Genomic DNA, 56923 nt, shown 5'->3' with positions numbered 1-56923 from the left:
ACGTCCTTCCTTCCGGCGGAGGGGCGCGCCACGCGGCCGGAGAGGGAATCTTCGCCGACCGGGGGCGTACGGGAGGCGTCCCGGGGCGGGTGCGGGCGGCCGGAGACGGGCGGACGGGCCGGGCCTCCGGGACCGCGTCCGCCCGCCCCGCGCCGGGGGGCCCGCCCCCAGCCCGTCAGGACACCTCGACCGCCGGGGCGTCGTCACCGGTCCGCCGTACGGTGCGCAGAGGCCCGCCCGGCCGCCAGGACCGGATGACCAGCGCCTCCCCGTCGAGCCCGGTGCGGACCACCTCGGTCAGCTCCGCGCGGAAGAGGTGGAAGGGCTCCGGTGGAGCCGCCTCCTCGATGAAGCGGGCGATGACCGCCGGGTCGGTGATCTCCACGGCCCGGCCGCTGACGCGCACGTCGCCGTCGTTCATCTCGGCGTCGGGGCCCGGGTTGGCCTGGAGCGCGAAGCGCGGGTCGCGCCGCAGGTCCAGGGCCTTGCGGGAGTTCGGCATCATCCCGAGCAGCAGCTCACCGAAGCGGAAGTCGGCCTCCAGGCCGGTGACCCGGGGCGAGCCGTCCTTCCGCAGCGTGGCGAGGACGTGGTGCTTGTAGAGGCGGAAGCGCCGCTGCACGGTGTCGGCGAAATCGGGTTCGGCGGCGGCGAAACCGTCCCAGGAGACCGGTGCGGGCGTGGTCGGTGAAGACGTCATGAAGCCAGGAAACACCGGATACCCGACATCTCCTGTCGGGTATGGGACCGCGAGGGGCGGACGGATGCGCCGGGCCGCACGCCCTCACCGGCGCGTCGCCTTCAGCCCCGGCCCTCCGGAGCCGGCCGGGTGAGCCTCAGCATGACCTCGTCGTACTCCTCGTCGACGCGGCGGCTCTCCTCCACGAACCCCATCCGGGCGTAGAAGCTCCGGGCCCCGGTGTTCTTCTCGTACACGTCCAGGGCCAAGGAGCCGTGCAGCGCCGCCGCGTGGTCGACCAGGCGGCGGCCCACCCCGGTGCCCTGGGCCTCCGGGGCCACGAAGAGGCCGCCGATCTCGGCGTCCAGGAGGCCCAGGAGGGCCACCACCCGGCCGTCCGCCTCGGCGACCCAGTTCTCGGCGTGGACGAGGTAGATCTCGCGCATCTTGCGGGCCCGCTCGCCCTCGCCCTCGCCGGGGATGAAGGGGTGGGCCGCACGGCCGGCACGGGACCAGACGTCCACCGCCGCGTCCTCGTCGGCGGCGGTGTAACGGCGGATCGCTGCGGGTTCGGAGACGTGTTCGGGCATGCGGGTGACCGTATCCCGCGGCGGGCGGCCCGTCAGCCGGATATCTTTCCCGCGCCGGCCGGGCGGTCACACGGGCGAGAGCGTGATCAGCGCCGCCCGGCCCATGGTCCGCAGCACCCCGGGCGACGCCCCGGTCGCCAGCACCGCGTCGTAGCGGTCCAGCCGGACGCCCGCCCCCTCCAGCTCCGCGCCGTCGTCCAGGGAGACGGCCAGCACCGCGCCGCCCTCCGGGAGGAGCAGGCGGACCGTGCCGCAGACGACGGCGGTCTCCGCCCGCGTACGGGCCCTGCGGTACATGACGTTGAGGTTGAGGACCGGGCCGCCCAGCAGGAAGCCCTCGGTGGGCAGGTCGCCGGGGAAGCCGTGGGGCCACAGGGGCTCGTCCACGATGTGGTGCTCGCCGCCCACGACGAGGTCCATGCCCGCGCCCTCGACCACGGTCAGGACGCGGTCCACGCCGGGGAAGACGGAGAACGGGCCGTCGGCGGTGACGTCCGCGAGGCTGACGCGCCAGTCGAAGGCGCCGGTCCCCGCGGACGCGGGGCCGGTAGCGATCTCCCGGACGGTCCCGCCGCCGTTCTTCCAGGGGACGGGGGCGCGGTCGGCGGCGCGCAGGGTGCGTACGGTCATGCGGTGGTCCCCGTTCCGGCCCCGGGGCCGGGTCCGCGTGGTGGTCGTCGTGCGCGGCGACCCCGTTCCGCGCCGCGCGGACCACGAGCGTAGGCCACCCGCCGGGCCACCCCGGCCCCCCGGGCCGTCGCACCGGTTCGCTATCTTGATCGCCGCCGCCCCCACCGGCCCCGTTGCCCACCCCCAGTGAAGGAGCCGGCCATGGAGGCCGCCGCCCCCGCGTGTTACCGCCATCCGTCCGCCGAGACGTATGTCCGCTGCACCCGTTGCGACCGCTACATCTGCCCGGACTGCATGCGGGAGGCGTCGGTCGGCCACCAGTGCGTGGAGTGCGTGAAGGAGGGGCAGCGCTCGGTGCGGCAGGCCCGTACGGTCTTCGGCGGGGCGGTGTCCCGGGCGACGGCGCCGACGGTGACGTACGTGCTGATGGCGCTCAACGTGCTGGCCTACGTCGGCGAGGTGGTCCGGCCGGAGATCGTGGACCGGTTCGCGGTGCTCGGGGCGGCGCTGACCGGCCCGGACGGCGAGGTCTACTACTACCGGGGCGACACCTTCCCCGGGTACGAGCTGACGGGCATCGCGGACGGCGAGTGGTACCGGCTGGTGACCGGGGCCTTCCTGCACATGCCGCCGGACGCCTCGTTCGGGGTGATGCACCTGGTGTTCAACATGTTCACGCTCTGGAACATCGGGCGGGCGGTGGAGGGGCAGCTGGGCCGGGCCCGCTATCTGGCGCTGTACCTGCTGTCGGCGGTGGGCGGTTCGGTCCTGGTGTACCTGCTGGCGCCGGACACCTCGACGGTCGGCGCGTCGGGTGCGGTCTTCGGGCTGGCCGCCGCGTACTGGGTCGTCCACCGGCGGCTCGGCCACGACATGGCGGCGGTCAACCGCTTCATGGCCGGATTCCTGATCTGGATGCTGATCTCGGCCGCGTTCACCTCGTGGCAGGGGCACCTGGGCGGGCTGCTGACCGGGGCGCTGGTGACGTCCGGGCTCGCCTTCGCCCCGGCGAAGCTGCGGGCGTGGCCGGTCCAGCTCGCGGGCGGACTGGTGCTGCTGGGGCTGTTCGCGGTGGCGGTGGCGCTGAAGACCTCGGCGCTGACGGGCGGCTGAGGACGGAGCCGGTACGGGCCCGGGGGAAAGTGTTCCGCCGGGCCCGTACCGGCTCCGGACGCGCCACGGCGCCCGCTGGTGTCCGGTCGGGGACGGGCAGGCGCCGCGTTCAGTTCCGTACGCCGTTGTACGGGACGTGTGGTGGGGGCTCCCTCCGGGCCGCGTGGGCCCGGGGGAACCCGGAGGTGGTGCTCAGACCAGCAGGGACCGGTCCGTCGGGCGGATCGGGGCCGGCAGGGCGCTGGTCCCGGTCAGGAAGCGGTCCACTCCGCGGGCGGCGGAGCGGCCCTCCGCGATCGCCCAGACGATCAGCGACTGGCCGCGTCCGGCGTCACCGGCGACGAAGACGCCGTCGACGTTGGTCGCGTAGTGCTCGTCGCGGGCGACGTTGCCGCGCTGGTCGAGCTCCAGGCCGAACTGCTGGACCAGACCGTTGGACTGGTCGGTTCCGGTGAAGCCCATGGCGAGGGTGACGAGCTGCGCGGGGATGCGCCGCTCCGTACCGGGCTTCTGCTCCAGCTTACCGTCCTTGAACTCGACCTCCACCAGGTGGAGGGCCTGGACGTTGCCGTCCTCGTCGCCCTCGAAGCGGGTGGTGGAGACGGAGTAGACCCGCTCGCCGCCCTCCTCGTGCGCGGAGGTGACCTTGTAGAGCATGGGGAAGGTCGGCCAGGGCTGGCCGGCGCTCCGCTCCTCGCCCGGCTTCGGCATGATCTCCAGCTGGGTGACGGAGGCGGCGCCCTGGCGGTGCGCGGTGCCCACGCAGTCGGCGCCGGTGTCGCCGCCGCCGATGACGACGACGTGCTTGCCGCCGGCGTGGATCGGGGCGACGGTCAGGTCGCCCTCCTGCACCTTGTTGGCGAGGGGCAGGTACTCCATCGCGAAGTGGACGCCGTTCAGCTCGCGGCCGGGGACCGGCAGGTCGCGGGAGACGGTGGCGCCGGCCGCGATGACGACCGCGTCGTAGCGGCGGCGGAGCTTGGCGGCGTCGATGTCCCGGCCGATCTCCACCCCCGTACGGAACTTGGTGCCCTCCAGCCGCATCTGCTCGATGCGCCGGTTGATGTGGGACTTCTCCATCTTGAACTCGGGGATGCCGTACCGGAGGAGGCCCCCGATGCGGTCCGCTCGCTCGTAGACGACGACGGTGTGGCCGGCCCGGGTCAGCTGCTGGGCGGCGGCGAGTCCCGCCGGACCGGAGCCGACGACGGCGACGGTCTTGCCGGAGAGGCGCTCGGGCGGCTGCGGGGTGACGTCGCCGCTCTCCCACGCCTTGTCGATGATGGAGACCTCGACGTTCTTGATGGTGACGGCGGGCTGGTTGATGCCGAGCACGCACGCCGACTCGCAGGGGGCCGGACACAGCCGCCCGGTGAACTCCGGGAAGTTGTTCGTGGCGTGCAGCCGCTCGGAGGCGGCGGTCCAGTCCTCGCGGTAGGCGTAGTCGTTCCACTCGGGGATGAGGTTTCCGAGCGGGCAGCCGTTGTGGCAGAACGGGATGCCGCAGTCCATGCAGCGGCCGGCCTGCTTGCTGATGATCGGGAGCAGCGAGCCCGGAACGTAGACCTCGTTCCAGTCCTTGACGCGCTCGGCCACGGGGCGGGTCTTCGCGACCTCGCGTCCGGTGGTCAGGAAGCCCTTGGGGTCAGCCATGGGTCGCCGCCTCCATCATCTTCTCGGTGGTCTCCTGTTCGGAGAGACCGGCGAGCTCAGCGGCGTCCTTGGCGGCGAGCACTGCCTTGTACGTGGACGGGATGATCTTGCTGAAGCGGGACGCGGCGGTCTCCCACTCGGCGAGGAGCTTCTCCGCGACGGTGGAGCCGGTCTCCTCGTGGTGGCGGCGCACGACGTCGTGCAGCCACTCCCTGTCGGTGTCGTCCAGCTCCTCGACGGCGCCGAGGTTGCCGACGTTGACGTTGTCGCGGTCCAGGTCGATGACGTAGGCGATCCCGCCCGACATGCCGGCGGCGAAGTTGCGGCCGGTCGCGCCGAGGACGACGGCGTGGCCGCCGGTCATGTACTCGCAGCCGTGGTCGCCGACGCCCTCGGAGACGACGAGCGCCCCGGAGTTGCGGACGCAGAAGCGTTCGCCGGTGCTGCCGCGGAGGAAGATCTCGCCGCCGGTCGCACCGTAGCCGATGGTGTTGCCGGCGATGGTGGAGTACTCGGCGAGGTGGTCGGCGCCCCGGTCCGGGCGGACGACGACCCGGCCGCCGGAGAGGCCCTTGCCGACGTAGTCGTTGGCGTCGCCCTCCAGGCGCAGGGTGATCCCGCGCGGCAGGAACGCGCCGAAGGACTGGCCGGCCGAGCCGGTGAAGGTGATGTCGATGGTGTTCTCGGGCAGGCCCGCACCGCCGAACTTCTTGGTCACCTCGTGGCCGAGCATGGTGCCGACGGTCCGGTTGATGTTGCGGATCGCGACCTGGGCGCGGACCGGCTGGGCCGCCTCGGGGCCGGCCGCTCCGAGGGCGTCGGCGGCCAGCTTGACCAGCTGGTTGTCGAGCGCCTTGGCCAGGCCGTGGTCCTGCTCGGCGATGCGGTGGCGGACCGCGCCCTCGGGCAGGTCGGGCACGTGGAAGAGCGGGGCGAGGTCGAGGCCCTGCGCCTTCCAGTGGGTGATCGCCCGGTCGGTGTCGAGGAGTTCGGCGTGGCCGACGGCCTCCTCGATGGAGCGGAAGCCCAGTTCGGCGAGGAGTTCGCGGACCTCTTCGGCGATGAACTCGAAGAAGTTGACGACGTACTCGGCCTTGCCGGAGAAGCGGTCGCGCAGGACCGGGTTCTGGGTGGCGATGCCGACCGGGCAGGTGTCCAGGTGGCAGACGCGCATCATGACGCAGCCGGAGACGACGAGCGGCGCGGTCGCGAAACCGAACTCCTCGGCGCCCAGGAGGGCGGCGATGACGACGTCGCGGCCGGTCTTGAGCTGGCCGTCGGTCTGCACGACGATGCGGTCGCGCAGGCCGTTGAGCAGCAGGGTCTGCTGGGTCTCGGCGAGGCCCAGCTCCCAGGGGCCGCCCGCGTGCTTGAGGGAGGTGAGCGGGGAGGCGCCCGTTCCGCCGTCGTGGCCGGAGATGAGGACGACGTCGGCGTGGGCCTTGGAGACACCGGCGGCGACCGTGCCGACGCCGACCTCGGAGACCAGCTTCACGTGGATGCGGGCCTGCGGGTTGGCGTTCTTCAGGTCGTGGATGAGCTGCGCGAGGTCTTCGATGGAGTAGATGTCGTGGTGCGGCGGCGGTGAGATGAGGCCGACGCCGGGCGTCGAGTGACGCGTCTTGGCGACCCAGGGGTAGACCTTGTGGCCGGGCAGCTGGCCGCCTTCGCCGGGCTTGGCGCCCTGGGCCATCTTGATCTGGATGTCGTCGGCGTTGACCAGGTACTCGCTGGTGACGCCGAAGCGGCCGGAGGCGACCTGCTTGATGGAGGAGCGGCGCTCCGGGTCGTACAGGCGCTCCGGGTCCTCGCCGCCCTCGCCGGTGTTGGACTTGCCGCCGAGCCGGTTCATCGCGATGGCGAGCGTCTCGTGGGCCTCGCGGGAGATGGAGCCGTACGACATGGCGCCGGTGGAGAACCGCTTGACGATCTCGGAGGCGGGCTCGACCTCGTCGACGGGGACCGGCTCGCGGCCGGAGTCGAAGCCGAAGAGGCCGCGGAGCGTCATGAGGCGCTCGGACTGCTCGTTCACCCGTGCCGTGTACTGCTTGAAGATGTCGTAGCGCCGGTTGCGGGTGGCGTGCTGGAGGCGGAAGACCGTCTCCGGGTCGAACAGGTGCGGTTCACCCTCGCGCCGCCACTGGTACTCGCCGCCGATCTCCAGGGCGCGGTGGGATGCCGCGATGCCGGAGGCGGGGTACGCCTTGGTGTGCCGGGCGGCGACCTCCTTGGCGATGACGTCCAGGCCGGCGCCGCCGATCTTGGTGGCGGTGCCGTTGAAGTAGGTGGCGACGAACTCCTCGTCGAGGCCGACCGCCTCGAAGACCTGGGCGCCACGGTAGGAGGCGACGGTGGAGATGCCCATCTTGGACATGACCTTCAGGACGCCCTTGCCGAGCGCGTGGATCAGGTTCCGGATGGCCTGCTCGGCGTCGGTGTTCTCGATGAAGGTGCCGGCGCGGACCAGGTCCTCGACCGACTCCATGGCGAGGTAGGGGTTGACGGCGGCGGCGCCGTAGCCGATGAGCAGGGCGACGTGGTGGACCTCGCGGACGTCCCCGGCCTCGACCAGCAGGCCCACCTGGGTGCGCTGCTTGGTGCGGATGAGGTGGTGGTGGACGGCGGAGGTGAGCAGCAGCGAGGGGATCGGCGCGTGCTCGGCGTCGGAGTGCCGGTCGGAGAGGACGATCAGGCGGGCGCCGTCCTCGATGGCGGCGTCGACCTCGGCGCGGATCTCCTCGATCCGGGCGGCCAGGGCGTCGCCGCCGCCGCCGACCCGGTAGAGGCCGGCGAGGGTGGCGGCCTTCATGCCCGGCATGTCGCCGTCGGCGTTGATGTGTATCAGCTTGGCGAGCTCGTCGTTGTCGATCACCGGGAACGGCAGCGTGACACTGCGGCAGGTGGCGGCGTTCGGCTCCAGGATGTTGCCCTGGGGGCCGAGCGAGGAGCGCAGCGAGGTGACCAGTTCCTCGCGGATGGCGTCCAGCGGCGGGTTGGTGACCTGGGCGAAGAGCTGGGTGAAGTAGTCGAAGAGGAGCCGGGGCCGTTCGGAGAGCGCGGCGATCGGCGAGTCGGTGCCCATGGAGCCGAGCGGTTCGCCGGCGGTGCGGGCCATCGGCGCGAGGATGACGCGCAGCTCCTCCTCGGTGTAGCCGAAGGTCTGCTGGCGGCGGGTGACCGAGGCGTGGGTGTGCACGATGTGCTCGCGGTCGGGCAGATCGCTCAGCTCGATCTCGCCGGCCTCCAGCCACTCCTGGTACGGCTGCTCGGCGGCGAGGGACGCCTTGATCTCGTCGTCCTCGATGATGCGCCGCTCGGCGGTGTCCACGAGGAACATCCGGCCGGGCTGGAGGCGGCCCTTGCGGACGACCTTCGCCGGGTCGATGTCCAGGACGCCGACCTCGGAGGAGAGCACGACGAGGCCGTCGTCGGTGACCCAGTAGCGGCCGGGGCGCAGACCGTTGCGGTCGAGGACCGCGCCGACCTGGACGCCGTCGGTGAAGGTGACGCAGGCCGGGCCGTCCCAGGGCTCCATCATCGTGGCGTGGTACTGGTAGAACGCGCGCCGGGCCGGATCCATGGCGTTCTTGGATTCGGGGCTCTCCCACGCCTCGGGGACCATCATCAGCACCGCGTGCGGCAGCGAGCGCCCGCCGAGGTGGAGCAGCTCCAGGACCTCGTCGAAGGAGGCCGAGTCGGAGGCGTCCGGGGTGCAGACGGGGAAGATCCGGTCGAGCCGGTCCGGGCCGAAGAGGTCGGAGGCGAGCTGGGACTCGCGGGCCTTCATCCAGTTGCGGTTGCCCTTGACCGTGTTGATCTCGCCGTTGTGCGCGACGAAGCGGTACGGGTGGGCCAGCGGCCAGCTGGGGAAGGTGTTGGTGGAGAAGCGGGAGTGGACCAGCGCGACCGTGGAGGCGAAGCGGCGGTCGGAGAGGTCCGGGAAGAACGGCTCCAGCTGCCCGGTGGTGAGCATGCCCTTGTAGACGATGGTGCGGGCGGAGAGCGAGGGGAAGTACACCCCGGCCTCCCGCTCGGCGCGCTTGCGCAGAACGAACGCCTTGCGGTCCAGGACGATGCCGCTGGACTCGCCGTCGGCGACGAAGACCTGGCGGAACTCGGGCATGGTGGCGCGGGCGCCGTTGCCGAGCAGGGCGGGGGCGACCGGGACCTCGCGCCAGCCGAGGACCGTCAGGCCCTCCTCGGCGGCGATGGCCTCGATCGTGCGGACGGCCTCGGTGGAGCCGTCGGCGGGCAGGAAGGCGATACCGACGGCGTACGAACCCGCCTCGGGAAGCTCGAAAGGGGTCTCGGCGCGCAGGAAGGCGTCGGGGACCTGGCAGAGGATTCCGGCGCCGTCGCCGGAGTCGGGCTCGGATCCGGTGGCGCCGCGGTGTTCGAGGTTGCGCAGCACGGTCAGCGCCTGCTCGACCAGCTCATGGCTGGCCACACCGGTCAGAGTGGCCACGAACCCGACGCCGCAGGCGTCGTGCTCGTTACGGGGGTCGTACATCCCCTGCTGGGCGGGGCGACCGTCCATGGGCGACCAGGCGTCGATACGCATCGGCTCTCCCGTCGTCGTCGTGGCATGTGCGGTGCCGAGGGACGACGTTGGCCCTCTGCGAAATTTGGTGCAGGCTACATGATGGGGCGCTTCTCAGGAAGCGGAAGGCTCGTTCCAACATGCGGACATCATGGGGTTCGGGGACGACTGGGTGACCAGAGGTGACCGGACGTACCAGGAGGGGGTCGCTGTCGGAACGATCGGCGCCCGGGGAGTCGCAGAGAGCAGGCGTCGTTGCCTGCGGTGCTTACGGCTCTTGCCCGGCGGCCGAGGAAACGAAACCACCGGGTAACGGCTACTTATGTGTAGCGCTGTATAGCGTCTCATTTTACGGTCGCCGGGCCCGTCCCGCCCAGGGGCGGGCGCCACGACGTACGTCACACGGGGTGCGGGGCGGTTGCGCCGTTCGGGCGGCCCGGCCCCGCCGCTCACGGGGCCGGGCCGGCCCGCGGCGGCCGTGCCGCGATCAGCCGGCCGCCACACCGAACAGGGTGCCCAGGCCGTACGTGATCGCCGCCGCCGCCCCGCCGAGGGCGAGCTGCCGCAGTCCGCTGAACCACCAGCTGCGGGCCGTCACCCGGGCCACGACCGCGCCGCAGGCGAAGAGTCCGACCAGGGCCAGGAGGACGGCGGGCCACAGAGCGCTCGCACCGAGGAGGTAGGGCAGGACGGGAAGCAGGGCGCCCAGGGCGAAAGCACCGAAGGAGGAGACGGCGGCCACCAGCGGGGAGGGCAGGTCGCCCGGGTCGATGCCCAGCTCCTCGCGGGCGTGGATCTCCAGCGCCTGCTCGGGGTCGCGCGACAGCTGGCGGGCGACCTCGCGGGCCAGCGGGGCGTCGACGCCCCGGGACTCGTAGAGGGCGGCCAGCTCCGCCATCTCGTCCTTGGGGTGCTTGCGGAGTTCGCACCGCTCGACGTCCAGCTCCGCCTCGACCAGTTCGCGCTGGGAGGCGACGGAGGTGTATTCGCCCGCCGCCATGGAGAAGGCCCCGGCGGCGAGCCCGGCGAGGCCGGTGATCACGATGGTCTGCTGGGAGACCGCGCCGCCCGCCACGCCGGTCATCAGGGCGAGGTTGGAGACCAGGCCGTCCATGGCGCCGAAGACGGCGGGGCGCAGCCAGCCGCCGTTCACATCCCGGTGCGTGTGGTTGTCCCGGTGCGCTTCGTGCAGGACGGCGTCGGTCTCGATGATGGCCACGGCGTGCCTCTCCCCTCGCGAACGGGGGGTTGCCGCCCCACCGTTTCCCCTTGCGTACAACTTTCGACAAAGTCCAAACTACGCCGTCCGGGTGCCCGCCGCCAGCAAGGCAAGGCTGCCCTATACCCCTTCTGACCTGCGAAGAAAGGTGAGCCTCAGCTACCCCGGCCGTCATCCACCCGGCCCCTTTCCGCGTGTTCTCCGCCTCGCTCCGCCCGCCGCGTGGCACAGATGCGGACAGGACCCGGAGACGGACCCGGCCCCGGACGCGGAGGCCGCTCCGGGCTCGGACCCGGTCCCGCCGGACGAGCGGAAGGGCGGCGCGATGAACGGCGACGCGGTGAACGGCGGTACGAAGAGCACGGCGGCCGGCAGGGAGCGGGCCAGGGGCGCGCTGCTGGGGCTGGCGGTCGGGGACGCGCTCGGCGCCCCGGCGGAGAATCTGCGACCCTCCGAGATCCGCCGCCGCTGGGGCCGGATCGAGGGCTTCGTGGACGACGACCCGGCGGGCACCGACGACACGGAGTACGCGATCTTCTCCGGGCTGCTGCTGGCGCGGCACGGCTCGGCGCTCACCGTGTCCCACGTGGAGCGGGCCTGGCACCACTGGATCGCCGACCTGGACGAGGGGCCGTTCCGGGGTGCGGGGTTCAGCGAGCGCGGCACGCTGGAGAACCTGCGCCGGGGGCTGGCCGCCCCGATCTCGGCCCAGCACCGGCACGCCTGGAGCGACGGGCTGGCCATGCGGGCGGCCCCCTTCGGGGTCTTCGCGGCGGGTCGTCCCGCCGAGGCGGCCCGGCTGGTCGCGGTGGACGGCCGGGTCAGCCACGAGGGCGAGGGGATCTACGGGGGCCAGGCGGTGGCGGCCGGCGTGGCGGCGGCCATGGTCGGCTCGGGCCTCGCCTCGGTGATCGCGGCCGCGCTCTCGGTGGTCCCGATGGACTCCTGGACGGCCCGGTCGCTGCGCCGGGCGGTCGCGGCGGCCCAGCGGCCCTACCCCGACCGGCTCACGATGGAGCGGGCGGTGCGCTCGGCGGTGGTGATCGCCGGCTACCCGTGGACGGACCTGGCGCCGGAGGCGGTGGGTCTGGCGTTCGGGGCGTTCACGGCGGCGCGCGGGGACTTCCGGACGGCGGTGCTGACGGCCGTCAACATGGGCCGGGACGCGGACACGACTGCGGCGGTGGCCGGGGCGCTCGCCGGGGCGCTGCACGGGGAGGGCGCCGTCCCACCGGAGTGGGCGAGCGCGATCGGCCCGGTCCGGGGCAGCTGCCTGCCCTCGATGCGCGGCTACCACGTGCTGGACATCGCGGAACTGCTGACCCCGGAGGACCCGGAGGACCCAGAGACCCTGGAGGACCCGGAGACCCTGGAGGGCCCCGGTACCGCGGAGCGCCCCGAGCCCCCCGAGCCCCCCGAGGGCCCGGAGGCCCCGGAGGCCCCGGAGGCGCCCGTCCCGGCGGGGGCCGCCCGGGAGCGGGGAGGCGGCTTCCCGGAGCCTTCGGCCGTACGGCCCCGAGCGTCCGCGGCGTCCTCTCTCACCTCCGTACGGGAGGAGCGGCGATGACGAGGACCGAGGGAAGGGGCGGAAGCGGCCGGGCCGCGGCGACCGCCACGAGCGCGCCCCCGGCCCCGGCCGTGCGCGGAGCGACCGGAGGGCGCCCGGCGACGCCCTCGGGAGAGACGGCGGCCACGGCCGCGCGGGAGACGGCGGGGCGCGCCGGGGGCCCGAGCGGCACGGGCGGGGCCGCCGCCGTCGGCGCCGCGACCGCATCCGACGCGGCCCGTCCCGCCGCGCCCGTCCCCTCCCGCCGGGCCCGGATCGAGGGGCTGCTGCTCGGGCTCGCGGCGGGGGACGCCGCCGGGTGGCCCGCCGCCCGGCACCGGGCCGCCCGGATGCCCGAGTGGACGCGGCGGCTCACCCGGGAGCTGGACACCTTCGCCGAGCAGAACGCCACCACCACGCTCCCGGTGCCCATCGCCCTCAACCAGCCGCCCGAGCCGCTGCGGCTCGGCCCGTCCGACGACGCCGAGTGGGCCGCGTTCGCCGCCCGCACGGTGCTGGCGGCGGCCGACGACGGGGCGGGCCTCCCCTGCGGCCGGCGGATGCGGGACGCGGTGGACCGGGCCTGGAACGCGCTCGCCGCCACCGTCGCCGCCGCCAGCGCCCGGGCCCCCGAGGTGGAGGCGGCGGTCCTCCCGCTGCGGGCCCGGATCTCGGTGCGGGCCGGGCTCGGCAACCTGGCCGCCGGGCTGCGGCCGCCCGCCACCGGCCACGACAACCCGCACTACTTCGACGACGCCGCCTGCGTCCGGGCCGCCGTGCTCGCCGTGGTCCATCCGGGCGATCCGGAGGAGGCCGCCGCGCTCGCCGAGTTCGACGCCCGCTACACCCAGGACGGCGACGGGGTGCACGGGGCGCGGGCGATGGCCGCCGCGATCGCCGTCGCGCTGGCCGGGGCGGACGTGGACGCCGTGGTGAACGCCGCCCTCGACCGGCTCCCCGAGGGCACCGAGATCGCCCGCAACGCCGTGCACGCCGTCCGGCTGGCCCGGGAGTTCGCGGACGAGCCGGCCGGGGCGTTCGCCCTGGTCCCGGTGGTGGAGCACCAGATCGTGGACCACGTCTACAGCTACGGGATCGCGGCGGCCGAGACCGTCCCCGTCGCCCTCGCCCTCACCACCGCCGCCCGGGGCGAGATCGCCCAGGCGCTCCCGGCCGCCGCCTGCCTCTCCCGGGTCGCGGACTCCGCGCCCGCCCTGGCCGGGGCCCTGACCGGGGCGATCGGCTCGGTCTCCGCCGTACCGGCGGGCTGGCGCGAGGCGTGCCGGACGCTCGCGGGGTGCGCCCTGCCCCGGTTCGCCGGCACGGATCTGATCGAACTCGCCGGGCTGCTGGCAGCCGTGGAACCGGCCACCCCGGGTGGACAATTCCGACATGACGCCCACCACGGCCGCGGCGGCCGCGCCCGCCCCCTCGCTCCCGACCCACTCCCCCACCACCCCCGGACTCGATGAACGCTTCACCCGGGCCCTCGTCGGCGCCGCCGTCGGCGACGCGCTCGGCGGCCCGGTCGAGGGCTGGACCCCCGAGCAGATCGCCGAACGCCACGGCGGCCGGGTGACCGGGATCGTCGGCCCCTGGCACGGCGAGGACTGGCGGACCGCGCGCCCCCTCGCCCCGTACCACAAGGGCGACGGGCACGTCACCGACGACACCCTGATGACCCATGCCCTGATCCGCGTGTACGACAAGGTCCGCGACCACCTCGACGCGTACGCCGTCGCGGACCACCTCGTCCCGGATCTGCTCGCGCCGCGCTGGATCCCGGAGCTGGAGACCGAGGCGCCGCCGCTCCAGCGGATCTTCCTGGCGGAGAAGTGGCTCGTGGCCCGCCTGCACTACGGACACGTGGACCCGCGGGAGGCCGGTGCGGGCAACATCGTCAACTGCGGGGCGGCGATGTACATGGCCCCGGTCGGCCTGGTCAACGCGGGCCGCCCGGAGGCCGCGTACGCCGAGGCGCTGGAGGTCGCCGCACCGCACCAGTCGTCGTACGGACGGGAGGCCGCCGGGGTCTTCGCCGCCGCCGTCGCCGCCGCCTGCCACCCGGGCGCGACCCCCGAGACGGTGATCGACGCCGCCCTGGCCCTGGCCAAGGACGGCACCCGGTCCGCGATCGAGGCGGTCTGCGACGTCGCCGCGCTCCACGACGGCTTCGAGTCCGCGCTCGTTCCGCTGCGGGCCGCCGTCGAGCCGTTCGACACGGTCGGACCCGACTACCGCAGCCCTCTGCTCGGGGCGCGCCGCCCCTCCCGGCTGCACGCCATCGAGGAGCTGCCCATCGCGCTGGGGATGTTGCTGGTGGGCGGCGGCGACTACCGGCGCACCGTGCTGGGTTCGGTGAACTACGGCCGCGACTGCGACTCCATCGCGACGATGAGCGGCGCGATCGCGGGGGCGCTGGGCGGCGAGGTCCCGGCCGACTGGGCGTCCGCGGTGGCCCGGGCGAGCCGGCTGGACCTGGAGGCCCCGGCACGGGCCCTGGCCGGGGTGGCGCGGGAGGTCTTCGCCCGGGACCTGGAACGCCGCCGGGCCCACGAGGAGGCGTTCACCGCGCTGGCCGGTGAGCGGTGAACGTCCGCCTCACCTGGGTGCAGCCCGAGGACCTGGTCGGGCACGAGCTGCGGCAGGCCGAGCAGGACGGCCGGGACGCCCGGCAGATCGCGGAGCGGTGGTACGCGGCCGGGGGCGCCCCCGCCCCCGAGCGGGCGGGCGCGTCCGAGCCGCCCGCACCGCCGCGCCTGCGCGCCCTGGCCGAACGGCTCCTCGACGAACTCGCCCTGCTGGATTCGCCGTCGGCGGCGGACGAGCCGACCGGGCTGGACGAGATCATGGCCGCCTGCCCGCACTGGCCGGGGCCGGTGGACAGCGCCCCCCTCGCCGACCGCGACCGGCTGCACGCGGCCTGGCTCGGCCGGGCGGCGGGCTGCCTGCTCGGCAAACCGGTCGAGAAGCTGCCCCTGGACGGCATCCGCGCCCTGGCCCGCGCCACCGGCAACTGGCCGCTGGCCACCTGGTTCACCGCGCGCGGCGTGCCCGCCGAACTGCTCGCCGCCCACCCCTGGAACCGCCGCTCGGCCCCCACCTCGCTCGCCGAGAACATCGACGGCATGCCGGAGGACGACGACCTCAACCACCCTTTGCTCACCCTGCTGCTGCTCCAGCGGCACGGGCGCACTTTCACCACCGCCGACCTGGCCCGGCTCTGGCTGGACGAGCTTCCGGCCGGACGCACCTTCACCGCCGAGCGCATCGCGTACGGCAACCTCCTGGCCGGCGTCGAACCGCCGGGGACCGCTCTCCGCCGCAACCCCTTCCGCGAGTGGATCGGCGCGCAGATCCGGGCCGACGTGCACGGCTGGACCCATCCCGGCGATCCGGCCGGGGCCGCCGCCCAGGCCCACCGCGACGCGGTCCTCACCCACACCGGCAACGGGGTGTACGGCGCGATGTTCACCGCCGCCGCGCTCGCCGTCGCGGCCGGGGGCGAGAGCGATGTGCACGGTTGCCTGGCCGCCGGGCTGCGGGTGGTGCCGCCGCACTCCCGGTACGCCCGCGCGGTCCGCCTCGGCATCGGGGCCGCCCGCGCGGAAGGGGAGTTCGACGCCGTCGTGGACCGGTTGCACGCCGCCTACGCCGGCACCCACCACTGGGTGCACGTGCTGCCCAACGCCGCGCTGCTGGCCGCCGCCCTCACCCACGCCGACGGCGACTTCACCCGGTCCATCGGGAACGCGGTCTCCGGCGGCTGGGACACCGACTCGAACGGGGCGAGCGCCGGCTCCCTCGCCGGACTGCTGGCGGGCGGGCCGGAGGTCCTGCCCGAGCGGTGGACGGCGCCGCTGAAGAACCGGCTCGCCACCTCCGTACCCGGTTTCGACCGGACCGGTTTCGACACCCTCGCCGCACTGACCCACCAGGAGGCTCTGCGCCCATGACCCGCATCGCCGTGCTCGGCAGCACCAACATGGACCTCGTCGCCTACACGGCCCGCGCCCCCGGGCGCGGCGAGACCGTCACCGGACGGGAGTTCCGGACGGTTCCCGGCGGCAAGGGCGCCAACCAGGCCGTCGCCGCCGCCCGCGCGGGCGGGGAGGTGATGATGATCGGCGCGGTCGGGAACGACGCGTACGGGGCGCGCCTGCGGGACGCCCTCGAACACGCGGGGGTGGACACCGACCTGCTGCACACCGCCGAGGGCCCCAGCGGCACCGCCCACATCGTGGTGGACGACACCGGTTCCAACGCGATCGTGGTGGTCCCCGGCGCGAACGGGTCCGTCGCCGCGCTCGGGCGCGGGGAGATCGCGGCGATCGCCGCCTCCGAACTGCTGCTGATGCAGCTCGAACTCCCCCTGTCCGCCGTCGTCGAGGGGGCCCGCGCCGCTCACGCACAGGGCGTACGGACCATCCTCACCCCCTCCCCCGTCCAGCCGCTGCCCGACGAACTCTTCGACCACATCGACCTGTTGGTGCCCAACGAGCACGAGGCCGCCGAGCTGTCCGGGCAGGACGAGCCGCACGCCGCCGCCCAGATCCTGCTGCGGAAGGTGCCCGAGGTGCTCATCACCCTGGGCGCGAAGGGGTGCCTGTACGCGGCCCGGGGCGGTGAGCCGGTGCTCTTCGAGGCCCCTCCGGTGACCGCCGTCGACACCACCGGGGCCGGGGACACCTTCGTCGGCGCGCTGGCCGTGGCCCTCGGCGAGGGGCGGCCGGTGGCCGGGGCCGTGGCGTTCGCCTCCTCGGCCGCCGCGCTCTGCGTGCAGAAACCCGGCGCGTCCACGTCCATGCCCTACCGCGGCGAGATCGAGGCGTCATGACCACCACCACCGCCGCTGGACCGCTGACCGGGCTGCGGGTCATCGACCTCGCCACCCTCTTCGCCGGCCCCCTCGCCGCCACCGTGCTGGGGGACTTCGGGGCCGACGTGATCAAGGTCGAGCACCCCCGCAAGCCGGACCCCTCGCGCGGGCACGGGCCCGCCAAGGACGGGATCGGCCTGTGGTGGAAGCTGCTCGGCCGCAACAAGCGCACCCTGACCCTCGACCTGTCCGCCCCCGGCGGCCGGGACGTGCTGCTCCGGCTGGCCGCCGAGACGGATGTGATCATCGAGAACTTCCGGCCCGGGACTCTGGAGCGCTGGGGCCTGGGCCCCGAGGAGCTGCACGCCGTCAACCCGCGTCTGGTGCTGGCCCGGGTCACCGGCTTCGGCCAGTTCGGGCCGTACGCCCACCGCCCCGGTTTCGGGACGCTGGCCGAGGCGATGAGCGGCTTCGCGGCGATCACCGGGGAGCCGGACGGGCCGCCGACGCTGCCGCCCTTCGGGCTCGCGGACTCCATCGCGGCGCTGGCGACGGCGTACGCGGTGATGGCGGCGCTGGCCGGACGGGAGAAGACGGGCGCGGGGCAGGTGGTGGACCTGGCGATCATCGAACCGATCCTCACCGTGCTGGGCCCGCACCCCCTCTGGTACGACCAGCTCGGCTACGTCCAGCCGCGCACCGGCAACCGCTCCCGCAACAACGCCCCGCGCAACACCTACCGCACCGCCGACGGCCACTGGGTCGCGGTCTCCACCTCCGCCCAGTCCGTCGCGGAGCGGGTGATGCGCCTGGTGGGCCGCCCGGAGCTGATCGAGGAGCCCTGGTTCGGCTCGGGCGCCGCCCGCGCCGAGCACACCGAGGAGCTGGACGCGGCGGTCGGCCACTGGATCTCCCGGCACGGCCGCGACGAGGTGCTGGACGCCTTCGAGAAGGCGGAGGCGGCCGTCGCGCCGATCCAGGACGTGCGGGAGGTGATGGAGGACCCGCAGTACCGGGCGCTGGGCACCCTCGCGGAGATCGACGACCCGGAGCTGGGGCCGCTGCGGATGCAGAACGTCCTCTTCCGGCTCTCGGAGACCCCCGGCGGAATCCGGTGGGCGGGCCGCCCCCACGGCGCGGACACCGAGGAGATCCTGGCCGGGCTCGGCCTCTCGGAGGACCGGATCGCCGCGCTGCGGGACCAGGGGGCGCTGTGACCGGCCGGGTGCCGCCCCTCCCGCCGCTGCCGGAGGACCCGCGGCCCGACGCGGTCCGGCCGCCGCTGACCTGGCTGTACGTGCCCGGGGACCGGCCGGAGGTGGTGGCCAAGGCGCTGGGGTCCGGAGCGGACGTGGTGATCGTCGATCTGGAGGACGCCGTCGCCCCGGACCGCAAGGAGTACGCGCGCGCCGCCACCGCCGAACTTCTGGGCGACCAGGTGACCGCGGCCCCCGACGCCGTACCGGTCCATGTCCGGGTGCACGGCGAGGACGACGTCCGGGCGCTCGCGGGGCTGCCGGGCCTGGCCGCGTTCCGGCTGCCGAAGATCACCCACGCGGTCTCGGTGCACCATGTGGCGGCGGTGGCGCCGGGGGTGCCGCTGTACCCGCTGCTGGAGTCGGCGCTCGCGATCGAGCACGCGTACTCGATCGCCTCGGCCCACCACCGCGTCCACGGCATCGCCCTGGGCGAGGCGGACCTGCGGGCGGATCTGGGCGTACGGGAGGACGCCGGGCTGGACTGGGCACGCGGCCGGGTCGTGGTGGCGGCCCGGGCGGCGGCCCTTCCGCCGCCGGTCCAGTCGGTGTTCCCGGACGTCCGGGACCTGGACGGGCTGCGGGCGTCGTGCGGGCGGGGGCGGGCGCTCGGGATGCTGGGCCGGGCGGCGATCCATCCGCGCCAACTGGAGGTGATCGAACGGGCGTTCCTGCCGACGGCGCAGGAGGTGGAGGCTGCCGAGGAGATCGTCGCGGCCTCGGCGGTGGAGGGAGGCGCGCTGGCCCTGCCGGACGGGAGGTTCGTGGACGCGGCGGTGGTGGCGTCCGCCCGCCGTACGATCGCGCTCGCCGGGCGGGCCTGAGTCTGCGGGCCCGCCCGGCGAACGGGAGGTGCGGCGGGGAGGGCGCGGGCGGCCGGTGCTTTCCGGCCGCCGCCCGGTCAGCTCTTCTCGGCCGCCGCTTCGGTGCTTCCGGCGGTGAGGCCCGTGCCCGTCTTCCCCGGCTCGTCCTTCGTGAGCGGGTCCTTCTCGGCTCCGGCGTCCGGGGCGGCGGGGCCGTCCTCGGCGGAGCCGTCCTCGGCGGGGCCGTCCTCGGCGGGGCCGTCCTCGGCGGAGACCTCCGCCGGGGCGCCCCGATCGGGCTCGACGACCTCTTCGCGACCCGGCCGGATCCTGGCGGAGACCACGATGTAGGCGACGGCGAGGACGAAGACGATGATCGCGGTCCACACGTTCAGGCGGAGGCCCAGGATGTGGTGGGCCTCGTCGACCCGCATGTACTCGATCCAGCCGCGCCCGGCGCAGTACGCCGCGACGTACAGCGCGAACGCCCGGCCGTGGCCCAGGGTGAAGCGGCGGTCGGCCCAGATGACCAGCAGCGCCACACCGACGCACCACAGCGATTCGTAGAGGAAGGTCGGGTGGTACGTCCCGGCGACCCGGTTGGCGCCCTCGCTGATCTCCAGCGCCCAGGGGAGGTCGGTGGGCTTGCCGTACAGCTCCTGGTTGAACCAGTTGCCCCAGCGACCGATGGCCTGGGCGATGGCGATGCCGGGGGCCAGCGCGTCGGCCCAGGCGGGCAGCGGAATGCCCCGGCGGCGGCAGGCGATCCACGCGCCCACCGCGCCGAAGGCGATGGCTCCCCAGATGCCGAGGCCGCCCTGCCAGATCTTGAAGGCGTCGACCCAGTTCTCACCCTCGCTGAAGTACAGCTGGTAGTCGGTGATCACGTGGTAGAGCCGACCTCCGACGAGGCCGAAGGGGACCGCCCAGACGGCCACGTCGGCCACGGTGCCGGCTTTGCCGCCCCGGGCGATCCAGCGCTTGTTGCCGAACCAGACGGCGACGAAGACACCGATGATGATGCAGAACGCGTAGCCGCGGAGCGGGATCGGGCCGAGCTCGATCACGCCGGTCGACGGACTGGGAATGGAGGCAAGGTTCATGGCGAGGTCGACGCTACCCTGCCGGGCGGTGGGTACGGCAAGCCACCCGGCAACGTCTGGGTAACGAGGACCGCCTCGTGGGCGGGCCCGGGGCCCGGGCGGACGGAGCCCCCGGCCCGGTCAGGAACCGGCGGCCGACGACGGGGCGGCGGGGGCGGACGCCCCGCCGCCCGACGGGGACGGGGCCGCGGACCCGTCGGCCGTGGCCGTCCCCTCCGAGGGGGCGGCCGGGGCGGCCGTTCCCGGCTTCTTGCCCTTGTTGGCCGCGAGGACCCACTTCTTCAGGGCCGCCGGGGAGATCTGCTCCCCGTCCTTGGCCGGGAAGACCGACTCCCCGTTGAGCAGCACGGTCGGCGTGCCCTGGAAGCCGCCCTCGCGGAAGGCCGTGTCGGACTTCTTCACCCAGCTGTCGTGGTCGCCGTCCTCCACACAGCTGCGGAACTCCGGCGTGTCGAGCCCCTGGACCTTCCCCGCCAGCTCGATCAGCCGGCTGTTCTTCCCGTAGGCATCGTCCGGCTCGGGCGGCTGGTTGCTGAAGAGGACGTCGTGGTAGGGCGCGAACTTTCCGGCGTCCTGGGCGCAGGCGGCGGCGTTGGCGGCGCGCAGCGAACCGGAGCCGCCGAGGTTGCCGTCGATGATCGTGGCCAGGTGGTACTCCACCTTGACCTGTCCGTCGTTCACCAGCTCCGTGACGGTGTCCCGCAGCGCGTTCTCGAACTGGGCGCAGACCGGGCAGCGGAAGTCCTCCCAGATCGTGAGGGTGGACGGGGCGTCGGCCGCGCCGACCGGCAGGGTCAGGGCGTCCTCGCCGGACGCCCCCGAGGGGGCGATGGCGGGCCCGGAGGCGGTGTCGCCGCCGCCGTCCTTGCCGACGTTGGCCGCGATCAGGCCGACCACGGCGGCCAGGCCGAGCACCCCGACCACCGCCGAGACGACGATCAGCGTCCGGCGGCGCTTCTCGCGCCCCTTCTCCTGCTCGCGCTGCTGGGCCAGGCGCTCACGCGCGCTTCTGTTTCCCTCAGGGATCTTGTCGCTCACACCGGGGGAACGAACCGGGGAGGCGCGTACGCGCCTCCCCGGCCCACAATCCATCCGTTCGGGTGATGCGAGGGGTCAGCGCTTTCGAACGCCTTCGGCCAGTTCGCCCGCGAGGGAGCGGACGGCGGCGAGGCCGGCGGCCTCGTCCGGGGCGTCCAGCATGGCCTTGACGAACGCCGATCCGACGATCACGCCGTCCGCGAACCCGGCGACCTCGGCGGCCTGCGCCGCGTTGGAGACGCCGAGGCCGACGCAGACCGGGAGGGCGGTGGTGGCGCGGGTGCGCTCCACCAGGTTCCGGGCCTGGGCTCCCACGGAGGCGCGGGTGCCGGTGACGCCCATCAGGGACGCGGCGTAGACGAAGCCGCTGCCGGCCGCCGTGATGGTGGCGAGGCGGGCGTCCCGGCTGCTGGGGGCGACGACGAAGACGGTGGCCAGCCCGTGCTTCTCGGCGTGCTCGCGCCACAGCGCGGACTCCTGGACCGGCAGGTCGGGCAGGATGCACCCGGCGCCGCCCGCCTCCGCCAGCTCGGCGGTGAACCGCTCCACGCCGTAGCGGTCGATGGGGTTCCAGTACGTCATGACGAGGATCGGGACGCCGGTGGCCTCGTGCGCCTCGCGGACCGTGCGCATCACGTCGGCGATCCGGACGCCGCCGCGCAGGGCGATGTCGTCGGCGGTCTGGATGACCGGTCCGTCGAGGACGGGGTCGCTGTGCGGGAGCCCGACCTCGACGATGTCGGCGCCGCCCGCGACGACGGCCTTGACCGCCTCGATGCCGCCGTCCACGGTCGGGAAGCCGGCCGGGAGGTAGGCGATGAGCGCCGCCCGGTCCGCCGCCTTCGCACCGGCGAGGGTGGTGTTCAACAGCTCGATGTTGCCGCTCACGTGGCGTCCCCCTCGATCTCGGCGCGGTCGCTGTCGGCGTCCGCCTCGACGGCGGCGTCGGTGTCGTAGAGCCCGAAGTAGCGGGCGGCGGTGTCCATGTCCTTGTCGCCGCGGCCGGACAGGTTGACCAGGATCAGCCCGTCCGGGCCCAGCTCCTCGCCGAGCTCCAGGGCCCCGGCGAGCGCGTGGGCGCTCTCGATGGCCGGGATGATGCCCTCGGTGCGGGAGAGCAGGCGCAGGGCCCGCATGGCCGCGTCGTCGGTGACCGCGCGGTACTCGCCGCGTCCGACGTCCTTGAGGTAGGAGTGCTCGGGGCCGATGCCCGGGTAGTCCAGACCGGCCGAGATGGAGTACGGCTCGGTGATCTGGCCCTCGTCGTCCTGGAGGACGTAGGAGCGCGAGCCGTGCAGGATGCCGGGCTCCCCGGCCGTGAGGGTGGCCGCGTGCTCGCCGGTCTCCACCCCGTGCCCGGCGGGTTCGCAGCCGATCAGCCGGACGCCGGCGTCGGGGATGAAGGCGTGGAAGAGGCCGATGGCGTTGGAGCCGCCGCCGACGCAGGCGACCGCCGCGTCCGGGAGGCGGCCGGTGCGCTCCAGGAGCTGGCGGCGGGCCTCGACGCCGATGACGCGGTGGAAGTCGCGGACCATCGCCGGGAAGGGGTGCGGGCCCGCGACCGTGCCGAAGAGGTAGTGCGTGCGGTCCACGTTGGCGACCCAGTCGCGGAACGCCTCGTTGATGGCGTCCTTCAGGGTCCGCGAGCCGGACTTCACGGCGACGACCTCGGCGCCGAGCATCCGCATCCGGGCGACGTTGAGCGCCTGGCGCTGCGTGTCGACCTCGCCCATGTAGATGGTGCAGTCGAGGCCGAAGAGGGCGCAGGCGGTCGCGGTGGCCACGCCGTGCTGTCCGGCTCCGGTCTCGGCGATGACCCGGGTCTTGCCCATGCGCTTGGTGAGGAGCGCCTGGCCCAGCACGTTGTTGATCTTGTGCGAGCCGGTGTGGTTGAGGTCCTCGCGCTTGAGGAAGACCCGGGCGCCGCCCGCGTGTCCGGCGAAGCGCGGGACCTCGGTCAGCGCGCTGGGGCGGCCGGTGTAGTTCACCATCAGCTCGTCGAGTTCGGCGGCGAAGGCGGGGTCGGCCTTGGCCTTGTCGTACTCGACGGCGACCTCGTCCACGGCGGCGACGAGCGCCTCCGGGATGAACTTGCCGCCGTACGCACCGAAGTAGCCCTCGGCGCTGGGGATCAGACCCTCGGGGTCCGGGATGAAGAAGTCGGACGACATGCGACGTGCTCCTTGGCATGGCAACGGGTGGGTTCACCGTATGCGCCGGGCAGCGGGCGCCGCCGCGACCGGTCTGCGGTCACGGCGGTGCGGTCGTACGTACGAGAGGGGACGGGGGTGGTGCGGTACGTCGGCCGGGGCTCGCTACAGCGCGGTCCCGGGGCGCCATCGCATGCCGTTGACCTGGCCGGGCTCGTCCCCGATGACGTACCGCACGCGCCGGCCGAGCACGCGCCGGGCGGGGGCGCGGCAGCCGCGCGGCCGGCACCCGCGCGCCAGCGGGGCGTGCGGATCCCGGGCCGGGGCCCCGGCGGGGCCGAGGCCCGGCCGGGTGCGGTGCGGGGGACGGTGGGGCACGGCCGGGCGCTCCGGGTCAGCCGCGGCCGTGGCGGAGCGCCGGGTGGGCGCCGGCGGCGACCAGGTCGGCGACGGCGGCGCGCGGGTCGCGGCCGGTGACCAGGGACTCGCCGACCAGGACGGCGTCGGCGCCGGCGTTGGCGTACGCGATCAGGTCGTGCGGGCCCCGGACGCCGGACTCGGCCACCTTGACGATGTGGTCGGGGATCTCGGGGGCGACGCGCTCGAAGGTGGAGCGGTCGACCTTGAGGTCCTTCAGGTTGCGCGCGTTGACGCCGATGATCCTGGCTCCGGCCTCCACGGCGCGCTCCGCCTCCTCCTCGTCGTGCGCCTCGACGAGCGGGGTGAGCCCGATCGACTCGGCCCGCTCGATCAGGGAGACCAGGGCCTCCTGGTCGAGGGCGGCGACGATCAGCAGGGCGAGGTCGGCGCCGTGGGCGCGGGCCTCCCACAGCTGGTACGAGGTGACGATGAAGTCCTTGCGCAGGACCGGGACGTCGACCTTGGCGCGGACGGCCTCCAGGTCGGCCAGCGAGCCGCCGAAGCGGCGCTCCTCGGTGAGGACCGAGATGACGGACGCGCCGCCCGCCTCGTAGTCCGCGGCGAGCGCGGCGGGGTCCGCGATGGCGGCCAGGGCCCCCTTGGACGGGGAGGAGCGCTTGACCTCGCAGATGACGGTGACGCCCTCGCCGCGCAGGGCGGCGACTCCGTCCTTGGCCTGGGGGGCGCGCGCGGCGCGCTCCTTCAGCTCGTCGAGGCTGACGCGCGCCTGCCGCTCCGCGAGGTCGGCGCGAACGCCGTCGATGATCTCGTCGAGCACACTCACGCGAGCGGCCCCCTTCCGGAACGGTGATGAGGGAACAGGATCAGCCGTACCGATGGTATCCGCAGCCGGGCCCGGGGCCCGCATCCGGCCACGCCCCGTCCCACTACCTGGGCACCGGGGAGGGCCGGCCCGGCCGTTTCAGGGGGCCAGTGCCGAGCCGAACGGCAGATTCCGGACGACGGTGAAGACCGCCAGGACGGCTCCCACGGCCCACCAGTGGGCGGGGGCGAGGCCGATCCTCAGGGGGCGGCCGCGCCAGGCGCGTACCAGCCACAGGGCCCAGACGGCGGCGAAGAGGAAGTAGCCGACGGTGGCGATCGCGTTGGCGGAGAACGCCGCGCCGAGATCGCCGGTGACGAAGGCGTGGGCGCTGCGCAGCCCCCCGCAGCCGGGGCAGAGGATTCCGGTCAGCCTGAGCAGCGGGCAGACGGGGTAGTGCCCGGCCTCGTTGGGATCCACGGCGCCGACGTACGCGAAGGCCCCGGCGACCGCCGCGAGGATGCCCGCCGGGACGGCGAGGCGGCGGAGGCGGGAGGGGTGCGCCGGCGGCGCGGCCGGCCGGCCCTGCGGGAAGCCGGCGGCGTACGGGGCGGGGCCGGTGTACGGGGGCTGCCGGTCCGACGCGGCGTGGGGGGCCGCCTCCGGGGTCGGGCAGACCGTGAGCGGCATGTTCCCGGAGCCGGGGCCCGGCGGGACGGCCTCCGGGCGGGCCGGGTCGGGGCCGGCCCCCGGCCGCGGGGCGGCGTCGGGGTCCGGCTGGGCTGCTGAGGGGGTCGGCGAGGCGTCCACCCGCCGATTGTCCCCGACGACGCGGAAAGGCGCAGCCCGCCGGGGGCCGCGCCTTTCCGCGTGTCGGTCGCCGGGACGGGCCGGCGGCCGGGTCAGTGGGAGGCCTGCGCCTGTCCGGCGCGCGCCCGGGCCTCGACCATCTCGGCCGACTCCTTCGGCATGCCGAGGCCGGCCGCCTTCATGGCGAGGCCCACGAGGCCACCGGCGAAGATCACGGCGATACCGACCCAGAAGCCGAGCGGGTTGGCCGCGACCATGAAGACGCCTGCGACGCAGAAGCCGATGAACGAGATGATGACACCGGTCCAGGCGGCCGGGGTGTGTCCGTGGCTCGTGCCCGCCATGAGTTGCTCCTCGTTGGTGTTGCGCCGTGGGTGACGCTGGTACGTGTGGCCGCCGCCCGGGGGACGGCTCGCTTCCATTGTCCCGTACGGGGCGGCGGGGGGTGAGCCTGGGGTCACCCGCGCGTCGGGTCCTCGCCCCGGTCCAGGGCCTTCCACAGGTCCTCGGGGCGGTCCGGGTCGGGGGCCGTGCGGGCCGCCCTGCCGGGGCGCGGGGTGCCGTCGCGCTCGTACTTCCCGGACATGGCGGGCCAGCGGGCGCCGTAGCGCAGGGCGAGGAGCCCGGCCAGCAGGATCAGCACGCCGCCGACCGCCGTGACGTAGGGCCAGCCGGTGTGGCCGAGGGCGTCGATGGCGGCCGCCGTGTCCCCGGTGGCCCTGGCGGCCTCCTCGTCGAGGGCCGAGCGGTCGGACGCTCCGATCCACGCGCTGACGGCGGCTCCGAGGCCGCTGAGGGCGAGCAGGGCGGCCACGATCAGGCGGCCCGCGCCGCGTACGGCGAAGACGGCGACGAGGGCGGCGAGGCCGACGACGGCGAGGGCCGCCGGGACGCCGGTGACGTCCCGGCCGTCCAGGGAGAGCGGGAGGGCTCCGCCGCCGGTGGCCGCGGAGCCCTCGACCCAGGTCTGCCCGGAGGCGAGGAGGACGACGGTCGAGCCGGCCGCCCCGAGGAGCAGGGCGGCCGCGAGGCTGCGGCGGCTCCCCGCCGGGTCGGACGCGGCGCCGGGGGCGGGGTCGGCGGTTCGGGGCGGGGGTACGGGGGCAGCACTCACGCCTTCCACTATCCCCTACCGGTTCAGCGGTCGTGGAGCCGGTTGGCCGTATGGACGGCGCGGAGCACGGCCGCCGCCTTGTTGCGGCACTCGGTGTCCTCGGCGGCCGGGTCGGAGTCGGCGACGACCCCGGCCCCGGCCTGCACGTACGCGGTGCCGTCGCGGAGGAGGGCGGTCCGGATGGCGATGGCGGTGTCGGAGTCACCGGCGAAGTCGAGGTAGCCGACGCAGCCCCCGTACAGTCCGCGGCGGCTCGGCTCCAGCTCCTCGATGATCTGCATGGCGCGCGGCTTGGGGGCCCCGGAGAGGGTGCCCGCGGGGAAGCAGGCGGTGAGCACGTCGAAGGCAGTGCGGTCCTCGGTGACCCGGCCGGTGACGGTGGAGACGATGTGCATCACGTGGGAGTAGCGCTCGATCGACATGAAGTCGACGACCTCGACGCTGCCCGGTTCGCAGACCCGCCCCAGGTCGTTGCGGCCGAGGTCGACGAGCATCAGGTGCTCGGCGCGCTCCTTGGGGTCGGCGAGCAGCTCCTCGGCGAGCGCCTGGTCCTCCTGCGGGGTGGCGCCCCGGTGCCGGGTGCCGGCGATGGGGTGGACCATGGCCCGGCCGTCCTCGACCTTGACCAGGGCCTCGGGGCTGGAGCCGACGACGTCGAACCCGTCGAAGCGGAAGAGGTACATGTACGGGGACGGGTTGGTGGCCCGCAGCACCCGGTAGACGTCCAGGGCGCTCGCGGTGCACGGGGTCTCGAACCGCTGGGAGGGGACGACCTGGAACGCCTCGCCCGCCCGGATGCGCTCCTTGATGTCGACGACGGCGTCCTGGTAGGCGTCGCCGCCCCACCGCGCGGTGTACGGGGGCAGTTCGGAGGGGGGCAGGACGGCGGGGGCGTTCTCGACCGGGCGGCGCAGGTCCCGTTCCATGGCGTCGAGGCGGGCTACGGCGTCCGCGTACGCCTCGTCGACGCCGGTGTCGAGGTCGTTGTGGTTGATCGCGTTGGCGATCAGCAGGACGGCGCCGTTCCGGTGGTCGAGGACGGCGAGGTCCGAGGTGAGGAGCATGGTCAGCTCGGGCAGCTCCAGGTCGTCGCCGCCGTGCTCGCCGATCTTCTCCAGGCGGCGGACGACGTCGTAGCCGAGGTAGCCGACCATGCCGCCGGTGAACGGCGGCAGGCCCAGGTCGCTCACCAGGTCGCGCGGGGTGTGCAGGGTCTCGACGGTGGCGCGCAGCGCCTCCAGCGGGTCGCCGCCGAGGGGGACGCCGACGGGTGCCGCGCCGAGCCAGTGGGCCTCGCCGTCGCGGGCGGTGAGGGTGGCGGCGCTGCGGACGCCGATGAACGAGTAGCGCGACCAGGTCCGGCCGTTCTCGGCGGACTCCAGGAGGAAGGTGCCGGGGCGTTCGGCGGCCAGCTTGCGGTAGAGGCCGACCGGGGTGTCGCCGTCCGCGAGGAGGCGGCGGCTGACGGGGACGACACGCCGGTCGACGGCCAGCTTGCGGAAGGTGTCGAGATCCATGGCCGGACCTTAGCGGTCGAGGAGGGGCAGGACGTCGGCGTCGAAACAGGTGCGGTCGCCGGTGTGGCAGGCGGCGCCGGTCTGGTCGACCCTGACCAGCACGGTGTCGGCGTCGCAGTCCAGGGCGACGGACTTCACGTGCTGGACGTGGCCGGAGGTGTCGCCCTTGACCCAGTACTCCCGGCGGCTGCGCGACCAGTAGGTGCAGCGGCCGGTGGTGAGGGTGCGGTGCAGCGCCTCGTCGTCCATCCAGCCGAGCATCAGCACCTCGCCGGTGTCGTACTGCTGGGCGATGGCCGGGATCAGACCGTCCGCGCCGCGCTTGAGGCGGGCGGCGACGGCGGGGTCGAGGCTGCTGGCGGGCGGCGTGGCGCCGGGCGTGCTCGTCATGGGCCCATTGTGCCGTGGCCGCGGACGCCGTCCGGGCCGGCGTCCACTGGGCGGACGCCGGGTGGCGGTCGTACGCTGGCGGACATGTCGACCCATGCGAAGCGTGAACGTCTTCTGCTCGCCGATCTGTTGGAAGCGGCCGGTCCCGGGGCTCCGACCCTGTGCGACGGCTGGAAGACCCGCGATCTGGCCGCCCACGTGGTGGTCCGCGAACGCCGCGCGGACGCGGCGGGCGGGCTGCTGGTGGGGGCGTTGAAGGCCCGGCTGGAGCGGGTGCAGGCGGAGTACGCGGAGAAGCCGTACGAGGAGCTGATCCAGCTGATCCGGACCGGTCCGCCCCGGTTCTCCCCGATGTCCCTCAAGCAGATCGACGAGGCGGCGAACACCGTCGAGTTCTTCATCCACACCGAGGACGTGCGCCGGGCCCAGCCGGACTGGTCGCGCCGCGAGCTCGACCCGGTCTTCTCCGACGTGCTCTGGTCCCACACCGAGAAGACCTCCCGGCTGCTGGGCCGCCGGTCCCCGGTGGGGCTGGTGCTGCGCCGGCCGGACGGCCGGACGGCGGTGGCGCACAAGGGGATTCCGGTGGTGACGGTGACCGGGGAGCCCGGCGAGCTGCTGCTGTACGCCTTCGGCCGGCAGGACGCGGCGGACGTCCAGGTGGAGGGCGAGGAGGCGGCGGTGGAGCGGCTGCGGATGGCGGAGCTGGGGATGTAGCCCCGGCCCGGCGGGACGGTTCGGCGCGGGGAGGCACGCTTCACGCGCCGCGCAGCCGCCGCGCGGCCAGGGCGAGGGAGATCTCGACCGCGTCCCGGGGGCGGGTGAGGCAGCGGCCCGTGAGCTGTTCGAAGCGGCGGAGGCGGTTGAGGACGGTGTTGCGGTGGCAGTAGAGCCGCGCGCCCGCCCGCTGCGCCGAGCCGTCCGCGTCGAGCCAGGCGGTGAGGGTCTCCACGATGACGTCGCGGTCGGCGGGGTCCAGCCGGTCCAGCGGCCCCAGCACCCGGTCGGCGAGCGCCCCGGCGAGGTCGGGACAGGAGACGACCAGGGCGTCCGGGAGGTGTTCGTCGAGCAGGACGGCGCCCCCGGAGGCGGGGCAGGCGCGCAGGGCGGTCTCCGCCAGCCGCCGGGCCTCGCCGAGCGCGGCCAGCCCCTCGACGGCCGAGCCGATCCCGGCCCGGACACCGGGCGGTACGTCGAGCCCCGCGGCCAGCGCGCTCAGCTCGCCGGGCCCTCCCGTCAGCGGCAGGATCGCGAATTCGGCCTCCGGGCCCGAGTGCCAGAGCGGCGCGGCGCCCGCGGCGGCGGGCAGCGGGAGCGGAGGCCGGACGGCGGAACCGGACCCGTCCGCCGCGCCGGACGGGCCGAGGGCTGCACCCGGCGCGGCCCCCGGCCCGCTCCCCGGCCCGCCCCGTGCGGCCCCCGGTCCGTCCGGGGCCGCGGGCGCCGTTGCGCGGCCGGGCCCGGCGGCCACGGCGAGTACCGCGTACCGGCCCTGCTCCGGCAGCCCCAGCATCGCGGACGCCTCCGCGAGGTCCGCGATCCGGGCGGTCCCGTCGAGCAGGGCGGCGACCATGAGCCGCCGGCGGTTCCCGCGCCGCCAGCTCAGCCGCCGCTCGGCCTGCCGGTAGGCGTCCGCGACGATCCCGCAGTGCTCGTCGACGAAGTTCCACACGTCGGCCGCGACATGGACGAGCAGCCGGACGTCGTCGGCGTCGCGGCGCGCGGTCTCGTCCACGAGGCCCTGCCAGACCATCGCGCCGCCCATCCGGAAGGCGTGCAGGACCGCGTCGAGCGGCACACCCTGCTCGGCGCGGATCTCACCGATCCAGCGGGAGGTGCGGTGGGCGGGCTCGCGGAACTCCCGGGGCTGGAGCAGTGAGCCCACGTTGTGCCGCAGCGAGTGGTGCACCTCCTGCCAGACCTCGGCCCGGGCGGAGTCGATCGCCGCCCGGTAGCCGGGCTCCTGGGCGTACAGGGCCTCGACGAGCCGGTCGGTGAGGGCCGGGAGCGAGGCGACGAGGACCCGGGCGGCGCGGTGCAGCACCTCGACGGCCTCGCGGCCGGCCAGCGACCGGAAGCGCTCCGGCAGCGGCGGCACCGGCGCCTGGGGCGCCGGGGGCCTTCCGTGCGGCGGGACGATCCGCGAACGTACGACCTGTGGCATGGCGGCCTCCACCCGGATTCGGCCGGCCGCGCGAAGGGCGGGCCCGGCGTACGGCGCACCCGACCCGGCGGGCGCGAGCGCGGTGAGACGATCCTGACGCCCGCAGAATGGCATACCGCCCAGTCGGTACCTAGGGCCTGCGCGGAACTCGTCATCACGGTCCGGCAACCTCCCGGCCGTCCGGCGGCTCAAGGGCGCAGCAGCCGGGCCAGTTCGGTACGGGAGCGGATACCGAGGGCGGCGAAGACATTGCGGAGGTGGTGGTCGACCGTACGCGGGCTGAGCGAGAGGCGCAGCCCCACCTCGCGGTTGGTGGCCCCCTCGGCGACGCAGCGGGCGATGCGCTGCTGCTGCGGGGTGAGCGCGGCCAGCGGTTCGCCCCCCGCGCCGCCCGTGCCCCGCGGGCTCCCGGCCGGCTCCCCCGCCGCCCGCAGCTCCCCGGCCGACCGGTCCGCCCAGGCCCGGGCCGAGCAGCGCTGGAAGGCCACCAGGGCGTCGCGCAGCGGCCCCCGCGCCTCCCGGGTGCGCCGGCGGCGCCGCAGCCACTGCCCGTACAGCAGCTGGGTGCGGGCCCGCTCGAAGTCTCCGTCGGCCCGGCCGTGGTGGGCGAGGGCCTCGGCGTAGCGGGCGTCGGCCTCGTCGGCGGGGGCCAGCAGGGCGCGGCAGCGGGCCAGTTGGGCGGGGGCTCCCGGATCGGCGGTGCGCGCGGCCCAGGAGGCGAACGCGTCGACGGCGGCGTGCAGGTCGCCGGGGTCATCCGGCAGCCGTCCCCCCAGGACCGCGGCCTCGACCCAGCAGGGCACGGCGAGCGTCCGTACGGCGAAGTGGCCCCGGCCCGGCCCCGCCCCGACCAGGGGGGCGAGCCGGGCGGCCGCGTCGCCGGGCCGTCCGGACGCCAGGTCCGCGCGGGCCCGCGCCCAGGTGGCGAGGGTGGCGGCCTGGGCCAGCCCGTTCGGCGCCGCCCCGGCCAGCGCGGCGTCCGCGTGCGCGGCGCACGCCTCGGCGGGGCCCTCCACCGAGGCGGCGAGAGCGAGGACGGCGTGCAGCTGGGCGGAGCTGTTGGGCTGCCCCGCACGACGGGCGGCGTGCAGCCCCTCCAAGGCGTGGGCCCGCGCACCGGCGTGCCGCCCGGCCCGCAGTTCGGCGTAGGCGAGGTGTTCGAGCGCCTGGGGCAGCAGCGCGTCGGGCCCCCGCGTCCGTACGGCGGCGAGCGCCCGGGCCCCCGCGCGGCAGGCGGCGGCGAGGTCCCCGAGCACCAGCCCGGCGACCCCGGCCCGCAGCAGTCCGGCCGTGCCGCCGGGGCCGTCGGCGGGGCTCCCGGCGGGGTCGAGGCAGCGGCGGAGCCGGGCGTGGCCTTCGGCGGTACGGCCCCGGAGCACGGCGGCCATACCGGCCCGGTAGTCCTCCAGGCCCTCCTCCGGCGGGGTGCGGGCGAGGCGGTCGAGGGCGTCGAGGTAGCCGGGCGCGTCCCCCGCCGCCCAGGCGGCCTCGGCCGCGCCGAGGAGGGCGTCGGGCGTCCGGGGATCGTGGGGCCCGAGCAGTTCGGCCGCGGCGAGCAGGGCTTCGCGGGCGTCGGCGGCGGGCCCGGTGCGCAGGGCGAGCATGCCGTGGACGTAGGAGGCCGGCCCCCGCGAGGCCCCGCCCGCCGGGTTCGCCGCACCGGCCGCCCGGGGCCCGGTCCTGGCCAGCAGGGCGCGGGCCAGGGCCGGGTCGCCCGCCAGCCGCGCCTGCTCGGCCGCGGCGGCGAACCGGGCCGCCCGCAGCGCCGGTTCGGCGGAGAGCCGGGCGGCCCGGACGAGGGCGGCGGAGCGTTCGGCGTGCGGCCGGGGGGAGGCGGCGACCGCCTCGATCCGGGCGGCCAGCACGGGGTCCGGCCCCGTCGCGGCACAGGCCCGCTGGAGGAGTGCGGCGAGCGGCGCGGGGGCGGGGCCGTCCGGCAGGCCCGCGGGGGCCGTGGCGTCCGGCGGGCCTGAGGCGGCGGCCTCGCGGGGGCCCCGGGCGCCGGCCTCCCCCGGCTCCCGCCCGGCCGCCCCCCGGGAGGTCCGGGCGCCGGTGGCCTCCCCGGGGGGCCGGGCGCCGGCGGGGTGCGTGGAACCCCGGTTTCCGGCGCCGCCCGGCCGGGCCCGGCCGGGAGCGGAGTCTCCGGCCGTCGGGTCCGCGGCCTCCGTCAGCAGGGCCGCCAGCAGTTCGTGGGCGGCTCGGCGGTGGGCCCGGGGGGCGTGGCGGAGTACGGCGCGGGCGATCAGGCGGTGGGCGAAGTGGACGCGGTCGCCCGCACGTTGGAGGAGGCCCCCGGTGCCGGTGAGGCCGCAGAGCGCCCGGTCCAGGAAGGCCGGGGGCAGCCCGTGGCGGGCGCCCGCGCGCAGCAGGAGCAGGGCGTCCGCCCCAGCGCCGTCCGGCTCGTGCTCCTGGGCCGCCGCGGCGAGCAGGAGCAGGGTGCGGGCCGGGGCCGGGAGGCCGTCGAGCCGTTCGGCGTGGGCGGCCAGGACCGCTTCGCCGCCGGGCAGGGGGTAGGGCAGCGGAGCCCTTCCGGCGAGCTCGTCCGGGGTGAGGCGGCCGGTGAGCCCGACGAGCAGAGAGGGGTTTCCGGCCGCCTCACGGAGGAGTTCGGCGCGCACGACCGGGTCGAGCCCTTCCGTACCGGCGCCCGGGGCGAGCCGGTCCAGGAGCGCCGAGGCCGCCTCCGCGTCCAGCGGCCCCAGGCGGAGCGTGGGCAGTCCGGCGAAGAGGCCGGCCCCGTCGGCGGTGGTGAGCAGGACGGCGGTCCGGCCGGCCGCGCCCGCCCCGTGGGCCGCGGAGGCCAGGGTGGCCCGGGGCGCCCGGTCCCAGGCGTGCGCGTCGTCGGCGCAGACCAGCAGGGGCCGCCCGCCGCCGGGTGCGCACGGCTCCCGCAGCCGGGCGGCCAGCGCCTCCGGCGTGATGACGGGGCACGGGTCGGCGGGCGGCGGGGCGAACAGTCCGTCCGGCCCCTCACCGGCCGCGGACCGGCCCGCGCGGGCGGCGGTCGCGTACAGCACGGGGCCCCGGTCCCGGTGCGCGTCGGCGGCCGCGCGCAGCAGGGCCGTACGGCCGAGGCCCGGTGGCGCGGCCAGCACGAGCGCTCCTCCACCGCCCTGCCACGCCGCGCCCAACAAGCTCCGCACGGCGGCGAGTTCATCGTCCCGGCCGTACAGCCGGCCCGGAGTGCGCACGGTCGTCGATGAGGTCACACCGGCACGGTACGGTCGGGGCGGCGGGCCGGGAAGCGCCCCGGCAGGGCCCCGCGCGAGGACGCCCCGGCGCGGTGCGCGCGCCCAGTACGGGCCCTGCCGCCCTGTGCGGGAGCACAGCGCGGCAGGGGGGGGCGGGGTCCGGGCCGGGCCTCTCGTCCGGACCGTGCCGGGCTCGCGGGGGCGGGCCCGGCACGGACGCCCGAACGCCTGGATGCCTGGATACCCGGACGCCCGGACGCCCGGACGCCCGGACGAAAGACCCTACGCGGTGTGCGGGCAGGTGCCCCGGTACTCCGCGATGGTCAGGCTCGGCCGGGGCAGCGGGCAGAGGAACTGCTCGTAGCGGGTGTCGTCGTCGATGAACCGCTTCAGCCAGGAGATGCTGTACTTCGCGATCGTCGTGTTGGAGGTGTTGGGCGTGAAGTGCGAGGCGCCGCGCAGCTCCAGGTACGCCTTGTCCAGCGAGCCGGGCAGCGACTCGTAGAACGGTTCGGAGTGCGTGGCGACGGGGGCGACCGTGTCGCCGTCCGCCCCCACCACGAGGGTGGGCGTGCGCAGTTCGGGCCAGGTCTTGTCGGTGTTCCAGCCGGTCAGCGGGATCGCCGCCTTCAGCGAGGTGCGGCTCTTCGCCGCCTCCAGGCTGCCGCCGCCGCCCATCGAGTGGCCCATCACCCCGAGCCGGGAGGCGTCGACCCGCCCCCGTACCGAGCTGCGCTGGGTCAGGTAGTCCAGGGCGGCGAGGAGTTGGCGGCCCCGGCTGTCCGGCTGGTCGAGGGTGGTGATGGTGTCGATGGTGAAGACCACGAAGCCCTGGGAGGCCAGGCGCGGCCCGAGCCAGGCGATGGAGGACTCGTAGGCGGTGAAGCCGGGCGAGACGACGACCGCGCCGAAGGTGCCGTCGGCGGTGGAGGTCGGGTAGTGGATGGTGCCGCCGCCGAACCCGCTCACGGCGAGGGAGGAGACGGAGGTCTGCGAGGTGGCGTAGGGACCGCGGCTCGCCTCGATGGAGGCGTTGGTGGGGGCCGGACCGCGCTCGTAGGGGTTGTCGGCGGCCTGGGCGCCCGGGACCAGGGCGGTCATCAGGAGGCCGGCGGTGGCCGCGCCGGCGGTCGCCAGCCCCGTCACCGTACGGAAGCGGCTCGGGCGGGAGGGGCGCGGGGGGAGGGTGCCGGAGGGGAGGCGCTGCTGCACGGGGGGATCCTCTCGGTGGTGGCGGACCACACCACGCGCGGACCTCCGGCCCCTCGTCCAAGGGCTCGGGACGCGCGACGTGGCGGCGGCCGGCGTTCGTTCGCCGGTGCCCGCCACTCTCACCCCTCCCCCCGGGAACGCGCATCGGCGGTATCACCGGTCTCGGTGGACCGGTGATACCGCCGATACGGCTCGGGCGCGGCTCAGCGGACCGGGTGGCCCGCCTCCCGCAGCGCGCCCTTGACCTCGGAGATCCGCAGGTCGCCGAAGTGGAAGACGGAGGCGGCGAGCACCGCGTCGGCCCCCGCCCCGATCGCCGGGGCGAAGTCGGCGAGCCGGCCCGCGCCGCCGGAGGCGATGAGGGGGACGGAGACATGCCCGCGCACCGCCTCGATCATCTCGGTGTCGTAGCCGTCCTTGGTGCCGTCCGCGTCCATGGAGTTGAGCAGGATCTCGCCCGCGCCCAGTTCGGCGGCCCGGTGGGCCCATTCGACGGCGTCGATGCCGGTGCCCTCGCGGCCGCCGTGCGTGGTGACCTCGAAGGTGCCCCGGGGGGTGCGGCGGGCGTCCACGGAGAGCACCAGGACCTGGCGGCCGAAGCGTTCGGCGATCTCGCGGATGAGGTCGGGGCGGGCGATGGCGGCGGTGTTGACGCCGACCTTGTCCGCCCCGGCGCGCAGCAGCTTGTCGACGTCGTCCGCGGTGCGGACGCCGCCGCCGACGGTGAGCGGGATGAAGACCTGCTCGGCGGTGCGGCGCACCACGTCGTACGTCGTCTCGCGGTCGCCGCTGGAGGCGGTGATGTCGAGGAAGGTCAGCTCGTCGGCGCCCTCGGCGTCGTACAACTTGGCCATCTCGACGGGGTCGCCCGCGTCGCGCAGGTTCTGGAAGTTGACGCCCTTGACGACCCGGCCGCCGTCGACGTCCAGGCAGGGGATGACGCGTACGGCGAGGCTCATCGCGCGCCTCCCCGGTACGCCTCGACCTCGACCTCGACGACCAGGCTCGGGTCCACGAAGCCGGAGACGATGATCATGGAGGCGGCGGGGCGCACGGCGTCGAACAGCTCCTTGTGGGCGCGGCCGACCTCCTCCACGTCCCGGGCGTGCGTGAGGTACATCCGGGTGCGCACGACGTCCTCGCGGCCGAGGCCCACCTGCTCCAGCGCGGCGAACGCCACGTCGAAGGAGGTGACGGCCTGCTCGTACGGGGAGCCCGCGGCGATCTCGCCGTTGACCACGGAGGTGCAGCCGGCCACCAGGACGAGCCCGTTGGGGAGTTCGACGGCGCGCGAGTAGCCAAACTTCTCCTCCCAGGGCGCGCCGGTGGAGATCCGGCGTACGGAAGGGGCGGCCTCGCTCATGCGGCGACCGCCTTGAGCGCCTCTTCCAGCGTGAACGCCTTGGCGTACAGCGCCTTGCCGACGATCGCGCCCTCGACGCCCTCGGGGACGAGGAGGGAGATCGCGCGGAGGTCGTCCAGCGAGGAGACGCCGCCGGAGGCGACCACCGGCCGGTCGGTGGCGGCGCAGACGTCGCGCAGCAGGCCCAGGTTGGGGCCCTGGAGGGTGCCGTCCTTGGCGATGTCGGTGACGACGTAGCGGGCGCACCCCTCGGAGTCGAGACGGGCCAGGGTCTCGTACAGGTCGCCGCCGTCGCGGGTCCAGCCCCGGCCGCGCAGGGTGGTGCCGCGGACGTCGAGGCCGACGGCGATCTTGTCGCCGTGCTCGGCGATGACCTTGGCGACCCACTCGGGGGTCTCCAGGGCGGCGGTGCCGAGGTTGACGCGGCGGCAGCCGGTGGCGAGGGCGGCGGCGAGGGAGGCGTCGTCGCGGATGCCGCCGGACAGCTCGACCTTGATGTCCATGGCCCCGGCGACCTCGGCGATCAGGGCGCGGTTGTCCCCGGTCCCAAAGGCGGCGTCCAGGTCCACCAGGTGCAGCCACTCGGCGCCGGCGCTCTGCCAGGCGAGGGCGGCCTCCAGCGGGGAGCCGTAGGAGGTCTCGGAGCCGGACTCGCCGTGGACGAGGCGGACGGCCTGGCCGTCGCGGACGTCGACGGCGGGGAGCAGTTCAAGCTTCGGCATTACAGCGTCTCGATCCAGTTGGTCAGCAGCTGGGCGCCGGCGTCGCCGGACTTCTCGGGGTGGAACTGGGTGGCCCACAGCGCGCCGTTCTCGACGGCGGCCACGAACCGTTCGCCGTAGGTGGACCACGTAACCCGGGGGGCCCGGATCTTGGCGTTGGTGACTTCGAGGGACCAGTCGTGCGCCGCGTAGGAGTGCACGAAGTAGTAGCGCGCGTCGGCGTCCAGACCGGCGAAGAGCCGGGAGTCCTCGGGGGCCTCGACGGTGTTCCACCCCATGTGGGGGACGACGTCGGCCTTGAGGGGGCCGACCGTGCCGGGCCATTCGTCCAGGCCCTCGGTCTCCACGCCGTGCTCGACGCCGCGCTCGAACAGGATCTGCATCCCGACGCAGACGCCCATGACGGGGCGACCGCCGGAGAGCCTGCGGCCGACGATCCAGTCGCCGCGGGCCCGCTTGAGCCCTTCCATACAGGCGGCGAACGCTCCGACGCCGGGGACGAGCAGCCCGTCGGCGGCCATCGCGCGGTCGTAGTCGCGGGTGATCTCGACGTCCGCGCCGACCCGGGCGAGGGCCCGCTCGGCGGAACGGACGTTGCCGAAGCCGTAGTCGAAGACGACGACCTTCTTGGTGTCGGTCATGGCATGGCCTTCTTGTCGTACTCGCTGATCACGTGCCGGCCCTCAGTCCCACAGTCCCTGGATCCGCAGGACGCCCGCCACCAGGCACATCACGGAGCCGATCGACAGCAGCACGATGACGCCCTTGGGCATCCCCTGCTTGGCGAAGGAGTAGACGCCGCCGGCCAGGAAGAGGCCGACGACGATCAGGATGGTGTTGAGGCCGTTCACAGGGCGCCCTTCGTGGAGGGCAGGATGCCGGCGGCGCGCGGGTCGTGCTCGCTGGCGTAGCGCAGGGCGCGGGCGAGCGCCTTGAACTGGCACTCGACGATGTGGTGGGCGTTGCGCCCGTACGGCACGTGGACGTGCAGGGCGATCTGCGCCTGGGCGACGAAGGACTCCAGGATGTGCCGGGTCATCGTCGTGTCGTACGCGCCGATCATCGGGGCCATGTTCTCGGGCTCGGTGTGCACGAGGTAGGGGCGGCCGGAGAGGTCGACGGTGACCTGGGCGAGCGACTCGTCCAGCGGGACGGTGCAGTTGCCGAAGCGGTAGATGCCGACCTTGTCGCCGAGGGCCTGCTTGAAGGCGGCGCCGAGCGCGAGGGCGGTGTCCTCGATGGTGTGGTGGCTGTCGATGTGCAGGTCGCCCTCGGTCTTGACCGTGAGGTCGAAGAGGCCGTGGCGGCCGAGCTGGTCGAGCATGTGGTCGTAGAAGCCGACCCCGGTGGCGACGTCGACCTTCCCGGTGCCGTCGAGGTTGATCTCGACGAGCACGGACGTTTCCTTGGTGGTGCGTTCCACGCGGCCTACGCGGGGGCTCATGCGTCGTGCTCCTTCTTCAGTTCGCGTACCGCATCGAGGAACGCGTCGTTCTCTTCCGGGGTGCCGGCGGTGACCCGCAGCCAGCCCGGTACGCCGTTGTCCCGGACCAGGACGCCCCGGTCGAGGATCTGCCGCCAGACGGCGTGGCTGTCGTCGAAGCGGCCGAACTGGACGAAGTTGGCGTCCGATTCGGTGACCTCGTAGCCGATGGCGCGCAGCTCGGCCACCAGCCGGTCGCGCTCGCCCTTGAGCTGCGCGACGTACCCCAGCAGCGTATCGGTGTGCTCCAGGGCGGCGAGCGCGGTGGCCTGGGTGACGGAGGAGAGGTGGTAGGGCAGCCGGACCAGCTGGACGGCGTCGACCACGGCCGGGTCGGCGGCGAGGTAGCCGAGGCGGAGCCCCGCCGCGCCGAACGCCTTGGACATGGTCCGGGAGAGGACCAGGTGGCGGCGGCCCTCGATCAGCGGGAGCAGCGAGGGGTGGTGGCTGAACTCGCCGTACGCCTCGTCCACCACGACGATCGAGGGCCGGGCGGCCTGTGCGGCCTCGTACAGGGCGAGGACGGTCTCGGCCTCGACGGCGGTGCCGGTGGGGTTGTTGGGCGAGGTGATGAAGACGACCTCGGGCCGGTGCTCGGCGATGGCGGCGCGGGCGGCGTCCACGTCGATGGTGAAGTCGTCGTTGCGCGGCCCGGAGATCCAGCCGGTGCCGGTACCCCGGGAGATCAGGGCGTGCATGGAGTACGAGGGTTCGAAGCCGATCGCGGTGCGGCCGGGTCCGCCGAAGGTCTGGAGCAGTTGCTGGAGGACCTCGTTGGAGCCGTTGGCGGCCCAGACGTGGGCGGCCGTCACCTCGTGCCCGGCGGTGCGGGTGAGGTAGCGGGCCAGCTCGGTGCGGAGTTCGACGGCGTCCCGGTCGGGGTAGCGGTTGAGGCCGCGGGCGGCCTCGCGGACGCGCTCGGCGATCCGCTCGACCAGGGCCTCGGGGAGCGGGTAGGGGTTCTCGTTGGTGTTGAGGCGTACGGGGACGTCGAGCTGGGGGGCTCCGTACGGGGAGTGGCCGCGCAGTTCGTCGCGGAGGGGCAGCTCGTCCCAGGCGTTGCGGGGGGCGGGGTCGTTCGTCACTGCTGCGGGACCTTCCAGCCACGGTGTTCGTCGAGTTCGCCTTCGGCAAAACGTGCCTTGAGGGCGGCGCCGTGGGCGGGGAGGTCCTCCGCCTCGGCGAGGGCCACGACGTGGTGGGTGACCTCGGCGAGCGCGTCGCGGGTGTAGTCGACGATGTGGATGCCGCGCAGGAAGGACTGCACGGACAGGCCCGAGGAGTGGCAGGCGCAGCCGCCGGTGGGCAGGACGTGGTTGGAGCCGGCGCAGTAGTCGCCCAGGGAGACCGGGGACCAGGGGCCGACGAAGATCGCCCCGGCGTTGCGGACCCGGTCGGCGACGGCGGCGGCGCCGGCGGTCTGGATCTCCAGGTGCTCGGCCCCGTAGGCGTCGACGACCTTGAGGCCGTCCTCGATCGAGGAGACCAGGACGATCGCGGACTGGCGGCCGGCGAGGGCGGGCTCGACGCGGTCGGTGAGGTGCTTGGTGGCGGCGGCCTGCACGGCCAGCTCCGCCTCGGTGGCGGCGACCAGCTCCTCGGAGTCGGTGACCAGGACGGCGGCGGCCATCGGGTCGTGCTCGGCCTGGCTGATCAGGTCGGCGGCCACGTGCGCCGGGTCGGCGGTGGCGTCCGCGAGGATCGCGATCTCGGTGGGCCCGGCCTCGGCGTCGATGCCGACGCGGCCCTTGAGGAGGCGCTTGGCGGCGGCGACGTAGATGTTGCCGGGGCCGGTGACCAGGTTGACCGGGGGGCAGTCCTCGGTGCCGTACGCGAACATCGCGACGGCCTGGGCGCCGCCCGCCGCGTACACCTCGTCGACGCCGAGCAGGGCGCAGGCGGCGAGGATCGTGGGGTGCGGGAGGCCGTCGAAGTCCTTCTGCGGCGGGGAGGCGACGGCGACGCCCTCGACGCCCGCCTCCTGGGCCGGGACGACGTTCATCACGACGGAGGAGGGGTAGACCGAGCGGCCTCCGGGGACGTAGAGCCCGACGCGCTCGACGGGAACCCACTTCTCGGTGACCGAGCCGCCGGGGACGACCTGGGTGGTGTGCGTGGTGCGGCGCTGTGCGCGGTGGACCAGGCGGGCGCGGCGGATCGACTCCTCCAGCGCCGCCCGGACGGCCGGGTCCAGCTCCGCCAGGGCGCGGGTCAGGGCCTCGGCGGGCACCCGTACCGACGCGATCCGGACACCGTCGAACTTCTCTCCCCACTCGACCACCGCCGCGGAACCACGATGGCGTACGTCCTCGCAGATGGGCCGCACCGTCTCCAGGGCGGCTTCCACGTCGAACTCGGCACGGGGCAGCAGGTCGCGCAGGGCTCCGCCCTCGGGGAGGGCGTCACCGCGCAGATCGATTCGAGAGATCACACGGCAATTCTCTCAGACCGCCCGGAGCGGCCGGGCGTCCGTATCACTGGCTGATACCGGCCGTCCGCACCACTGGCCGATACGTGTCTCGGCCATGTCCGGCCGTCACTGCCGACCGCGGGCTTCCACGGCGTCACAGACGGGAATAACGGTTCTACAGCGTGTATGCACCACGAAGGCATGACGGCACGACAGCATGTGTGCACGGAGGGAGCGGCCGTGACCGAGCCGCACGAGGGCGACATCCCGGACGGCCTCAGCGCAGCGGAGCTGGGCATGTGGCAGTCCTTCCGCAACGGGACGACCTACGACTTACGGACCTACGACCCGGCCCGCAACGACCCGTTCGCCCCGCACGCCTGGGGGCCGGAGCGGAGCGTCGGCGCGCGCACGGTGGCACGGCTGCTGCTGGACGGCCCGCCCGCCCGGCCCGGCCGGGTGGCGGCGCTGAAGCTCCGGGGGGTGCGGATCACCGGGAAGCTGGATCTGGCGGGCGGCCGGGTCTCTCCGTACGTGGAGCTGACCGGCTGCCGCTTCGAGCAGGAGGTGGTGCTCCCGGAGTGCCACTTCACCACGTTGCGGCTGGTGGGCTGCGCGCTGCCCCGGCTGGAGGCGGCGCGGCTGCAGACGGAGGGCGATCTGCATCTGCCGCGCTGCCGGGTCGACCGGGGCATCCGGCTAACCGACGCCCAGATCGGCACGGACCTGCTGATCAACCAGCTCAGCGTCGGCCCGGACCGGCACGGGCGGGCCGTCGTCGGGGACGGCATGACGGTCGCGCAAGACCTCCAGGCCGAGATGATCGAGACGCTGGGCGAGCTGAGCCTGCGCGGGACCAAGGTGGGCGGTTCGCTCTCCCTGCGCGGCAGCCGGCTGCGCGCGGCACAGGACCGCCGGGCGCTGAACGCCCCGCAGCTGACGGTGGAGCGCACGCTCTACATGACCGAGGCGTGGGTGAGCGTCGACACGGGGAACCAGGGCACCACTCCCCCGTACGGCGTGGTCTACGCCCCGACCCCGGCGCGCGGCACCCGGTCGCAGATCTTCGAGTGCCGGGGCGGGGTGCGGCTGGACGACGGGCGGTTCGGGGACGCGGTGGACCTGCACAAGGCCCGGTTCACCATGACGCGGCAGGAGGAGCTGTCGCTGCGCAGGATCGTCACGCCTGAGCTGCGGTTCAACGCGGAGCGCCCGGAGGAGGGCCGGGTCGTGCTGAACGGCGCGAAGGTGGTGACGCTGATCGACCTGTCGACGAGCTGGCCGGGGCCGGGCGGTCTCGCGATGGGCGGCTTCGTCTACGAGAACCTGGTCCCCTACGGCCATTTCCCGCTCTCCCGGCGGCTGGAGTGGGTGCAGGCCGCGACGCCGGAGTACGTCCCCGAGCCCTACGAGCGGCTGGCCGCGGTGATGCGGAGCTGCGGGGAGGACGCGGACGCGCGCGAGGTGCTGCTGGCCAAGCAGCGCCGCCGCCGCGAGACGCTGCCGCCCGCCGCGAAGGCGTGGGGGTACCTCCAGGACTGGATGGTGGCGTACGGCTACCGGCCGGGGCGGGCGGCGGTGTGGATGGCGGTGCTGTGGGCGGCGGGCACGGCGGCCTTCGCGCAGCACGACCCGCCGTCGATCAAGGGCCCGGAGCATCCGCAGTGGAACCCCGCCCTGTACTCGCTGGACCTGCTGATCCCGGTGATCAACCTCGGGCAGGACGGCTACTGGCGGATGGAGGACGCCTGGCAGTGGGCCGCCGCCGGTCTGGTGCTGGTGGGATGGGTTCTGGCCACCACGGTGGCGGCGGGGGCCTCCCGGATGCTGCGCAGGGGCTGATCCGGCGGGCGTCGCGCCGGGTGCGCGGCGCCCGGCGGGACGGGCCCGGTCCCGCGGTCACGGGCGGCCGGGGCCGGGGGCGGCCGCCGGTGGGCGAAGGGACACAAGGTCCTCCGCAGGGATGCGATCAAGCCATCCGCGGGCCTTTCCTTTGCCTTTTCTTGACCCGGCCCGATACAACCCCACCACTCGGCACAGAAGCTTCACAGCATGGCCCTGGCGCGGTCCCCACCAGCGCTTTTCAATGGTCTGCACCATGGCATTCCTTCGTGCTCTGCTCCGTACCGCCCGCATGGCCCGGCACAGCTCCCCGCTGGCCGCCGGACCGGCGGCGGATGACGCGGTGCTGCTCGACGCCCCGGACGAGCGGCTCTCCCCCGCGCTGGTCGCCGCCGCCCTGGGCGACCACGAACCGGCCGCCGAGCTGCTCGCCGCCACCCGGGACGCGGCCGACTGGGAGAACCGGGACCGCTATCTGGACCGGCTCGCCGTCTTCGCCCGCGGCCGGGACGGCTGGCTCGTCGACTGGCTGGCCGCCGCCCCGCGCGACCCGGACGCCCTGCTGGTCAAGGCGGAGCTGTCGGTCCGCCGGGCCTGGGAGTCGCCCGCCCGCGCGGAACGGCTCCGCGAGGTCGCCCCGCTGATCACCGCCGCCGCCGACGCGGACCCGCGCGACCCCGTGCCGTGGCGGCTCGCCCTGGACCACGCGCGCGGCACCCACGCCACGCACACCGCCTTCGAGTCGCTGTGGGAGCAGGCGGTACGGCGCTCCGCGCACCACTACGGCTGCCATGTGGCGGCGCTGCGCTACCTCTCCGCCGCCTGGTACGGCTCGCACCGCGAGTGCTTCGACTTCGCCGAGCGGGCCGCCGAGGACGCGCTGCCCGACTCCCTGGTGCAGGCCCTGCCGGTCCGGGCGGCGTTCGCCCTGCTCCTGGACCCCCGGGCGGCGGAGCGGACCACCTCCGTGCTGGAGGAGCGGATCGACGCGGCGGCCGACCTGGCGATCAGGCTCTCCGCCGCCTACCGGCCGGGCGACCCGTGGCCGGCGGAGGTCCGCAACCTCCTCGCGTACGTGCTGCTCGCCCGGGGCCGCTGGGCGGAGGCGCTGCACCAGTTCCACCTGATCGGCCGGCACGCGACGTCGTTCCCGTGGTCGTGGGTGTCCGACGACCCGCTCGGCCGGTTCCTCGACGCCCGGGACGGCGCGCGGCTCCAGGTGGCCTCCTTGACCCCCTTGCGCGGCCGGGCCGACCACGGCCGCCCCCGGGACCATTACGCTTGAGCGCTGTGACCACCGCCCGCCTTCCCCTCTTCCCGCTCAACGCGGTGCTGTTCCCCGGCCTGGTGCTGCCGCTCAACGTCTTCGAAGAGCGATATCGCGCCCTGATGCGGGAGCTGCTGAAAAGCGACGAGGACGAGCCTCGCCGCTTCGTCGTGGTCGCGATCCGCGACGGCCGCGAGACGGCCCCGACGGGCTCCGGCATGCCGGACACCGCCGCGTCGGCCGCCGTCACCGAACGCGCCCCCGCCGAGGGCTTCGGCCCCGACCCCCTCCAGACCTTCCACCGGGTCGGCTGCGTGGCCGACGCGGCGACGGTCCGCGAGCGCGCCGACGGCAGCTTCGAGGTCCTGGCCACCGGCACCACCCGGGTCAGGCTGTTGTCCCTCGACGCGAGCGGCCCGTACCTGACCGCCGAGGTCGAGGACGTGACGGAGGAGCCGCCCGGCGAGGACGAGGGCGACGAGGCGGGGGCGCTCGCCGAGGGCGTCCTGCGGGCCTTCCGCACCTACCAGAAGCGGCTGGCCGGGGCGAACGAACGCTCGCTGGCGACCGGCGCCGAGCTGCCCGACGACCCGACGGTGGTCTCCTACCTGGTGGCGGCGGCCACCGTCCTGGACGTCCCCACCAAGCAGCGGCTGCTCCAGGCTCCGGACACCGCGACCCGGCTGCGCGAGGAGCTGACGCTGCTGCGCAAGGAGGCCGCGGTCCTCCGGCACCTGCCCTCGCTGCCCGCGGCCGACCTGACCCGGACCCCCACCCACCCCAACTGATCGAGGAACGCCCGGTGGCGAAGAAGCCGAAGAAGCAGGCGGGCGGCACCCCCGCCACGGTCGCCCTGACCGCGGCGGGCACGCCCTTCACGGTCCACTCCTACGAGCACGACCCGGCGTCCCCCTCGTACGGCGAGGAGGCCGCCGAGGCCCTGGGCGTCTCCCCCGACCGGGTCTTCAAGACCCTGGTCGCGGAGGTGGACGGCGAACTGGCGGTCGCGGTGGTCCCGGTGGCCGGCTCCCTGGACCTCAAGGCCCTGGCCTCCGCGGTGGGCGGCAAGCGCGCCACGATGGCGGATCCGGCCGCGGCGGAACGCACCACGGGCTACGTACGCGGCGGTATCTCCCCGCTCGGTCAGCGCAAGCGCCTGCGCACGGTCCTGGACGCCTCGGCCCGCGCCCACGCCACGATCTGCGTCTCGGCGGGGCGCCGGGGCCTGGAGGTCGAGCTGGCGGCGACGGACCTGGCGGAGCTGACGGGGGCGGTCTTCGCGGAGATCGCGCGGGGCTCGTGAGCGCGGCGGGGCCCCCGCTCCGGGGCCCCCGCGCCTCACGTGCCGGAAGGCGGCCCGGCCGACGGCCCCGGGGGCGGCCCCTGCACGGCCCCGTCGTAGTACCCCGAGAGCCCCGCCCACTCCGGCTCCGGATCCCGCGGCCCGAACGCCGCCGTCAGCAGCAGGTGGATCCCCATCGCCGCGAACGGCCACGCCAGCACCGACGCCCACACCGCGTGCAGCTCCAGCGGGGCGTCGAACGTCACGCCCCGGCCCGCCTCCCGGGCCCGCGCCACCACGTCGGAGGACGGTCCGAGCCAGACGCCCGTCCGCCAGGCGATCAGCGAGGCGGCCAGCGCGCCCAGCGCCAGCCCCACGACCACGAGGACGCCCCCGCGGCGCAGCCGCCAGAAGACGGCGGCGGCCGAGAGCGCGCCGCATCCGATGGCCAGCAGCACGAACGTTCCGTCCGCCCCGATCGCCTCCTCGCCCTCGCTGTTCGCCAGGAAGACGGCCGTCTCGTCGGAGACCAGCGGGACGCGCGGCGCGAGCCACAGCCACAGCAGGCCGAGCACGATGCCCGAGAGCGCGACCAGGACGGCGACGACGACGGCCTGACGGAGTTCCGCGGCCGTGTCCGGGTCGTCCGCCGAGCCCGGGGAGGGCGCGAGGTGGGAGGCCGGGGGCGGGGCCTGCCACGGGTCGTGGGGGTCGGGCTGGTCGGGCGGCGTCAGAGGTGCGGTCACCGTGCCATCGTGCCAGGCCACCCTGTGAGGCGCCTCACCGGATACCGCACCGGGCCGCCCGGCCGGGGGCGCCGGCCGCGTACGGGCGCCGGCCGCCGGGCGTTCCCCGGCGGCAGCGCCGCCTACCGTACGGCCGCCCGCCGGTAGGCCCACGTGGCGACCGCCAGCGACAGCACCCCCACCGCCGCGCAGACCGCCAGGAAGAACGCGATGACCCCCCAGTCCGGGCGGGCGTCGAAGGAGCGGGCCAGCGCCTCGACCCCGTACGTCGAGGGCAGCAGGTCGCGCGCCCAGCCCACCGGTCCCGGCAGCCGCTCGGCGGGCAGCACCCCGAGGAGCAGGGCGGCGGACATCCCGAGCTGGCCCAGCAGGGTCGCCAGCTCCGGGCGCGGGGCGAGCAGCCCGAGGGCCGCGCCGAGCCCGGCCAGGGCGGCGCCGGAGAGCGGGACGACGGCGACCAGGACCCACAGATGGGTGAGCGGCAGCTGGAAGAGCACGCTTCCGGTGACGGCGGTGAAGACCGTGCCCGGGACGGTGAACGAGGCGTACGCGCCGGCCGTCCCGAGCACCACGGCCGCCGGCGGCACCGGCAGGGTGGCGTAGTGGTCGAGCCCGCCGCTCGCCCGCAGCTGCCCGAAGTACTGGGCGAGCAGGTTGAGCGCGACGAACGCGACGACCAGGACGCTGGAGCCGGCGACCACGGCGCGGGCCTCCGCGCCGCCGTCCACGACGCCCCGCATCAGGATCATGATCCCGACGGACTGGAACGTCGCCACGAAGAGCAGCGGGATGCGGGCGACCCGCGCCCGGGAGAGCTGGGCGCGGTAGACGGCGGCCAGCGAGGGGAAGAGCCGGGCGCGCGGCGCGAGGGGGGCCGGGACCGTGCGGACGGGCGCCTGCCCGGCGGGGCCGGGTGCGGGCCGGGTGCGGGCCGGGGCGGTCCTGGCCGGAACGATGCTCGTCACCTGCGGCCGCTCCCCTCGCACACGTCCAACCCGTCCCGCCCCTCGCCCGCGTCCCGGCCGGGTGCGTCCCCGCCGGGGGCCGCGGTCACGGCGACCGCCGCACGACCCGCGCCGTCCGAACCTCTCGCGCCACCCGCGCCGCTCCTGCCGCTCACGCCTTCACCAGCCCCTTGGTCGCATCGGCCGCGTCCCCGCCGAGCGCGAGGTAGACATCTTCCAGGCTGGGCGTGGCCAGGGTGAAATCGTCGAGCGCGGCAAAGGCCGCGCCTCCCGTCACCGCGGCGACCGCGGCCCGCGCCTCGTCGGGGCCGAGCCGCAGCACCCAGCGCCGCCCGGACTCCTGGGCGGACGGCCGCAACGCCGCGACCTCGGGGACGTCCAGCGGGGCCCGTTCGCGCCACACCAGCTCGACGCGGACCTCCCCGGCGACCTGTTCCTTGAGCCCGGCGGGCGTGTCGCAGGCGATGACCCGCCCGCGTTCGAGGACGGCGACCCGGTCGAGGACCGTCTCGGCCTCGATGACGTTGTGGGTGACCAGCAGGACCGTGGCCCCGCGCTCCGCCCGGCGGCGGTCGACGGCGGCCCAGACGGCGCGGCGGGCGACCGGGTCCATGCCGGTGGTCGGTTCGTCCAGGACCAGGACGGGCCGGTCCCCGACCAGGGCGGCGGCGAAACAGGCGAGGCGGCGCTGGCCGCCGGAGAGCTTCTTCAGGGGCCGTCCGGCGAGCGCGGTGAGGCCCAGCTCCTCCAGGACCGCGTCGCGCTCGGCGCGGGCCTCGCGGACGGGGAGGCCGCGCAGCCGTCCGGTGGTCTCGGCGGCGAGCGCGACGGTCAGCTCGTCGAGGGCGGTGGACTCCTGCCCCAGGTAGCCGATCAGCCGGGAGGCCCGCTCGGGGTGGCGTACGAGGTCGTGGCCCAGCACCTCGACGCTGCCGGAATCGGGCCGCATCAGGCCGGTGAGCTGCCGGACCAGAGTGGACTTGCCGGCGCCGTTGGGGCCGAGGAGGCCGAAGATCTCACCGCGCCCCACCTCCAGGCTGATGCCGTCCGTGGCGCGGACCTCGGGCGTCGCCGGGGCGCCGCGGCGGCCCTGGTTCGCGGGATAGATCTTGACCAGGTCGCGCACCGCGCATACGGTGCCGGTCTCCCGCTGCGCCTGTGCTGTGCCCCTACTCACGAGGTACGAGGGTACGGGGTCGCGTGCCCCGGTTCGCGCCGGGGGCCACCCCGCGTCGCCCTCCCCCGGACGGCTACTCCCCCGCCGGTACGTGCTCGGCGGCGGCCCGCACGTCGATCTCGCGCCAGAAGCCGGCCCGGATCGCGTAGCGGTCGTGCTCGTCGATCTGGTCGTCCTTGTGGGCGAGGAGCCCGAAGCGGGCCGCGTACCGCAGGAGTTCGCCGTCGATCCGGTGCGGAATGCGCGGGTACATGGTGGAGAGCTTCTGCAGGTGGACGGTCTCGGGGAGGCGTTCCATCCAGCGGCGGGCGAAGACCTGGCCCACCTCGAAGGGGTCGCCGCCGACGGTGGTGATGTCCTCCTCCCGGTCCGCCCAGCGCTGTTCGGCGCTGGTGACCTGGGCGAGGGTCGGCAGCGACGCGGTCTCCGGGGATTCGCCGAGGCCGCCGCGCTCCACCCACCCCTTGTCGGAGGACCAGCGCAGCGTGGCGCCGGCGGGCTGGGCGGGCTGCGGGCGCTCCGAAGGAGCGGCGTGGGCGCGCAGCGCGGCCAGGTCCTTGGGGGTGGGGACGCCCCGGTGGCCGGCGGCGGGCGTCTCGGGCGCGGCGGACGGCGCGGGGGTGGAGGTGTCCGGGGCCGGGGGGCCGCCCCGGGCCGCGGCGGCCCTGGCCGCCTCGGAGGCACGTTCGGCGGAGGCGGCGAGGGCCGCTTCGGGCAGCGGCGCGGAGAGGATCGCGGTGATCTCGGGGCGGGTGGCGGGCTGCGGGACGCAGACGCCGCCGGTGTCCTTGGCGCGTACGGCCTTGGTGATCCAGGCCCGGTCGAGGACCCGCCGTTCGTCGGCCTCGGCGACCAGGTCCTCGGACTGGTTGTAGTCGCCGTCGGCGGCCTGGACGGCCCAGAGGTGGACGGCGACCCCGTGCTCCTTGGCGGACATCAGACCGGGCAGCAGGTCGCCGTCGCCGGTCACCAGGACGATGTCGGAGCAGGCCCGGTTGCGGGCCAGTTCGGTCAGCTCGGCGTGCATGGCGGCGTCGACGCCCTTCTGCGCCCACCGCCCGTCGCTGCGGGTCAGGGCCCCGAGCCGGACGGTCACGCGGGGCATCACGCGGAGCCGGCGGTGTTCGGGCTGGGGCACCCGGTCGGGGGCCCCGTCGAACCAGTAGATGCGCAGCAGCGGCTGCTGGGTGTCGGCCTCGGCGCGCTCGCGCAGCCCCTGGACGAGGGCCGTGTGGTCCACGGTGATGCGGGAACGGGCGGGCTCTCCGGCCAGCAGACTGGCGGCGGCTCCCAGCAAGTAGCCGGCGTCCACCAGGACGACGCAACGGTCCACGCGTTCCACCCTCTTCCAGACCTCGGGAACGGTTCAGCGGCCCGTTCCCCGGTGACCGGGCCCGCTTACCCAGGGTTCGCTTCGAGTCTGCCCGACCGCGCGGGGGTAGGCGGCCGGAACTCGATCATCGGCGTGGCGGATCGGGCGGGGAAGGGGGAAGACGCCGGAAAGAAGACGAAATGGCGGCGGAGCGGCGCGGGAGGACGGGCGGAGCGGCGCGGGAGGACGGGCGGAGCGGCGCGGGAGGACGGGCGGAGCGGCCGAGGGGAGGCTGCGGGCCCCGCGGGTCACGGGGTTTACCTTACGCACAGTAATGATCCAACATGCACGGTTTGCGGGGCTATGTGAGTCTGACAGCGGTCCTGGACGGCCAGGACCCCCCACAGGAGGCATTCACCATGGCCAAGAACAAGAACCGCAAGCAGGGCAGCCAGCACGACCGCGCGTCCGCGCCGGAGCGTGGTGCCGAGCAGGCCAAGTCGTCGGCGTTCGAGTCGCAGAGCCCGACGCAGGCCCAGGGCAGCCCGTCCGACGCGGCGCGCAAGCACCAGCGGCGCTTCGGCCACAACTGACGCGTCGGCCGCTCGCGGTCATCGAGACGAGAGGGGCGTCCCGCCGGTGCGGGGCGCCCCTCTCGTCCTGGCGTGTGCCGGGCTCCGGCTCAGCCGGCCAGGCAGGCCGGGCCGAGCAGCACCTTGAGGTCGCCGAAGAGGGCCGAGTCGGCCTTGACCCGGTGCCGGTCGAGCCTCAGGACCGTGGTCGTGCGGGGGCCCTGGAGCTTGATGCGCACCTCGGTGTCGCCCCGGTGGTGGCTGAGCACCTCGCCGAGCCGGGTGACCATGGGCGGGGTGATCTTCACGGTGGGGATGGTGAGGACGACGGGGGCGTTGGCCCCGGCGTTGGAGATGTCGGGGACCTGCATCTCCATGGCGACGAGCCGGGGCACGTCCTCGCGCTTGTCGAGGCGTCCCTTGACGAAGACGACGGTGTCCTCGACGAGCTGCGTGGAGACCAGCTGGTAGGTGGCGGGGAAGAACATGCACTCCAGGGAGCCCGCCAGGTCCTCCACCGTGGCGATGGCCCACGCGTTACCCTGCTTGGTCATCTTGCGCTGGAGGCCGGAGATGATGCCGCCGACGGTGACGACGGAGCCGTCCGAGTAGTCCCCGCCCATGAGCTGGGAGATCGAGGCGTCGGCCTTGTCGGACAGGACGTGCTCCAGCCCGAACAGCGGGTGGTCGGAGACGTACAGGCCGAGCATCTCCCGCTCCTGGGCGAGCAGGTAGGACTTCTCCCACTCGATGTCGGAGAACTCCACGTCGAGCCCGAAGCCCGGCTCGCCGCTCTCCTCCTCGCCGCCGCCGAAGAGGTCGAACTGCCCCTCGGCCTCCTTGCGCTTGACCTGCACCACGTTGTCGATCATCGGCTCGTGGTGGGCGACCAGCCCCTTGCGGGTGTGGCCCATCTCGTCGAAGGCGCCGGCCTTGATGAGGGATTCGACGGTGCGCTTGTTGCAGACGACCGCCTCGACCTTGTCCAGGAAGTCGGGGAAGGAGCTGTACTTCCCCTTCGCCTTGCGGGTCCGGATGATCGAGTCGACGACGTTCTGACCGACGTTGCGGATCGCGGTCAGGCCGAAGAGGATCACGTCGTCGCCCTGGGCGGCGAAGTTGGACAGCGACTCGTTGACGTTGGGCGGGAGCACCTTGATGCCCATGCGGCGGCATTCGTTGAGGTAGACCGCGGACTTGTCCTTGTCGTCCTTGACCGAGGTCAGCAGGGCGGCCATGTACTCGGCGGGGTAGTTCGCCTTGAGGTAGGCGGTCCAGTAGGTGACCAGGCCGTACGCCGAGGAGTGCGCCTTGTTGAACGCGTACCCGGCGAACGGCACCAGGACGTCCCACAGCGCCTTGATCGCCTCGTCGGAGAAGCCCTTCTTCTTCGCGCCCGCCTCGAAGAGGACGAAGTTCTTCGCCAGCTCCTCGGGCTTCTTCTTGCCCATCACGCGGCGCAGGATGTCGGCCTCGCCGAGCGAGTACCCGGCGACGATCTGGGCGGCCTTCTGGACCTGCTCCTGGTAGACGATCAGGCCGTAGGTGAGGCCGAGGACCTCCTTGAGGGGCTCCTCCAGCTCCGGGTGGATCGGGGTGATCTCCTGGCGGCCGTTCTTGCGCTCCGCGTAGTTCGTGTGCGAGTTCATGCCCATCGGGCCCGGCCGGTAGAGGGCCGAGACGGCGGAGATGTCCTCGAAGTTGTCGGGCTGCATCTGGCGCAGCAGGGAGCGCATGGGCCCGCCGTCGAACTGGAAGACGCCGAGCGTGTCGCCGCGGCAGAGCAGTTCGTACGTCTTGGGGTCGTCCAGCGGCAGGGCGAGCATCTCCAGGTCGATGCCCTTGTTGGACTTCACCATCTTGATGGCGTCGTCCATGATCGTCAGGTTGCGCAGGCCGAGGAAGTCCATCTTCAGCAGACCGAGCGACTCGCACTGCGGGTAGTCCCACTGCGTGATGGTGACGCCGTCGGTGTGCCGGACCCAGACGGGGGCGTGGTCGACGATCGGCTCGCTGGACATGATGACGCCGGCGGCGTGCACGCCCATCTGCCGGACCAGGCCCTCGACGCCCTTGGCGGTGTCGATGACCTTTTTGACGTCCGGCTCGTTCTCGTACATCCCCCGGATCTCGCCCGCCTCGCTGTAGCGCGGGTGGGTGGGGTCGGTGATGCCGTTGAGGTCGATGCCCTTGCCGAGGACGTCGGCGGGCATGGCCTTGGTGAGCCGGTCGCCCATCGCGTACGGGTAGCCCAGCACGCGGGCGGAGTCCTTGATGGCGTTCTTCGCCTTGATCTTGCCGTACGTGCCGATCATGGCGACCTTGTCGGCGCCGTACTTCTCGGTCACGTACCGGATCACCTCGACGCGCCGGCGCTCGTCGAAGTCGATGTCGACGTCGGGCATGGAGACGCGCTCGGGGTTGAGGAAGCGCTCGAAGATCAGGCCGTGCTCGATCGGGTCGAGGTCGGTGATGCCCATCGCGTACGCCACGATCGAACCGGCCGCCGACCCGCGGCCGGGGCCCACCGCGATGCCGTTGTTCTTGGCCCACATGATGAAGTCGGCGACGACGAGGAAGTACCCCGGGAACCCCATCTGGATGATGATGTCCATCTCGTACTCGACCTGCTTCTGCCGGTCGTCGGGGACCCCGTTCGGGAAGCGGCGGGCCATGCCCTTGCGCACTTCCTCCTGGAACCAGGTGACCTCCGTGAAGCCGTCCGGGATCTCGAACTTCGGCATGAGGTTCTTCGCCTCGAACATGCCGGTGGTGTCGATCTGCTGGGCGACCAGCAGGGTGTTGGCGCACCCCTCCTGCCAGGCGTCGGAGGAGTCGACGGCGTACATCTCCTCCGTGGTCTTGAGGTAGTAGCCGGTGCCGTCGAAGCGGAAGCGGTCGGGGTCCGAGAGGTTCTTGCCGGTCTGGATGCAGAGCAGGGCGTCGTGGGCGGCGGCCTCGTGGGCGTAGGTGTAGTGGGAGTCGTTCGTCACCAGCGGCGGGATGTTCAGCTTCTTGCCGATCTCCAGCAGCCCGTCGCGGACCCGGCGCTCGATCTCGATGCCGTGGTCCATCAGCTCCAGGAAGTACCTGCCCTCGCCGAAGATGTCCTTGTAGTCGGAGGCCGCCCGGACCGCCTCGTCGAACTGGCCGAGCCGCAGCCGGGTCTGCACCTCGCCCGAGGGGCAGCCGGTGGAGGCGATGAGCCCCTCGGACCACTGGGAGATGGTCTCCTTGTCCATCCGGGGCCACTTCTGGAGCCAGCCCTCGGCGTAGGCGTCGGAGGAGAGCCGGAAGAGGTTGTGCAGCCCGGTCTTGTTCGCCGCCCAGATCGTCTTGTGGGTGTACCCACCGGATCCGGACACGTCGTCGCGCTTCTGGTGCGGCTGCCCCCACTGCACCTTGCGCTTGTGTTTGCGCGACTCCGGGGCGACGTACGCCTCGATGCCGATGATCGGCGTGACCTCCGCCTTCTTCGCCGAGTGGAAGAAGTCGTACGCCCCGTGGAGGTTGCCGTGGTCGGTCATCGCGATGTGCGTCATGCCCATCTCGTTGGCCGCCTCGAACATGTCCTTGAGCCGCGCCGCACCGTCCAGCAGCGAGTACTGGGTGTGAACGTGCAGGTGCGTGAAGGGCGGCTTGGTCACGGCGTCGGGCCTCCGGGAAGTCGGGCGATGACGGACGGGGGGACAGCGTGGAAGTCTACGACGTGACGGAGCCGGACGACGGGCACTCCCGGCCTCCGCCGAGCGTTGGAGAGAGCGGAACGCATGTCCGTTTTGTCATGCGCTCGGTCAGGTGGCCCCCGGGTCCGGCCGAAGACGCCCACAGCAGCAGGAGGCAGCAGGAAATGTCGGAGACGCAGTCCGGCGCAACGCAGCGCGGAGAGCAGATTCTCGCCGTTTTCGACACCGCCTTCGGCGAGCTGCTGGCCGCCGACCCGGCGGCCTTCCGGGTCAAGTTCCGCAAGATGGCCGGGTCCGCCTTCGCCTTCTACCGGGGCACGGCCTGCCTGTTCTACGACGATCTGGAGCGGGAGCGGCACGGCGGCCCGTATGTGGACGAGCGCACCGGCCGGGTGTGGATCCACGGCGATCTGCACGCGGAGAACTTCGGCACGTACATGGACGCCAACGGCCGCCTCGTCTTCAACGTGAACGACTTCGACGAGGCGTACGTGGGCCCCTTCACCTGGGACCTGAAGCGGCTCGCCGCCTCCGTGGCGCTCATCGGGTACGCGAAGGCGCTGGCGGACGAGCAGATCACCGACCTGGTCGGGATCTACGCCGCCGCCTACCGCCAGCGGATCCGCGCGCTGGCGACGGGCGCGAAGAACGACGAGGTGCCGCCGTTCACCCTGGACACCGCGGGCGGACCGCTGCTGGGGGCGCTGCGCGCGGCCCGGTCGCGTACCCGGTTCTCGCTGCTGGACTCGATGACGGTGATCCGGGACTTCGAACGCCGGTTCGCCGAGGGCGGCGGGGCGATCGATCTGGACGCCGCGACGCGCTACAAGGTGCTCGCCGCGTTCGACGGCTATCTGGAGACCCTGCCGGAGTCGAGCCTGGCCCGCCCCGACTCCTACCGGGTCAAGGACGTGGTGGGCCGCCGGGGCATCGGCATCGGCTCCGCCGGGCTGCCGTCGTACAACATCCTCCTGGAGGGCAACAGCGACGCCCTGGAGAACGACGTGGTGATCTACCTCAAGCAGGCGCAGACCCCGGCGGTCTCCCGGCACATCACCGATGCGGCGGTGCGGGAGTACTTCCAGCACGAGGGGCACCGCACGGTGATCTCGCAGCGGGCGCTCCAGGCGCACGCGGACCCGTGGCTGGGCTGGACCGAGCTGGACGGGGCGGGCCAGCTGGTCGCCGAGGTCTCGCCGTACGCCGTCGACCTGGACTGGTCCGACATCGACGAGGTGGACGAGATCGCGGCGGTCGTCGCGGACCTGGGCCGGGCGACGGCCACCATGCACGCGGCGGCGGACGACGAGAGCGGCCACTCGCTGGTGCCGTTCTCCACGGAGCGGGCGATCGACGCCGCGATCGCCGCCGACGAGGAGGGCTTCGCGCCGATGCTGGTCGACTTCGCCCACAGCTACGGGGCGCGGGCCCGGGCGGACCACCAGATCTTCGTGGACCTCTTCCGCAACGGGAGGATCCCGGGGCTGCGGGGGCCCGCCTGACGTCGGGGCGCCGCCCCGGGGCCGGGGCCCCCGGGTTTCGGACCCCGGGGGCCCCGGCCCTGGCCCGGGGACTCTCAGCCTCTTTTAAGGTCCGCTTACCTCGGCGCATGACACACTTTCCGGCGATGGACATCTCAGGGACGCAGCTCAGGGTCGCGCGCGCGGCGGTCTTCACCGCGCTCGTCGTCACCCTGTCCACGGCGTCCCACGTGCTGCTCTCCCGGGTTCCGCTGCCGCTGACCGCGGTCGCGCTGCTGGCCGCGACGGTCTTCGCCGTGGCCTATGCGCTGGCCGGCCGGGAGCGCGGCTTCGGGGCGATCGCGGGGCTGCTGGTCCCGCTGGAGCTGGCCGCCGACACGCTCTTCACCACGGGCCAGCACCTCTGTTACGGGGCGGCCGGCGGCCCGGTCGCGGGCCCGCTGCGCGCGGTGGGCTTCGACGTGCTGTGCGGCGGCGAGGTGGGGGCGGGCGGGGCCCGGATCGCGGGCGTCGGGGCGGTGGGAACCCCGCTGGCCGAGGTGGCCGGGGCGGGCGACCGCGCGGCGGCGCTGCTGGCGCACCCCGGTCCGGCCGTACCGTGGCTGCTGCTCGTCGCCCATGTGGCGGTCGGGCTGCTCGCCGCGGTCTGGCTGCGACGCGGCGAGGCGGCCCTGGCAAAGCTGGTGCGCACGACGGCCCTGCTGGCGTTCCGGCCGCTGCTGACGGCGGTCGCGGTGGTGGGCGCGGGCATGCGGCCCCCGGCCCGCCGCTCCCGGCCCGCCGGGCGTCCGTACCCGCCGCTGACCGCCCGTTTCCTCGTGCACTGGGTGGGGCGCAGGGGGCCGCCCGTGGCGTACGCCGCTGCCTGAGGGCACGGCGACGCGACGACGGCAGCACCCCCCTCCCCTCACCCACGTACTCACGGAGAACGATCATGAGCAAGCGCAACACCCAGGCGAACAAGGCGGCGGCCCGCGAGCGGCTGCGCGCCGAGCGCGAGCGCCAGGCCAAGAAGGACAAGACCCGCAAGCAGCTCGTCGTCGCGGGCTCGGTCGTGGCCGCCCTCGCGGTGATCGGCGGCATCAGCTTCGGCGTGATGCAGCTGAACAAGCCGGGAGCCTGGGAGGAGGCCGCCGACGCGAAGAACGTCAGCGCGCCGAAGAACACCTCGGGCAAGGACGGCACCACCGTGGTGATCGGCAAGCCGAGCGCGAAGAAGACGCTGGAGCTGTACGAGGACTCGCGCTGCCCGGTCTGCGCCACGTTCGAGCAGGGCGTCGGCGAAACGGTCTCGAAGGACGTCGAGGCCGGCAAGTACAAGGTCCAGTACATCGGGGCGACCTTCATCGACAACACCGACAACGGCGAGGGCTCCAAGAACGCCCTCAGCGCGCTCGGCGCGGCGCTGGACGTGAGCCCCGAGGCGTTCATGGCGTACAAGGCCGCGCTGTACTCGGCGGAGTTCCACCCCGAGGAGAGCGACGACAAGTTCGCCGACGACAGCTACCTGATCAAGGTCGCGGACTCGGTCGACGCCCTCAAGGGCAACAAGGACTTCCAGAAGAACGTCGAGGACGGCACGTACGACGCCTGGGCGATCAAGATGTCCAAGACGTTCGACGACAGCGGGGTGCAGGGCACGCCGACGCTGAAGATGGACGACAAGAAGATCACCGCCGAGGGCAGCGAGAACGCCCCGATGACGGCCGAGGAGTTCACCAAGGCCGTCGACAAGGCGCTCAAGGCGTAAACGCCTCGCGACTCCGCGGAACCCGGCGCGGGCCGGGGGGGCCCCCCCCCCCGCGCCCCCGGGGGGGGGGGGGGGGGGGCCCGGGGCGCCCCCCGCGGCCCCCCGAAGAACAAAAAGGGGGGGCGCAGGCCGCGCGCGCCCGACA

At 74.2% G+C, this 56923-nt stretch carries 50 protein-coding genes; 17 read left to right on the top strand and 33 right to left on the bottom strand.

The genetic code is table 11. The features are described from left to right. Positions 1-175: 175 nt before the first annotated feature. The 3 genes from ACH4K1_RS10295 to ACH4K1_RS10285 all read right to left on the bottom strand — a co-directional run bounded on the left by ACH4K1_RS10295 (position 176) and on the right by ACH4K1_RS10285 (position 1899). A complete protein-coding gene (locus ACH4K1_RS10295; protein ID WP_398088290.1) occupies positions 176-700 on the bottom strand; it encodes a pyridoxamine 5'-phosphate oxidase family protein in 525 nt (174 codons plus the stop codon). A gap of 101 nt (positions 701-801) precedes the next feature. Then, a complete protein-coding gene (locus ACH4K1_RS10290) occupies positions 802-1269 on the bottom strand; it encodes a GNAT family N-acetyltransferase (RefSeq protein ID WP_398088289.1) in 468 nt (155 codons plus the stop codon). 66 nt (positions 1270-1335) lie between these two features. Further along, positions 1336-1899 carry a HutD family protein gene (locus tag ACH4K1_RS10285; RefSeq protein WP_398088288.1) on the bottom strand — a complete coding sequence of 188 codons (564 nt, stop codon included), beginning with the start codon at positions 1897-1899 and terminating at the stop codon, positions 1336-1338. 201 nt (positions 1900-2100) lie between these two features. Here ACH4K1_RS10285 and ACH4K1_RS10280 point away from each other — a divergent pair, with 201 nt between their 5' ends. After that, entirely contained in the window at positions 2101-3012 is a 912-nt protein-coding gene (locus ACH4K1_RS10280) for a rhomboid family intramembrane serine protease (protein ID WP_398088287.1), read from the top strand. A gap of 192 nt (positions 3013-3204) precedes the next feature. Here ACH4K1_RS10280 and ACH4K1_RS10275 read toward each other — a convergent pair whose 3' ends face one another. From ACH4K1_RS10275 to ACH4K1_RS10265, 3 genes are all read right to left on the bottom strand, one after another. Next, a complete protein-coding gene (locus ACH4K1_RS10275; RefSeq protein ID WP_398088285.1) occupies positions 3205-4665 on the bottom strand; it encodes a glutamate synthase subunit beta in 1461 nt (486 codons plus the stop codon). Next, positions 4658-9226, bottom strand: coding sequence for a glutamate synthase large subunit (gene gltB, locus ACH4K1_RS10270; protein ID WP_398088283.1), 4569 nt, complete (start codon positions 9224-9226; stop codon positions 4658-4660). Before gltB ends, ACH4K1_RS10275 begins: the two co-directional genes overlap by 8 nt. A 466-nt stretch (positions 9227-9692) precedes the next feature. Further along, complete coding sequence (locus ACH4K1_RS10265) at positions 9693-10424, bottom strand: VIT1/CCC1 transporter family protein (protein WP_398088281.1); 732 nt, start codon at positions 10422-10424, stop codon at positions 9693-9695. Between the two features lie 325 nt (positions 10425-10749). On the opposite strand from ACH4K1_RS10265, the gene ACH4K1_RS10260 reads away from it, so the two are divergent. Genes ACH4K1_RS10260 through ACH4K1_RS10230 form a run of 7 tightly spaced genes read left to right on the top strand, consistent with a single transcriptional unit; the run spans position 10750 to position 18869 of the window. After that, positions 10750-11991 (top strand): ADP-ribosylglycohydrolase family protein, encoded by a 1242-nt coding sequence (locus ACH4K1_RS10260; RefSeq protein WP_398088279.1) that lies wholly within the window; start codon positions 10750-10752, stop codon positions 11989-11991. Then, the gene (locus tag ACH4K1_RS10255) at positions 11988-13442 is read left to right on the top strand and encodes an ADP-ribosylglycohydrolase family protein (protein ID WP_398088277.1); all 1455 of its coding nucleotides are present in this window, start codon (positions 11988-11990) and stop codon (positions 13440-13442) included. The genes ACH4K1_RS10260 and ACH4K1_RS10255 overlap by 4 nt, the downstream gene beginning before the upstream one ends. Beyond that, complete coding sequence (locus ACH4K1_RS10250) at positions 13363-14562, top strand: ADP-ribosylglycohydrolase family protein (RefSeq protein ID WP_398088276.1); 1200 nt, start codon at positions 13363-13365, stop codon at positions 14560-14562. The genes ACH4K1_RS10255 and ACH4K1_RS10250 overlap by 80 nt, the downstream gene beginning before the upstream one ends. Next, positions 14559-15926 (top strand): ADP-ribosylglycohydrolase family protein, encoded by a 1368-nt coding sequence (locus tag ACH4K1_RS10245; protein WP_398088275.1) that lies wholly within the window; start codon positions 14559-14561, stop codon positions 15924-15926. Before ACH4K1_RS10250 ends, ACH4K1_RS10245 begins: the two co-directional genes overlap by 4 nt. Then, positions 15923-16807 (top strand): ribokinase, encoded by an 885-nt coding sequence (gene rbsK / locus ACH4K1_RS10240; RefSeq protein ID WP_398088273.1) that lies wholly within the window; start codon positions 15923-15925, stop codon positions 16805-16807. Before ACH4K1_RS10245 ends, rbsK begins: the two co-directional genes overlap by 4 nt. Then, on the top strand, positions 16804-18006 hold the full coding sequence (locus ACH4K1_RS10235) for a CaiB/BaiF CoA transferase family protein (protein WP_398088271.1): 1203 nt from the start codon (positions 16804-16806) through the stop codon (positions 18004-18006). Before rbsK ends, ACH4K1_RS10235 begins: the two co-directional genes overlap by 4 nt. Then, on the top strand, positions 18003-18869 hold the full coding sequence (locus ACH4K1_RS10230) for an HpcH/HpaI aldolase/citrate lyase family protein (protein ID WP_398088269.1): 867 nt from the start codon (positions 18003-18005) through the stop codon (positions 18867-18869). Before ACH4K1_RS10235 ends, ACH4K1_RS10230 begins: the two co-directional genes overlap by 4 nt. A 77-nt stretch (positions 18870-18946) precedes the next feature. Here the strand turns inward: ACH4K1_RS10230 and lgt are convergent, their stop codons facing one another. The 11 genes from lgt to hisI form a co-directional block, all read right to left on the bottom strand. Then, entirely contained in the window at positions 18947-19951 is a 1005-nt protein-coding gene (gene lgt, locus ACH4K1_RS10225; protein ID WP_398088267.1) for a prolipoprotein diacylglyceryl transferase, read from the bottom strand. A 120-nt stretch (positions 19952-20071) separates the two neighbouring features. Beyond that, positions 20072-20989 carry a thioredoxin domain-containing protein gene (locus ACH4K1_RS10220; protein ID WP_398088265.1) on the bottom strand — a complete coding sequence of 306 codons (918 nt, stop codon included), beginning with the start codon at positions 20987-20989 and terminating at the stop codon, positions 20072-20074. Between the two features lie 75 nt (positions 20990-21064). Then, entirely contained in the window at positions 21065-21877 is an 813-nt protein-coding gene (trpA, locus tag ACH4K1_RS10215) for a tryptophan synthase subunit alpha (protein ID WP_398088264.1), read from the bottom strand. After that, positions 21874-23160: a tryptophan synthase subunit beta gene (trpB, locus tag ACH4K1_RS10210; protein WP_398088262.1), complete on the bottom strand. Its 1287-nt coding sequence runs from the start codon at positions 23158-23160 to the stop codon at positions 21874-21876. Before trpB ends, trpA begins: the two co-directional genes overlap by 4 nt. Before the next feature lie 144 nt (positions 23161-23304). Then, on the bottom strand, positions 23305-23517 hold the full coding sequence (gene trpM, locus ACH4K1_RS10205) for a tryptophan biosynthesis modulator TrpM (protein ID WP_398088260.1): 213 nt from the start codon (positions 23515-23517) through the stop codon (positions 23305-23307). 16 nt (positions 23518-23533) lie between these two features. After that, positions 23534-24343 (bottom strand): indole-3-glycerol phosphate synthase TrpC, encoded by an 810-nt coding sequence (trpC, locus tag ACH4K1_RS10200; protein ID WP_398088259.1) that lies wholly within the window; start codon positions 24341-24343, stop codon positions 23534-23536. 138 nt (positions 24344-24481) lie between these two features. After that, positions 24482-25132, bottom strand: coding sequence for a DUF2752 domain-containing protein (locus ACH4K1_RS10195; RefSeq protein WP_398088257.1), 651 nt, complete (start codon positions 25130-25132; stop codon positions 24482-24484). Positions 25133-25224: 92 nt separating this feature from the next. After that, positions 25225-25476: an HGxxPAAW family protein gene (locus ACH4K1_RS10190; protein ID WP_398088255.1), complete on the bottom strand. Its 252-nt coding sequence runs from the start codon at positions 25474-25476 to the stop codon at positions 25225-25227. 113 nt (positions 25477-25589) lie between these two features. Beyond that, positions 25590-26255, bottom strand: a complete 666-nt coding sequence (locus tag ACH4K1_RS10185) for a TIGR02234 family membrane protein (RefSeq protein ID WP_398088253.1) — start codon at positions 26253-26255, stop codon at positions 25590-25592. Positions 26256-26269: 14 nt separating this feature from the next. After that, positions 26270-27763 (bottom strand): anthranilate synthase component I, encoded by a 1494-nt coding sequence (locus tag ACH4K1_RS10180; protein ID WP_398088252.1) that lies wholly within the window; start codon positions 27761-27763, stop codon positions 26270-26272. Positions 27764-27772: 9 nt separating this feature from the next. Continuing rightward, positions 27773-28153, bottom strand: a complete 381-nt coding sequence (gene hisI / locus ACH4K1_RS10175) for a phosphoribosyl-AMP cyclohydrolase (RefSeq protein ID WP_228993220.1) — start codon at positions 28151-28153, stop codon at positions 27773-27775. 84 nt (positions 28154-28237) lie between these two features. On the opposite strand from hisI, the gene ACH4K1_RS10170 reads away from it, so the two are divergent. Next, positions 28238-28870, top strand: coding sequence for a TIGR03085 family metal-binding protein (locus ACH4K1_RS10170; protein ID WP_398088250.1), 633 nt, complete (start codon positions 28238-28240; stop codon positions 28868-28870). Positions 28871-28910: 40 nt separating this feature from the next. Here the strand turns inward: ACH4K1_RS10170 and ACH4K1_RS10165 are convergent, their stop codons facing one another. From ACH4K1_RS10165 to hisD, 11 genes are all read right to left on the bottom strand, one after another. Then, positions 28911-30317: a PucR family transcriptional regulator gene (locus ACH4K1_RS10165; RefSeq protein WP_398088249.1), complete on the bottom strand. Its 1407-nt coding sequence runs from the start codon at positions 30315-30317 to the stop codon at positions 28911-28913. A 188-nt stretch (positions 30318-30505) separates the two neighbouring features. After that, a complete protein-coding gene (locus ACH4K1_RS10160) occupies positions 30506-33526 on the bottom strand; it encodes a LuxR C-terminal-related transcriptional regulator (protein WP_398088247.1) in 3021 nt (1006 codons plus the stop codon). Between the two features lie 264 nt (positions 33527-33790). Next, the gene (locus ACH4K1_RS10155; protein ID WP_398088245.1) at positions 33791-34720 is read right to left on the bottom strand and encodes an alpha/beta hydrolase; all 930 of its coding nucleotides are present in this window, start codon (positions 34718-34720) and stop codon (positions 33791-33793) included. A 203-nt stretch (positions 34721-34923) separates the two neighbouring features. Next, the gene (gene hisF / locus ACH4K1_RS10150; RefSeq protein WP_398088244.1) at positions 34924-35679 is read right to left on the bottom strand and encodes an imidazole glycerol phosphate synthase subunit HisF; all 756 of its coding nucleotides are present in this window, start codon (positions 35677-35679) and stop codon (positions 34924-34926) included. Next, a complete protein-coding gene (locus ACH4K1_RS10145; protein ID WP_398088242.1) occupies positions 35676-36083 on the bottom strand; it encodes a RidA family protein in 408 nt (135 codons plus the stop codon). Before ACH4K1_RS10145 ends, hisF begins: the two co-directional genes overlap by 4 nt. Next, complete coding sequence (priA, locus tag ACH4K1_RS10140; RefSeq protein WP_073769309.1) at positions 36080-36805, bottom strand: bifunctional 1-(5-phosphoribosyl)-5-((5-phosphoribosylamino)methylideneamino)imidazole-4-carboxamide isomerase/phosphoribosylanthranilate isomerase PriA; 726 nt, start codon at positions 36803-36805, stop codon at positions 36080-36082. The genes ACH4K1_RS10145 and priA overlap by 4 nt, the downstream gene beginning before the upstream one ends. Continuing rightward, complete coding sequence (gene hisH / locus ACH4K1_RS10135; protein WP_073769310.1) at positions 36805-37446, bottom strand: imidazole glycerol phosphate synthase subunit HisH; 642 nt, start codon at positions 37444-37446, stop codon at positions 36805-36807. The genes priA and hisH overlap by 1 nt, the downstream gene beginning before the upstream one ends. Before the next feature lie 42 nt (positions 37447-37488). Then, the gene (locus ACH4K1_RS10130; RefSeq protein ID WP_228993231.1) at positions 37489-37656 is read right to left on the bottom strand and encodes a hypothetical protein; all 168 of its coding nucleotides are present in this window, start codon (positions 37654-37656) and stop codon (positions 37489-37491) included. After that, positions 37653-38249 (bottom strand): imidazoleglycerol-phosphate dehydratase HisB, encoded by a 597-nt coding sequence (gene hisB / locus ACH4K1_RS10125; RefSeq protein ID WP_398088240.1) that lies wholly within the window; start codon positions 38247-38249, stop codon positions 37653-37655. Before hisB ends, ACH4K1_RS10130 begins: the two co-directional genes overlap by 4 nt. Beyond that, entirely contained in the window at positions 38246-39373 is a 1128-nt protein-coding gene (locus ACH4K1_RS10120; RefSeq protein ID WP_398088238.1) for a histidinol-phosphate transaminase, read from the bottom strand. The genes hisB and ACH4K1_RS10120 overlap by 4 nt, the downstream gene beginning before the upstream one ends. Further along, positions 39370-40719: a histidinol dehydrogenase gene (gene hisD, locus ACH4K1_RS10115; RefSeq protein WP_398088236.1), complete on the bottom strand. Its 1350-nt coding sequence runs from the start codon at positions 40717-40719 to the stop codon at positions 39370-39372. The genes ACH4K1_RS10120 and hisD overlap by 4 nt, the downstream gene beginning before the upstream one ends. A 219-nt stretch (positions 40720-40938) precedes the next feature. Here hisD and ACH4K1_RS10110 point away from each other — a divergent pair, with 219 nt between their 5' ends. From ACH4K1_RS10110 to ybaK, 4 genes are all read left to right on the top strand, one after another. Then, on the top strand, positions 40939-42540 hold the full coding sequence (locus tag ACH4K1_RS10110; RefSeq protein ID WP_398088234.1) for an oxidoreductase: 1602 nt from the start codon (positions 40939-40941) through the stop codon (positions 42538-42540). Positions 42541-42784: 244 nt separating this feature from the next. After that, positions 42785-43825 carry a hypothetical protein gene (locus tag ACH4K1_RS10105; protein WP_398088233.1) on the top strand — a complete coding sequence of 347 codons (1041 nt, stop codon included), beginning with the start codon at positions 42785-42787 and terminating at the stop codon, positions 43823-43825. A 5-nt stretch (positions 43826-43830) separates the two neighbouring features. Next, entirely contained in the window at positions 43831-44595 is a 765-nt protein-coding gene (locus ACH4K1_RS10100) for an LON peptidase substrate-binding domain-containing protein (protein WP_398088232.1), read from the top strand. A 14-nt stretch (positions 44596-44609) separates the two neighbouring features. Further along, on the top strand, positions 44610-45110 hold the full coding sequence (gene ybaK, locus ACH4K1_RS10095; RefSeq protein WP_398088230.1) for a Cys-tRNA(Pro) deacylase: 501 nt from the start codon (positions 44610-44612) through the stop codon (positions 45108-45110). A gap of 35 nt (positions 45111-45145) precedes the next feature. Here the strand turns inward: ybaK and ACH4K1_RS10090 are convergent, their stop codons facing one another. From ACH4K1_RS10090 to ACH4K1_RS10075, 4 genes are all read right to left on the bottom strand, one after another. Further along, a complete protein-coding gene (locus tag ACH4K1_RS10090; RefSeq protein ID WP_398088229.1) occupies positions 45146-45856 on the bottom strand; it encodes an ABC transporter permease in 711 nt (236 codons plus the stop codon). 101 nt (positions 45857-45957) lie between these two features. Further along, the gene (locus ACH4K1_RS10085) at positions 45958-46800 is read right to left on the bottom strand and encodes an ABC transporter permease (RefSeq protein ID WP_398088228.1); all 843 of its coding nucleotides are present in this window, start codon (positions 46798-46800) and stop codon (positions 45958-45960) included. 151 nt (positions 46801-46951) lie between these two features. Next, the gene (locus ACH4K1_RS10080) at positions 46952-47977 is read right to left on the bottom strand and encodes an ABC transporter ATP-binding protein (protein WP_398088227.1); all 1026 of its coding nucleotides are present in this window, start codon (positions 47975-47977) and stop codon (positions 46952-46954) included. Between the two features lie 73 nt (positions 47978-48050). After that, positions 48051-49319 (bottom strand): NYN domain-containing protein, encoded by a 1269-nt coding sequence (locus ACH4K1_RS10075; protein ID WP_398088225.1) that lies wholly within the window; start codon positions 49317-49319, stop codon positions 48051-48053. 314 nt (positions 49320-49633) lie between these two features. Here ACH4K1_RS10075 and ACH4K1_RS10070 point away from each other — a divergent pair, with 314 nt between their 5' ends. Then, complete coding sequence (locus ACH4K1_RS10070) at positions 49634-49882, top strand: hypothetical protein (RefSeq protein WP_398088416.1); 249 nt, start codon at positions 49634-49636, stop codon at positions 49880-49882. An 89-nt stretch (positions 49883-49971) separates the two neighbouring features. On the opposite strand, the gene dnaE is transcribed toward ACH4K1_RS10070, so the two are convergent. Next, positions 49972-53508 carry a DNA polymerase III subunit alpha gene (gene dnaE / locus ACH4K1_RS10065; RefSeq protein ID WP_398088223.1) on the bottom strand — a complete coding sequence of 1179 codons (3537 nt, stop codon included), beginning with the start codon at positions 53506-53508 and terminating at the stop codon, positions 49972-49974. Positions 53509-53711: 203 nt separating this feature from the next. Between dnaE and ACH4K1_RS10060 the strand changes: the two genes are divergently transcribed. From ACH4K1_RS10060 to ACH4K1_RS10050, 3 genes are all read left to right on the top strand, one after another. Next, positions 53712-55049, top strand: coding sequence for a DUF2252 domain-containing protein (locus tag ACH4K1_RS10060; protein WP_398088221.1), 1338 nt, complete (start codon positions 53712-53714; stop codon positions 55047-55049). Positions 55050-55174: 125 nt separating this feature from the next. Then, positions 55175-55897, top strand: a complete 723-nt coding sequence (locus ACH4K1_RS10055) for a hypothetical protein (RefSeq protein ID WP_398088219.1) — start codon at positions 55175-55177, stop codon at positions 55895-55897. Between the two features lie 65 nt (positions 55898-55962). Next, positions 55963-56778, top strand: coding sequence for a DsbA family protein (locus tag ACH4K1_RS10050; RefSeq protein WP_398088217.1), 816 nt, complete (start codon positions 55963-55965; stop codon positions 56776-56778). Positions 56779-56923 lie beyond the last annotated feature (145 nt).

Origin of the sequence: Streptomyces sp. NPDC017448 (assembly GCF_044330565.1) — a bacterium.
In the GTDB taxonomy this organism is placed as follows: domain Bacteria; phylum Actinomycetota; class Actinomycetes; order Streptomycetales; family Streptomycetaceae; genus Streptomyces.
Note: the sequence above shows the minus strand (reverse complement) of the source record. Positions and strands in the feature narration are given on the sequence as shown.

Excerpts from the sequence above, each read along its gene's own strand:
- gltB (WP_398088283.1), bottom strand. The coding sequence starts at position 9,226 with ATGCGTATCGACGCCTGGTCGCCCATGGACGGTCGCCCCGCCCAGCAG.
- ACH4K1_RS10285 (WP_398088288.1), bottom strand. The coding sequence starts at position 1,899 with ATGACCGTACGCACCCTGCGCGCCGCCGACCGCGCCCCCGTCCCCTGG.
- lgt (WP_398088267.1), bottom strand. The coding sequence starts at position 19,951 with ATGAACCTTGCCTCCATTCCCAGTCCGTCGACCGGCGTGATCGAGCTC.
- ACH4K1_RS10275 (WP_398088285.1), bottom strand. The coding sequence starts at position 4,665 with ATGGCTGACCCCAAGGGCTTCCTGACCACCGGACGCGAGGTCGCGAAG.
- priA (WP_073769309.1), bottom strand. The coding sequence starts at position 36,805 with ATGCCGAAGCTTGAACTGCTCCCCGCCGTCGACGTCCGCGACGGCCAG.
- ACH4K1_RS10060 (WP_398088221.1), top strand. The coding sequence starts at position 53,712 with ATGTCGGAGACGCAGTCCGGCGCAACGCAGCGCGGAGAGCAGATTCTC.
- ACH4K1_RS10295 (WP_398088290.1), bottom strand. The coding sequence starts at position 700 with ATGACGTCTTCACCGACCACGCCCGCACCGGTCTCCTGGGACGGTTTC.
- hisH (WP_073769310.1), bottom strand. The coding sequence starts at position 37,446 with ATGACCGACACCAAGAAGGTCGTCGTCTTCGACTACGGCTTCGGCAAC.
- ACH4K1_RS10255 (WP_398088277.1), top strand. The coding sequence starts at position 11,988 with ATGACGAGGACCGAGGGAAGGGGCGGAAGCGGCCGGGCCGCGGCGACC.
- ACH4K1_RS10145 (WP_398088242.1), bottom strand. The coding sequence starts at position 36,083 with ATGAGCGAGGCCGCCCCTTCCGTACGCCGGATCTCCACCGGCGCGCCC.
- trpB (WP_398088262.1), bottom strand. The coding sequence starts at position 23,160 with ATGTCGTCCGACTTCTTCATCCCGGACCCCGAGGGTCTGATCCCCAGC.
- hisI (WP_228993220.1), bottom strand. The coding sequence starts at position 28,153 with ATGACGAGCACGCCCGGCGCCACGCCGCCCGCCAGCAGCCTCGACCCC.
- ACH4K1_RS10190 (WP_398088255.1), bottom strand. The coding sequence starts at position 25,476 with ATGGCGGGCACGAGCCACGGACACACCCCGGCCGCCTGGACCGGTGTC.
- ACH4K1_RS10180 (WP_398088252.1), bottom strand. The coding sequence starts at position 27,763 with ATGGATCTCGACACCTTCCGCAAGCTGGCCGTCGACCGGCGTGTCGTC.
- hisB (WP_398088240.1), bottom strand. The coding sequence starts at position 38,249 with ATGAGCCCCCGCGTAGGCCGCGTGGAACGCACCACCAAGGAAACGTCC.
- ACH4K1_RS10105 (WP_398088233.1), top strand. The coding sequence starts at position 42,785 with ATGGTCTGCACCATGGCATTCCTTCGTGCTCTGCTCCGTACCGCCCGC.
- ACH4K1_RS10235 (WP_398088271.1), top strand. The coding sequence starts at position 16,804 with ATGACCACCACCACCGCCGCTGGACCGCTGACCGGGCTGCGGGTCATC.
- hisF (WP_398088244.1), bottom strand. The coding sequence starts at position 35,679 with ATGAGCCTCGCCGTACGCGTCATCCCCTGCCTGGACGTCGACGGCGGC.
- ACH4K1_RS10050 (WP_398088217.1), top strand. The coding sequence starts at position 55,963 with ATGAGCAAGCGCAACACCCAGGCGAACAAGGCGGCGGCCCGCGAGCGG.
- ACH4K1_RS10290 (WP_398088289.1), bottom strand. The coding sequence starts at position 1,269 with ATGCCCGAACACGTCTCCGAACCCGCAGCGATCCGCCGTTACACCGCC.
- ACH4K1_RS10055 (WP_398088219.1), top strand. The coding sequence starts at position 55,175 with ATGGACATCTCAGGGACGCAGCTCAGGGTCGCGCGCGCGGCGGTCTTC.
- ACH4K1_RS10170 (WP_398088250.1), top strand. The coding sequence starts at position 28,238 with ATGTCGACCCATGCGAAGCGTGAACGTCTTCTGCTCGCCGATCTGTTG.
- ACH4K1_RS10250 (WP_398088276.1), top strand. The coding sequence starts at position 13,363 with ATGACGCCCACCACGGCCGCGGCGGCCGCGCCCGCCCCCTCGCTCCCG.
- ACH4K1_RS10165 (WP_398088249.1), bottom strand. The coding sequence starts at position 30,317 with ATGCCACAGGTCGTACGTTCGCGGATCGTCCCGCCGCACGGAAGGCCC.
- ACH4K1_RS10260 (WP_398088279.1), top strand. The coding sequence starts at position 10,750 with ATGAACGGCGACGCGGTGAACGGCGGTACGAAGAGCACGGCGGCCGGC.
- rbsK (WP_398088273.1), top strand. The coding sequence starts at position 15,923 with ATGACCCGCATCGCCGTGCTCGGCAGCACCAACATGGACCTCGTCGCC.
- ACH4K1_RS10070 (WP_398088416.1), top strand. The coding sequence starts at position 49,634 with ATGCACGGTTTGCGGGGCTATGTGAGTCTGACAGCGGTCCTGGACGGC.
- ACH4K1_RS10280 (WP_398088287.1), top strand. The coding sequence starts at position 2,101 with ATGGAGGCCGCCGCCCCCGCGTGTTACCGCCATCCGTCCGCCGAGACG.